The following is a 46,635-nucleotide window of genomic DNA, read 5'->3' as shown; positions in this document are numbered from 1 at the left end:
TGGGATGTTGTAAGTGGTGTAAATAAAGCTCTTGATGATTTTGAAAGAGGAATTGTAGAAAGCATTGCGGGAATGGTCATGGGACTGCTAACCGTTGTGAAGGACGCAGGTGTTGTCACCGTATCTGGTATTATTCCTGATCCTGTTGAACCGTCTTGGTTAAAGGATAGTGCAAGTCAAACAGTTAATGCCTACACACAAGCTGCGTTACAATTTATGCAAGATCCTATGCGCGCAGTGGAATCAACTGCCCAAGCTTTCACCGATACCGTGGAAAGTGAAGGTGTTATGTACGCCACCGGAGCAGCCGTTGCTGCCTTCATACCAGGTATTTGGGCTGTCAAAGGAGCTTCAGGCGTTGCAAAAATAGGTGCAGGCGCAGCAAGAAAAGCGCCGAAGTTATTAGACAAAAAGCCTTTTAGATGAGAATTTAGGGTATTTTTAATAATGTCTTAATTAATGCAACGCTAGTGAAATAATATATTACAAACGGAGGATTAAATTGGAAATAAAAGTAAAATAATTTAAGTGCATACTTACTTCTATCTCTGTGCTCATTTTGGTTTATCATTTGATAAATATGTTTATATTTTGGTCAGAGATTCCAGTACGCATAGCAATTTATTTCACTAAAGGGGGAGCAGATAATTGGGGTTCGAAGTACTTTCTACTAGCCATTCCCTTAATAGGATTATTTGTATGGTGGTTAATCGGTTTATTAACTAAGCGCCTTGAAAAATTAAATTATATTAATTTAACTGAGAAAAATCGAGAGAAACAATATACTATGTCGAAGAGAATAATGATTTTAATGCAGAATTTATTCTTTGTAATCTCTATATTCGCTAATGAGTCTCTTTTGAGATATGCAGAGGGTATGGAAAACGGTGTATTTAATTTCTTGTCTCTATTTTTATTAGCGGTAATTTTGGTATCTCTTTTTTAAAAGCTAATTTGGGCGGCTACATTAAAAGAATAGTATTTTTTCCTTAAGGTGTTATTTTTCATGATAACGTCTAAATTTTTTATTTAGTTTTTTACATAGAACTACAAATTACTATGTATTGAAAGTTACCGAGGTATAAAACAAAACTAGATAGAAGGTTAAACAGATAATAGGGGTTTGAAGTATTTTCTACTAGTCATTCCCTTAATAGGATTATTTTTAAGTAGAAAACCTATTTGATTTTTTGCTGTTTAAAACAGATAGAGAAAAAAACACGAATTATTATTATTTATGACTCAATATGTACAGGATACATTAAAGCAAATGGAATCATCCTATCAAATTATATTCAATGGTAACAGTGTTTATGCAATTAGTTATTATTTATTCCAAAGAAGTTCTGTACGTTGGCAACCTGAAGATATGGAAAGTGCAATCATTAATAAAAGAATTTAAACAGGCAGTAATCCAATCATATCCTAAGCTGTTTCAATATACAGAACGAATGTGATGAAACCACTTCAGTAACTTTATTTGTTGGAGAAGACGAGCAGCGCGAATTAGCGCAGAGGGTCGGTAATTTACTGCCTCGAATTTGTGGTAATTATACAATTATAGATTCAAAAGAATACAAATTAACAGAAATTAGCAATAAATATCGTTGCCGATTATCGTACTTTATTATGCATGCAATAACGCAAAGAATAGATGCACATGTGGAAAAGTTAAATTGCCATCCCCTAGAAATTCGTCGTTATTATCGTCAACTGGATTATTAGGTATAGGTATTTATAAAATCTAACGGTATATTAAACTGCTACTGTCAGTTAGATAAGAGGATAAAAATAGTGCCAGGATTTTATCCTGAGATATTTTTACCCTTATTTTCAAAATATTAATAACATAAATAAAAAAGTTGCATTGGGGACACGGTCTTAACGGGATAGATAGATTACAATATACTGAGAAATAACACAAAAATATGTCGCAAAAAAATCCATTATAATTTTCATTGACATATTAAATAAGTAGGAATATGATGAAGTTGAAATCGATTTCATGTTATTTAACTTGTCTACTCAAGTAATCAAGATATGTTTTCATTTGCATAGATACTTGTCAAAAATAAAATACAGTTGGAGGTTGATTATGTTGGCTATTGATAAGACAAGCTTTATTCCTATTTATTTACAAATTAGCGAAGACGTAAAGTCACAAATATTATCAGGGAAATATCAAAACGGAGATCGTCTTCCTTCTGAAAACGAATTAGTTGAACAATATAAAGTTACTCGTACTACGATCCAGCGATCTCTATCTGAATTAAGCAATGAAGGTATTATCGAAAGAATTCATGGTAAAGGGACATATGTCCGCTTAAGGAAGGTTCGAGAAAACATTTGGAATTTCAGTGGTTTTTCAGCTTATGCAAAGAAAACGAATCAACGGCCCATTACAAAAGTTATAAAGCATGAAATCATCACTAAAAAGCAAAAGAATTACTTAAAGTTAATTCGACTACGTGGTTTTCAAAAGCAAGATAAGCAAGAATGGATGACGTTAGATACGTCTATATTAAATTTAGAAATGTTTCCTGCGCTAGATAAATATGACTTCTCGGAATTATCATTATACGACACATTAGAAAAAAATTTTAATACAAAACCGAATTATGCAAGTCTTCATGTGAAAGCGATTGACGCAAATGAAAAATTAATGAATTATTTTAAAATGACTTCCTCCTTTCCCTTACTAAATGTTCAGGGAACTGTTTTCGACCAACTTGGAAGAGCAATTGAAAAAGTGAATGTTATCTATAGTGATCATGCTGATTTTAATGTAGTTATAAATATTTAAGAATGTTTAAAGAATAAGAGATATCAAGGAGGACAACTATGAAAAATCAAATTTTAGGAACACTTTATGGACTAGCTATTGGAGATGCTATGGGAATGCCGTCTGAACTTTGGAGCCGAAGAAAAGTAAAAGCCTATTTCGGAAAAATTGAAACCTTTTTAGACGGTCCAAAATCAAATGAGGTTGCCAAACACTTTTCAAAAGGTCAGTATACCGATGATACTACTCAAGCACTTATCATTTTAAACGCTTTAATGGAAACTGATTTTGAGCCAAAGGATCAAGTCATTGCTGAAAAGTTGATGGAATGGGCGGAAAAAATCCACGCATTTGATAATGAAATTCTCGGACCAAGCTCCAAAGCCGCTCTCTTAGCAGTTAAAAACGGTAAGAGTGGATCCGAAATCACAGCAAACGCTGTAACAAATGGTGCAGCAATGCGAATTGCGCCGATTGGATGCTTATTTAACTCTAATCAATCTGATGCATTAATTAATTATGTATGGCAAGTTAGCAAAGTAACCCATGCATCCGACGTTGCTATTACAGGAGCTGCAATGATTGCAGGAGCAGTCAGTTCAGCCATGGAGAAAAAAACATGGGCGGAAATTGTAACCGATACGATGAATATCCATGATAAAGCACTTACTTATGGTGCTGAAACCTTCAGTCCGTCGCTGAAGGCACGTTTAGAACTTGGGCTCGAATATGCTCATAAATTCTCAAATGATGAAGAAGCGTTTTCCAATCATATTTATCAGGTTATTGGTGCCGGCGTATCAACAAGTGAATCCGTACCTACTGCTTTAAGCATTGCTTATTATGCAAAAACGGTAGAGCGCTGTGCACTCTTAGCTGCTAATTTAGGAGGAGACACCGATACGATTGGGGCTATGGCAACTGCCATTTGTGGAGCTAAACAAGGAGCCGATGAAATAGACCCAAGCTATCTCCAAATGATTGGTGATAATAATAAGGTTGATTTTACTCCCTATGCACAGGCTTTACTGCACTACCGAAAAAAATGGACCAAGGAGGATATTAAAAATGGCTGAAAACAAGAATAAGATTACCGTTTCTGCAGAAGAAAGAGTTGGCAAACCGAAAGATTTGTTTTTCATTTGGTTTGCTGCAAACATCGGTATCTTAGGTGTTGTATATGGTGCAATGATTGTTGGTTTTCAACTAAGCTTTATTCAATCTACCTTAGCTGCCCTGATTGCCGCACTTTCCTTCATTCTTGTTGGCTATATTAGTGTGATTGGAAAGAAAAATGGTATTACTACGTTTATGTTATCAAGAGCAGCCTTTGGAACAAAAGGAAACTGGATTCCTAATTTTCTAGGATGGTTGAATTTAGTTGGGTGGTTATCCGTTAATGTCGTTACGGGCACCCTAATTTTGCTTTCCTTAGCTACTATTTTTCATATTGACCAAAATAGTACCATCACATTGATTTGCTTGCTTATTTTTGCAACATTCGTTTTACTTTCTGGCTTATTGAATCAACAACAATTAGCTAAATTACAAACATTTTTCACATATGTTTTTGGTGGACTGACCTTGATTATCTTAGTTATTCTTATTCCACAAACTGACTTTCAACAACTTTTTTCTATGCCAAATGGAAGTTGGCTAGAAGGATTCCTTCCAGCTGTGTCTATTATTATGGCGGGAACTGGAATTAGTTGGTCGATTGCTGGGGCAGATTACAGTGCTTATCAGGTCCCAACTAATAAGAATAATGCGATTATGTTTAGTGTGTTATTTGGGGCTTTTATCCCTTTATTTGTCATTATGTTTGTAGGTATATTATTAAGCACATCTTTACCAAATATTGCGACGTCAGCAAATCCAATTGATGTAATTGCTCATGCTCTTCCATCATGGATTTCAATCATTTATTTTATAACTGCAGTAGGTGGATTAATCCCACAGTGTATCATTAGCTTAAAATCAGCAAGAGTAAATTTAGAAACATTAAATATACAAATATCAAATCGAGGATCATTAATAGTTCATGGCACAATCATGATCCTAATTCCTGTTTATGTGCTCTTTATTTCACAAGACTTTCTATATAATTTTCAATTATTTCTTGGGTTACTCGGAATTGGAATCGCTTCCTGGGCAGCTGTTTTTGTAGCTGATTACTACTTCAATCGAAAATCCGGATATGATCTAAAGCTATTAGAACCCAAAGGAACGCATTATTTTAACAAAACCGGAATTATAAGCTGGTTCATTGGTGTAATTATCGGGTTTCTATTTACAAACACCGACTTTTTTAGCGGCCCATTTGCTGTAGGGGTTTTTCGGGACAATAGTTTAGGATTATTACTTGCTTTTATCTCTGGTTATATCGCTTATGTTCTTATCCATCCATTTATGAGTGATCGGAGGGGAAAATGAATGAAACGAGAACAAACAGCAACTAAACATGTCTTAATTATTGGAGCTGCAGTAATCGATATGATCGTTCATGTAAACCAATTACCTAAAACAGGTGAGGACGTTTACGGGGAGCATATAGAAACGATGGTTGGCGGCTGTGCTTATAATGTACAACAAGTAATAAACCACTTTGGTATAAATCATGATTTATTTGTTCCAGTTGGTATTGGTCCACATGCTCATATGATTCGTACCCATTTAGAAAAGCAACAAATACCAATTATTTTAGAGGACACATCCAAGGACAATGGGTGGAATATTTCATTTGTAGAACCCGATGGAGAACGTACTTTTCTTACCATCCCCGGCTTGGAAACAGAGTGGCGACACGAATGGTTTCAACGTATTCATCTGGCTGATTATGATTATATTTATTTGTCAGGATATGAACTAGAGGGTACTTCTGGGGAAGTCTTAGTTCAGGAAATCATGCAAAATAAAGCAAACCATGCCAAAATCATTTTTGATCCTGGTCCACGCATCGCTTATTTAGACAAAGCTGTATTGGAGACCATCTTAACTGCAAATACCATTGTGCACTGTAACTTCAGCGAATTAAAGGAGCTTATGTCTGTTAAGACGGTGGAGGAAGGGGCAACTTTCCTATCTCAAAAAACCAAAGAAGCTGTTGTCATAACGATGGGAGCAGATGGCTGTTTCTACTTAGACAAGGACCGCTCTGGAATCATTCCAGCTAAATCAGTGAAGGTAGTTGATACCATTGGTGCAGGTGATTCCCATACAGGTGCTTTTATTAGCGGTTTAGCTCAAGGGTTAACCCTTGAGGAAGCATGTCAATTAGGTAACCGTACCTCCGAAAAAATCGTTCAGCAATCCGGCTGTAACTTGGCAAATATACTTTAAAAACGAAAGGGGGAAGACACGAAAAATACAAAATCAGGCGGAGGAAAACGACTTGTTTTCCTTCGCCTGATTTATTTTAAGGGCTTTTTGGACAGCCTCTTTAAAATTAATAAAATAATTTGTAGATTGCTATCCATTCCTATAATTACTGGTATCTCTAATTTAAGCAACATCGGCTGATATTTTTCATTATAATATTAATCAAGATTGAAAAAAACGGATGTTTACTTGAATAACAACAAACTAATTTTCTTCTTATTGATTACGCTTTCGCATCAAAGGTAGAATGAGCTCCCATCCCGTTACTTTGGCTCGCATTCGCCTTCATTTCCGCTCTTGCGGATTTATAAGCATGATAATAAATTGCGGTTGTTTCATCGTAGAACTGAGTTTCCGCTCTAGTTTGCCTCTTTCCCCATCCCGTCTCTGAACTATAAGATAATACTTCATCCCCAGTTTTATCATAAAGAAGCATCGATAATCCAGTTGCACCACCATTCATTTGTCCAGTAAAAGGTAGTCCAATAATCTTAAAAAAGAATGGTAAACCATTAGTATATGTTGCATTCATTATCCTAGGAGTCATCAATGCTATGAGTTTAGAACGATCAGGGGATACATGTTTTTCTTTGTAAGAATTGATATAAGATATATAATCTTTTCCCATGTACTCTCCTTTTGCTGCACCATCTTTTGCCATTTCCTTAATCTTATTTACTACCTTCTCTGGTAAGGCTGTGTGCTTCTTTTCGGAACCGATTTTATCAGCTTTCGATAATGGTGTTTTGGCTTGATACGTAGTATGAGAGATTATATTTGAAAAATGTTCCATACCGATAGAGCGCATCAACATAATATCATTCCTTTTTAATCAATTAGTTATTTCTATTATCGGTTATTTTTAGAAAAAATAAATATTTTAAAGTAAACATTAGGAAGTTGATTATTATTTTCTCATTTTTACTATAAATAGGTATTTTGGCGCATTTTAACTTTATTTATAAGTAGCTCTAAAATTCTCGCTTTAGAGGGTTGGATCATTTATGCTGCGTCAAATTTAAGTGATAAATCGAAACAAAATACCCGGTAAAAGATCTTTAAGATTTATATTTAGGCTATAAGACTTTTCATATAGAAACAACATTTTTTTGTATAATCTGAGGTACAATAAAGTTTAGCCATGTTTGTTCTTTGAATGATTGTTACTTTAAGGCAACGGGACAGTGTTCTGGAGTGTCGTTCATGTGGCTCACTATTATAAAAGATGAGATAAAAACGAGGAGACTGCTCATGTTTATAACTGTAAAAGACGTATTAGAAATGGAAAAATTTAAACACGTGGAACTGATAGCAGGAAAAGAAGGGCTAGGACGAAGAGTAGAAAATGTCTATTTTATGGAAGTCCCAGATATTGATGCTTATATCGATGCCAATGGACTCTTATTAACTACACTATATCCAATTGCTGATAATGAAACGCAAATAAATTCGCTTATTCCTAGATTAGCAAAGCAAAAAATTGCTGGAATAGCGATTAAACCAGGAAGGTACATAGAGACTATTCCCGAAACCATGATTAAACAAGCGAGTGAACTTGATTTACCATTGATTAAATTGCCGGATAACGCCAATTTATCAAACTTAACAAACCAGATTTTATCGGAACTTCTTGGTTCTCGAACCTCTGTATTAGAATTCCGTGATCGCTTGCATCAAAAATTACTCCACCTGCTTTTAGAAGGAGCTGATTTAAGTAAGTTTGTTAACTCAATTGCCAATATAGTAGAAACTCCGGTAATTATTTTGGACAACAATCTGCATTGTATAGCTGCTTCCATTGATCAGTCTAATAATGCATTAAGCTTTAGCTTAAACGATAACTCCGCAGGTATGTCTCTCTTTAAAAGGAACTTTAATGTTCAAGTTAATAACGTGGTATATAAAAAAAATGATCTCTTTATTCAACCTATTTTTGCTGGAGAGGATAAGTTTGGCTACTTGGTGGTATTGCTGGATAAAGGAAGAGGAGCGACAGAAAACGTAATTGTTGCTGTTGAGCAGGCTTCTTTTCTTGTAGCGTTTTTATTCCAAACTGAAAAAGCTTTATTGCAAAAAGAACGAAATTATTTATATGGTTTTATTAGAGATATTTTTAATGACCATTATACATCACAAACTGAAGTAATTGAAAAGGCAAAGGTTTTTAAATGGGCGTTCTATTTCCCAACGGTTATTTTGAGTATAAAGACAAACATTACAGATAGTAGAAAAAAGCTATCGATATACTACCGTATGCTTGATTCTGGTTTGATCGAAAGGATATTAGCGGAAGCACTTGATACACCAATCCAAAACTGTAAGGTTGTTTACTACAATGATTCTTTAGTATGCTTTGTCAGTATTGTGTTTGAACAGAGGTTAAAGCAAAAGCTTAACCATGCAAGTGAATTGATTATTTCAAATTTTAAAGATCTTTCTAATATAGGGATTAGTATTTCTGAAACGATCTATAATATGAAACAATTGAAAAACATTTATGAAAATTCATTGCTAATTTTTGATATTTACAAAAAAAGTATTGATCAGCAATCATTTGTCTATTTTTATGAGGATATGGGGTTGTTTCGTCTTTTTCATTATGTCACAGATAAAGATGTGTTGAACGCCTTTGTAAAAGAAAAATTAGGAAAAGTAATTGCCTATGATAAACGAAAAAACGGCAATTTATTAGAAACGTTAAAGTATTACATTAAAAACAACTATAATATACAAAAAACAGCAGATGATATGTATATTCATTACAACACATTGCGGTATCGGATAAATAAATTAAAGGAGCTAGGAGTAGAGGAGGAAGATGGGCTAGAAATGGCGCAAGTTGCTGTTGCTTTCCAATTGTATTTATATTTATCTTCGCAAATGAATGAGTTATAAAACATTGCCATACTAAATATGGCAATGTTTTTAACGTTGGTAAATATTTGATATGTTATTTGTTAAACATTAACAATAAATAAAGTTTTATTCGTCAACATTTGCCAATGATTACTGCTTCTTTCGTTGGTATGATGAAAGTACAAGAAAGGGGGGCGCAGTAAAGGTAGATGTTAGAAGACCTCGGCTTTAACAAGAGAACCCTACTAAGGGAGTGAATCGCCATGGACGGGTCAATTAGACAAATTAAATTGTGGCACCGAGAAGATATTGACGGTTTTTTTGGTTTATTTACCAATAATTTAACAAATTTATTAGTAATGGCAGGCTTACTAAATATTTCAATCGGTATTCCTGCTGCAATCACCTATGGGAAAATCCTTCCTGCGGTAGGCTTATCTATTTTTTCCAGTAGTCTAATCTACAGCTGGATGGCTTATCGATTAGCAAGAAAGGAAGGAAGAGATACGGTCACTGCATTGCCTTCTGGTACAAGCGTTCCCCATATGTTTTTAATTGTGTTTCTTATTATGGGACCAGTGTATTGGAAAACAGGAGATCCTTATATTGCTTGGTTTGCCGGATTAGCTTGGGGATTTGTTGAAGGAATGATTGAATTATCAGGTTCCCTAATTGGAGCAAAAGTACGAAAAGTATTGCCTAGAGCGGCTATGTTAGGTTCACTCGCAGGCGTATCACTTACTTTTATTGTTATGACACCAGCTATGCAGACATTTGAACTTCCATATATTGGTTTTATTTCTTTAGCAATTATCTTTCTTGGATGGTTTGGTAAAGTGAAGTTACCGTTTCGTATTCCAGTTGGATTGTTTGCCATTATCATTGGCACTATTATTGGCTGGATAACTGGAAATATGGACTTTGCTGCTGTTACAGAATCTGCTAAACAAGTTCAACTCAGCGTGCCCACTTTTTCAATCGAACGAATAATCGAAGGTTTTTCTGCAGCAGGACCATTTTTAATCGCTGCAATCCCCTTAGGAATTTATAATTTTTTTGAAACGATTGATAATATTGAAAGTGCGGAAGTAGCAGGTGACAGGTATAATACCAAACAAGCTTTAATTGCAGATGGCTCTACGACCATATTAGCGAGTCTGTTTGGGAGTCCTTTTCCGACCGCCGTATTTATCGGTCATGTCGGATGGAAGGAAACTGGGGCCCGAATTGGCTATACGTGGGCAACTGGACTTTCGATATTAGTCTTAACTTGGCTTGGATTAATTTCATTACTGTTAACGATCATTCCACTGGAAGCAATTGTACCAATATTAATCTATATCGGACTTATTATCGGAGCTCAAGCGTTTCAGCATGTCGATATGAAATACGCACCAGCTGTTATCTTAGCGATGATCCCTTGGATTGCTAACTGGGGGCAAAATATTGTCGATACCGCTTTTACAAGTGCAGGTACCTCAGCACTGGAGGTCGGACTTTCTGCGATAGCAAATGCAGGGTTAGAGTATAGTGGTCTTCTTAGTTTAGGAACAGGTGCCATCATTATTGGCATGATTTGGTCAAGTATTCTCGTGTTTATTATTGACCAAAACTTTAAAAATGGTGCAGTGGTATGTTTAATCGGAATGATATTATCCTATTTTGGAATCATTCACTATAAAGAAATTGGTATAGGTGTCGGCTGGGAAACTGCAATTAGCTATGCGGTGGTAGGACTGATTTTACTAAGTATTTATGTGAAACAAAACACAACTAAACATGGAGGAATTGTAAAATGAGTAAATTATATTCGATGGAAGCAAAACCTTATAATTTTGAATTTAATCTAGATAATACAGCGTTAGTGATTATTGATATGCAACGTGATTTTTGTGCGCCAGGTGGTTTTGGAGAAAAATTGGGAAATGATATTACTTTAACTCGTTCCATTATACCAACCATTAAAAATGTATTGGAAGTAGCCCGAGAAAAAGGATTATTTGTTGTCCATACACGTGAAGGTCACCGTCCAGATTTAACCGATTGCCCGCCAAATAAGTTAGCTCGTGGTAAAAAGCAGGGAGCAGGTATTGGCGATGAAGGCCCGATGGGAAGAATCCTAGTTCGTGGGGAATATGGTCATGATATTGTCGATGAACTGACTCCTGTTGAAGGCGAAGTAATCATTGATAAGCCCGGAAAAGGGGCATTTTTTCAGACTGATTTAGAGATAATTTTACGCAATAAAGGAATTACAAATTTATTAGTTGGCGGAGTTACTACACATGTCTGTGTCCAAACAACGATCCGAGAAGCTAATGATCGCGGGTTTGACTGCTTATTACTTGAAGATTGTTCAGCTGCTTTTGATCCGCGAGATCATGAAGATTCCATTCGTATGATTCATCAACAAGGTGGCATATTCGGTTGGACTGCACCATCAAAAAATTTACTTGAAGCACTCAGAAAATAGCAGAAAGGAGAAGAAAATATGAGTAACTCTAAACAAATTCTTGGAACACCATGGTTTGTAAAAGGAGACATTAATGGATTTTTCGGATTGTTTAGTAATGTGTTAACAAACTTTCTTGCTGCCATTGGACTCCTTGTTGCCATTAACATGCCGAGAGATATTGTATATGGACATATCGTTCCGGCAGCTGCACTTACTATTGGAATTGGTGGAATCTTTTTCGCTATCCAGGCTAGACGTAAGTCATTAAGAGAAAACCGTGATGATGTTACTGCACTGCCATATGGGTTAAGTGTACCACATTATTTTGTAGTATCGTTTGCTGTTATGTTACCGGTATATGCTAATACCCAAGATTGGGTATTAGCTTGGTCAGTAGGTATTGCTTGGAATCTAGTTCAAGGAATTATCATGACATTAGGTGCTTTTGTCGGCCCTTATATTCAAAAATATATTCCACGTAGTGCTTTATTAGGTTCTTTAGCTGGTATCGCCTTAACGTATATTGCGATGAATCCAATGGGCGAAATCTTTACTACTCCTTATATTGGACTGATAACATTAGTCATCGTTCTTGCTGGATGGTTAGCCCATAAAAAATTACCTGGTAATATTCCAGCTGGACTATTAGCGATATTAATTGGGATGATTCTTGCCTGGGTAACTGGGTACATGGATGTAGCCGCTGTGAAAGAGGCTGCTAGTGGCTTCTCTCTTGCATATCCTAGCTTTGCACTCGGACATTTAGCTGAAGGCTTTGCTTATTTATCACCGTTTTTAGCTGCAGCTATACCTTTAGCAATTTATGACTTTCTTGAAAGTTTGGATAATATTGAGAGTGCTGAAGTTGGTGGAGATAAATACCCTACAACTTTATCACTGCTTGTTCCTGGGGTATTAACCCTTTTTGGGGCAGCACTTGGAAGTGTTTTTCCAACCATTATTTATATCGGTCATCCAGGTTGGAAAAAGGCCGGCGCCCGTGTAGGTTATTCAATGGCGACGGGTGTAGGAGTTATCATTATTTCCTTTATCGGGTTACTGCCATTAATGATGTCCATCATTCCGTTAGTTGCTCTACTTCCAATCCTCGTATATATTACGATGACGATTGGTACGCAAGCTTACAGTACAGCAAAAGTGGAACATATGCCCGCAATGTTCTTAGGATTAACCCCATTTGTAGCAAGTTATATTATTCAACAGGTTGACAATGCTTTAGCCGCAGCAGGTACGGATGCAGCGACAATCGGTTTTGATGTACTTGCCAACAACGGTATTAAATATGTCGGCTGGGATACTCTAGGGTCTTCTGATATTCTCGTATCGATGATGTTAATTACAATCGTCATATTTTTAATTGACAAAAAGTATAAGCTTGCTGCTATATATAGCTTTGTAGCTGCAGCTCTATCCTTTGTTGGTTTGATTCATGCTCCCGAAATCGGCTTTGGTGCAGGTCAAACTGGTGCATTAGGTTACCTTGCAATGGGAATCACTTTATTAGCCTTTTACTTCTACCGTGATAAAGATGAATTAAAGGAGCTTAAGTCATAATCAATTGGTGATTGTATGAAAAATAAACTTTGCCTAATTCATGTATTGGATAAGCATTTACTTGATTGGTTCAACCGATTCAAAACGGGTGAACAAATTGGAATAGTTCACAGTATTTTTGACAAGGTGATCAATTTTATTTCCCATGATGACAGCATGCTTTTTTCTCTAGCAAAAGACCGAATCGTTCAATCACCAAAAATGATGAAAACAACAGATGAATTCGGCTTTAATGCTATGTGTTCATCTATAAAACCTAGTAATCCAGTCGTTAAAGTTGGTGAAAAAGCGATACAAATAAAAGACTGGCAATGGAGCTATATGTTTTCAGAACGCTGGGAAAGGGAGCTTTCTCCCCTTTCCCAAGTGAAACCAGCTTTATCAGAGTCACATTTAGCCTATATAGATGCATTTATCGAGGCAAATGGTCGAGACGGTGGACTGTTATCTGCCTGGAAGTATGTGATTGGGCGAGATGAAGGGGTAAGTGAAAGCAGCATCGATACTATTTATTTTCAACCTTTTGTTAAGGGTTTTAAAACCATTACAGAAGAAATAAGAAAACGACAACTAAAAGAATTTATGTATCGTTTTGCGGGATTGGGGGTTGGATTAACGCCATCAGGCGACGATTTTCTTACTGGTTTACTGGCAACATGGCATTACTTCGGTTTTTCTTTATATCAGGATTTTATGAGCCAAGGAAATGTTGAATTTGCCAGTTTAAAAAGAAGAACAACAGATGTTAGTTATTTTATGTTAGAAAATTGCTGTTTCGGTTATGTTAATGATGCTTTACTCGACTTGCTTGAGTGTATCCCCCATCATCCAACCAACTCATTACAGCAAGTTTTATCGATTGGTTCTACTTCTGGTACTGATATGTTAATTGGTGTCAGCTTTGCATACCGACAATTATTAAAACAGCGAAATTTGCTTGCAGATTAGAGGTTAAGTTTGTACCATTTCTGGCTGTAAGGAAAACATGCTTTTCCTTGTAATTTGTAAATGGCAGATCACACTACCATGTAAAAAAACAATAGGAACGAAAATCGTTCATTCAAACCAAATATCGATTAACGGATTTTTCACTTTCATTTATAAAGGAGGAAGTTGGAATGGCTTCAATTGTAAAAGTAGTACCAAATGCGTACCATGATTCTGTTACGCTAATGTCTTTATCTGGAAAAATCAAACAACATGATGGTGTCAAGCAAGCGGTTGTTTCCATGGCTACACAAATGAATAAAGATTTATTAAGTAATATTGGTTTAATAACAGAAGAAGTACAGACTGCAACAGAAAATGACCTCATTATCGCTGTCGCTGTAAAAGCGGATTCCGGGGAACGAGTAAAAGAAGTTATTGGACTCATTGAAACAGAATTAACAGCAAAAAAATCTAAAAAAGAAAAAGGCGGTAACCAACCAGTTAAAACTATTCATGCAGCTTTAAATGCAATGCCAGAAGCGAATATGGCGATTATATCCGTCCCAGGTGAGTATGCTGCGCGAGAGGCTAGACAAGTATTAAAGCAAGGAATGCATGTCATGCTTTTTAGTGACAATGTTTCGATCGAGGATGAAAGATCACTAAAAGAATTAGGCAGAGAAAAAGGTTTATTTGTCATGGGGCCTGACTGTGGAACAGCAATTATTAATCATACTGGTTTATGTTTTGCAAATAAGGTGAGTGATGGAGAAATAGGCCTTGTAGCTGCTTCAGGTACAGGATTACAAGAAGTCACGGTGCAAATAGACAAGCTTGGCTATGGGATTACACAAGCAATTGGAACAGGAGGCCGTGATCTTCATGAGGAGATTGGCGGAATCATGATGCTTCAAGGACTTAAAGCGTTAGAAGCTGATGAAAAAACAAAAGTAATCACATTAATTTCTAAGCCACCAGCTCCAAAAGTTCAGGAAAAAATTCTAGCTGAAGTTAAAAAATGTAAAAAGCCGGTAGTTGTCTGTTTCTTAGATGGTGATGCACATGAAGTGGAAGAGGCTGGGGCTATATTTTCTCCAACTTTAATTGATGCTGCACGTCAAGCGGTTACATGTATTGATCCGGAAAACAAGATCGATTCAGAAGTTGATGAGACAGCTACTAATTGGGCGAAAACAGAACAGAAAAATATAGCAGATTCACAACAATATATTAGAGGGCTTTTCTGTGGTGGTACTTTAACTTCAGAAGCATTATCACTCATGCGTGATGCTGGATTAAAAGTAAAAAGTAATGTTGCCAAAAAACAAGCAGAAAAGTTAGATGATGTTCATACGAGTACAGGTCATACTTTACTTGATTTAGGTGATGATGATTTTACGAAAGGCAAACCACACCCAATGATTGATCCAAGCTTAAGAAATGAGCGAATTGTTGCAGAGGCTAAAGACCCTGAAACAGCCGTATTGTTACTAGACTTTGAATTGGGATTTGGTTCACATGAAGATCCGGTTGGGGTCAGTCTAGATGCACTTCAAGAAGCTAAACAAATTGCTACACAAGCTGGAAGGCATTTACCAGTTGTTGCATATATATGTGGAACTTCCAAGGATAAGCAAGACTATCAACAACAAGAAAAGAAACTCAAAGCTATGGGTGTTTATGTAGCTGACAGTAATGCGATGGCAACTAAAATTGCAACCATGCTTGTTAAGGAGGTAATTTAATATGAGTAATTTTCCAGATCTATTTAACGAAAAGTTGCATGTTATTAATATTGGTACGTCAACATTTAAAGATGATTTGGATTTACAAGGAACAGAAGCAATTCAATTTGATTGGCAACCGCCTGCCGGAGGAAATATAGAATTAATTAACGCATTAGACTGTTTCCAAGACAATGAAAGAATAGATAATGCGAATAAAGAAGCGATCTCTCGAATAAAAGCAGCACATCCATTTTTAGTAGATATTGATCTAGCTAAAAACGTGATTCCAGGAATGCATAGCAACATGATTCTTCATGCTGGCCCTCCAATTGCATGGGAAAATATGGCTGGTCCAGTTCAAGGAGCCATAATCGGAGCACTAATTTACGAAGGATTAGCGAATAATGAGGAAGAGGCAAAGGCTTTAGTTGCAAACGGTGAAATTGAATTTGCTCCATGTCATGAGCATTCAACTGTAGGACCTATGGCAGGTATTGTATCCCCTTCTATGCCAGTCCATGTTGTTGAAAACAGAACTCATGGAAATAAAGCATATTGTACAGTAAACGAAGGTTTAGGAAAAGTGCTACGATTTGGTGCTTTTTCTGAGGATGTTATTCAGCGCTTGAAATGGATTAGAGACGTTTATGCAAAAGCATTGAAAAAAGCATTGGCATTAAGCAATGGAATTGATCTTAAATCCATAACCGCCCAAGCATTGCATATGGGCGATGAATGTCATAATCGTAATAAAGCTTCTACCAGTCTTTTTTATCGTGAAATTGCTGATTACTTTTTACAAACGGATTTAGATACAGAACAATTGCGTGAAGTGATGCAATTTATTAAGGATAATGAACATTACTATTTAAACCTTTCTATGCCGGCTTGTAAAGCTTCTTTAGATGCAGGTCATGGGGTGCCTTATTCTACAGTTGTCACTACGATGGCGAGAAATGGTGTAGAGTTTGGCATTCGCATTAGCGGGCTTGGGGAAAAAGAATGGTTCACTGCACCAGCTAATTTTGTCAAGGGACTATTTTTCCCTGGTTTCTCAGAAGACGATGCTGCACGTGATCTTGGCGATAGTGCCATTACAGAAACGATGGGAATTGGTGGTTTTGCAATGGGTGGATCTCCAGCAATTGTCCAATTTGTTGGTGGTCAAGTAGCAGATGCCATTCATTACAGCGAACAAATGTACGATATTACAGTTAGCGAAAATAGTAATTTTTCCATTCCAACTCTAGATTTTCGTGGTACTGCATTTGGAATAGACGTATTAAAAGTCATCGAGTCAGGAATTTTACCTGTTATTAATACTGGAATGGCTAGTAAAATTGCCGGTGTTGGTCAAATTGGCGCAGGTATTGTTCACCCACCAAAAGCATGTTTTGAAAAAGGATTCATGCGTTTTTATGAAGTATACGGGGAGGGCGGCAACAATGGGTAAAGTGTTAATCGCTCTTGGAGGTAATGCACTTGGTAATAACCCAAAAGAGCAGCTTGAGCTCGTACGAGAATCTGCTAAGCCCATTGCGGATATGATTGAGCAAGGGCATCATGTAATTATTGCTCATGGGAATGGGCCGCAAGTAGGAGCAATTCATATAGCATTTGATTATGCTTCCAAAAAAAATACGAACATTCCAAAAATGCCGTTTGCAGAGTGCGGAGCGATGAGTCAAGGGTATATTGGCTATCATTTACAAAATGCGATACGAGAAGAATTATTTAATCGATCCATTCATAAATCTGTATCCACCATTATTAGCCAAGTGGTAGTCGATAAGGATGATCCGGCTTTTAAAAATCCTACTAAACCAATAGGATCATTTTTATCAAAGCATGAAGCAGAAAAATTAATGAAAGAAACAAATGATGTTTATGTGGAAGATGCTGGGAGAGGATATCGCAAAGTAATTCCTTCTCCTCTGCCAATTAAAGTAGTGGAAAAAGAAGTTATCGCTAATTTAGTAGATGCTGGACATATTGTGATTACCATAGGCGGTGGTGGTATCCCCGTGATGGAGAAGGAAGCAAGTGCTCTAGAAGGAGTAGATGCTGTAATTGACAAAGATTTGGCTAGTCAGTGTCTAGCAAATGAATTAGATGTTGATTTTCTTTTTATTCTTACCGCTGTCGAAAAAATAGCAATCCATTACGGAAAGCCCAATCAACAAGATCTTGAACAAATGACAATTACTGAAGCAAAGAAATATATTGCTGAAGGACAGTTCGCACCTGGCAGTATGCTTCCTAAAGTTCAGGCTGCTATTCAATTTGTGCAGGGGCGCTCAGGAAGAAAAGCAATCATCACCTCATTAAATAAAGCTAAGGAAGCGATTTTAGGTAAAACAGGTACTACGATATATAGCTAATCTGTTAAAAGAACTTAATGGTAAGGGTGTCTGTTTTATGAAGATCTTATTATCACATAGAAGCGAAAGCATTTGACATTGCTTCGTGTCACTAAACGCTGAATGAATCATTGCTTATTGGTAAGTGAATGATGCTTCAAACGTAAATGAAAACCTCGTTTAAATTGAATAACGTGGGCTGGGTAGTGAAATTTTTCCTGATAGCTCTAATCTAAAACCATTATTTCTTGATATACCCTCTAACGTAAGTAATTCTGAATTATAAAACTGGTCATAATGTTAAATCATTATGACCAGTTTTTCACTTGCTTATCTAAAGTAGGAAGATGTTTGGTATACGGTATAAAGAAATATGCTTAGCGATGGATGAAAGCAATAATATTTGCTAGTAACTTTTTCATGGGGATGAAAAATTCCTGTTGTGAATTCTGAATTAAAAGATTCTTATTTTAATTGTATAAAAATTATGTTAATATTATAAAAAACAAAGTAAAGGTGGAAAAATTCCATTTTATTGTAAAGAAAGGAGATAACGTATGGATAATTTTCATAAGAAAATAAAAAAATTACGATTAGAGAAAGAAATGACATTAAAAGACTTAAGTGAAGTAACAGGACTTTCCGTAAGCTTTTTGTCTCAAATTGAACGAGGTTCTTCATCCCTAGCTATTACTTCATTAAAGAAAATATCTGACGCTTTTCAAATAAACATAGCATCATTTTTTCAAGAGATTGAAAATCATAATTATGCGTTACATAAAGAGGAGCAAAAACCGTTCACAATGGAAGGCTCAGGTGTAAAGCATGTCCGCCTAGCGGGGAAATTTCCAGAAAGAAAATTGGAACCGATGCTGGTAACATTACCTCCTAAACAACCATTCATTGAAAAGTATAGTCATCCTGGAGAAGAATTTTATTTTGTTTTAAAAGGAATGGTTATTTTTAGGGTGGAAGGAATGGAATATGTTTTGAGTGAAGGGGATACGATTCACTTTCCTTCAGAAAAAGTACACGAATGGAAAAACCCTACTGAAGAGTCATCAACGTTAATAAGTGTTTTAACACCCGTAATATTCTGAATATAAAAAATACGAGAGAGGGGAAGAAGTATGAGAGTTGCAACTGATATTGGAGGTACCTTTACGGATTTAGTTTACATCGATCAGAATGGACAAATGAAGGTAGCTAAAAGTCATACGACACCTCCAAATTTTGAAAAAGGAGTCATAGATGTACTTGAAAAAAGTGGTATTGATAAAGAAGCAATCTCCACATTTATCCATGGTACAACTGTAATTATTAATGCGCTTACAGAACGAAAAGGAGCAAAAACAGGACTTATCACGACAAAAGGGTTTCGGGATATATTAGAAATTGCTCGAGGGAATCGTCCTGATTTATTTAATATTCGATATGAAAAGCCAGAACCATTTATTGAGCGTTATCTAAGAAAAGAGGTGGATGAGCGGGTTAACTATAAGGGTGAGATAATAACTCCCCTTCATACGGAACAGATAAGGGAAATTGTTGACTTCTTTAAAAGAGAAAAAGTAGAAGCGATTGCTGTCGTGTATTTACACTCTTATGCGAATCCACAGCACGAGAAGTTAACCGTTCAATTGATTAAAGACTTATGGTCTGATGTAGCGGTATCAGCTTCGCATGAAGTAAGTCAAGAATGGCGGGAATATGAGCGGACGAATACAACAGCATTAAATGCATATGTTCAGCCAATAGCAACCACGTATATTAATAAATTATATAATGAGCTAACGGCGCATCATACAAACAGCCAAAATTTCATTATGCAGTCGAATGGCGGGACCACGACATTTCAAGAAGCGAAAAAGGTTCCCATTAATATGGTTGAGTCTGGACCTGTTGCAGGAATTTATGGTGCGGCGGTACTTGGAAAATTAATTGGAGAAGAAAACATAATTGGGTTTGATATCGGTGGGACAACGGCAAAATGTTCCCTAGTTGAAGGGGGAGAAGTGAAGGTTTCCACAGATTACTATATTGAAAGAAATGATCGTAATGCAGGCTATCCTATTAAGACACCAGTAGTAGATATTGTGGAAATAGGTAATGGTGGAGGATCCATTGCTTGGTTAGACGAAGCCGGTGCTTTAAAAGTTGGACCTAAATCTGCGGGAGCTGTACCTGGTCCAGTATCTTACGGGCAAGGTGGAACACATCCGACCACGACAGATGCTAACGTATTAACTGGTAGATTATCGGCAAAAAATTTTGATTATGATGTAGATGTATCGATGGTAAGAGAAGTGATACAAGAAAAGATAGGAAATCCGCTTCAAATGTCTGCGGAAGAAGCAGCATTGGGCATTATTCGAATAGCTAATTCCAATATGCTAAATGCACTAAAATTAATCTCCGTACGAAAAGGCCACCATCCAGAAGAATTTACTTTAGTTGCTTTTGGTGGCGGTGGTTCTATGCATGCGCCTGCGCTTGCCAAGGAATTAGGAGTGAAAAAAGTTGTCATCCCGATTGCATCGCCTGTGTTTTCAGCGTGGGGAATGTTAATGAGTGATTTACGTCATGATTATATAAAAACCTATATTAAACGATTAGAAGATCTTGATTTATCCGCAATAATGACACAGTGGCATGAAATAGAAAAAGAAGCATATGAACAATTTAAGAATGAAGGGATTTCTAAAGCGGATGTTATTTTTAATCGCTTTGTAGATATGCGTTATTTAGGACAAGAACATACGGTAAAAGTTCCTGTTCCTAATGGAGATTGGACCAAGGAACATTTACAAGAAATTATTGAAAGCTTTCATCAGTTACATGAACATAACTATACGTTTAGATTAGATGGAACAGAAACGGAATTTGTCAATATACATGTCACTGCTTTTGGAAAGGTGAAAAAACCAAATATCCAAAAGATACAACGAAATACAACGTTAGAAGATGCAAAATTAGAAACGAGAGATGTTTATTTTGAAAATCCTAAAGGGTGGATTCAAACGGATGTATACCAGCGTGAACTGCTACCAATAAATCAAACTATTCAAGGACCTGCCATTGTAGAGGAAAAAGCAGCAGTTACCGTTATTTATGAAGACCAAACACTTAAAGTGGATGATTATGGGAATTTAATAATCGAAATGGGGGAGAGATAATGGCGATCCAGGAAACAAAAGTTGATCCGTTTACATTAGAAATAGTAAAAGACTCATTGTTAGCTATAGGTGATGAAATGTTCATCGCATTAGCGAAAACATCCATGAGTCCTATCATCTATGAAGTGCTGGATTATGCTAGTGGACTAACTGATTCAAAAGGGCAATTGCTTACACAAGGGAATGGTGTGACTGGATTTATTGGAATGCTTTCCTTTATGGTAAAGCAGTCATTAGAGAAATATGCGAATGAAAATAAATTAAAGCCCGGAGATATCATTATTGTAAATGACCCTTATGGAGGTGGTGGCTCCCATTTATCAGATGTCGGTCTCGTCATGCCGATTTTTTATGAAGAAGAGATCATTGCCTTCTCAGCGAATAAAGCCCACTGGACGGAGGTTGGAGGAAAAGATCCTGGATCGTTTACGAATGATTCTCGAGATATCTTTCAAGAAGGATTGCAATTTCCATCTGTTAAGTTATTTGACGGAGGCGTGTTGAATGAAGGGTTAGTGGAGATTATCCGTGCCAATGTTCGTTTTCCAGATTTGTCATTAGGTGACATGTGGGCACAAGTTGCAGCACTCAAAACAGGGGAAAGACGTGTAAAGGAAATATGTGAAAAGTATGGGAAGGAAGTTATCCTTGCTGCTATCGACAGTCACTTAAATCACGGGGAAATTATCTCAAGACAGGAGCTTGCAAAATTACCAAAAGGAACTTTTTCGGCAGAAGGTTTTGTGGAAACGGATGGCATTGGAAATGGACCTTTTCCAATAAAAGTGGAAGTTACGATAACAGAGAAGAATTTTATATGTGACTTTCGCGGGAGTAGCCCACAGGTTCCTGGTCCTGTTAATTGTTCCTTTACTGGACTTGCATCTGCTGTAAGAACGATTTTTTTGGCAATTACAAATCCCGATCAAGATGTAAACGATGGTGTGTTTCGCCCTTTAAAGATAGTTGTTGATGATGGGTCGATTATGTCAGCACAACGTCCTGCACCTACATCGAATTATTTTGAAACGATGCTAGGTTGTACAGATTTAATCTGGAAGGCGTTGGCTCCATATATTCCACATAGATTGGCGGCAGCACATTTACTATCTGTTTGCTCTGTTACGTTGTCAGGTAAGCATCAAGATACACATGAACCGTTTTTAATTGTAGAACCGTCTGTAGGCGGATGGGGCGGTGCTGATGGGCAAGATGGAGCCAGCGGTCAATTTTGTATCCTAGATGGGGAAACCTATAATGTACCTGTTGAAGTTGCCGAAACACGGTATGGTGTAATGCTGGATGAATATAGCTTGCGTAGGGATGGAACAGGTGCTGGTGAATACATTGGCGGAAAAGGGGTTATCCGATCTTATCGAGCTTTAACTGATGGGCAAGAAGCTACGATTACTTATGGTCGTAACAAATATCGACTATGGGGCATAAATGGGGGAACGGAAGGTTCCGTAAATGAATTTTACATTCATAAAGCAACTGGAGAAATAGATGGTCCTTATGGGGTTTATTCACGGTATGAGCTAAAGAAAAATGATGTTCTTAAATTAATGACAGCTACTGGTGGAGGATATGGAAATCCGTTAGATCGTCCCGCTAAGCAGGTAGCTAAAGACGTGAAAAATGAATATTATACGGTTGAAGAAGCAAAAACTTTATTTGGAGTGGAAGTAGATCCAATAACATTTCATTATAAAGAGCTAGACATACGAAGCTAGGATATAGAGGAGTAAATTATATGGATATCAAGCGACAAGCCTTTCTTTACAAAGGGTTGAATACGCTATTTGAAACTAGTTCAGAGGCAACTAATATGTCTTTTGGAACAGTCACAATTCCACCTGGAGAGCGAGTTCCTAATACAGGAGTATCTCGTCATTTAGAAAATGAATATTCTATTATTTTAAAAGGTGAATTGCAAGGCGAAAGTGGTGGAGCGCGGTTTGAAGTTAGAGCGAATGATGCGACATTTATTCCAGCAGGAGAAAAGCATTGGGCTATAAACACAAGTAAAGAAACGTGTGAAATTGTTTGGGTATTAGTAAAGGAAAAATGATTTTAGATAAATCTAGACTGCAACAAGTCTAAGCCGAAAACAGTAGCACTTGGTCTTTAAGTCACCGTCTTGAGTTGCTAACAATCAGTGGGGATGAATGAACCCCCGCTGATTGAAAATTCGCTTTATTAATAGGGGTTATGTGATTAAAAATAATTCTTAATACATGCTATATAAATAAAGATCCAAAGTTTTTTAGAAAGGATACTGTGGATAAATGAACCAATGCTTCAAAATGGATTAAATTAAAAGTACTTATTGTGCGGTTAGATATGAATTTTCCAATGAAAATAGGCAAGAGAGAAAAGATAAAGAGCTATCTCCTCTCTCATTTTCAAAGCCAATGCAAATAGAAGTCACTTTAGCTCAAAACCACATAATCTATAAGTTTACACATTTAAAACTACACTATTCGGCGAAAGCCAACTAACGATAAACACTGGCTACATTCCGTGCTACTCCTTCTAGGTATTTTTCCCCATTTATGATTGCTTTTTCCAGTTGGCACGGTCCAGGGGTAATGCTAAATGTTGCATCGATACCGTGTTCAAATACCGCTTCGTATCCTTTTCCTAGCGTGCCGCAAAGGGCAATTACCTTTGATACACCGTTTTGCTTAGCAGCTTTTGCTACGCCAATGGGTGTTTTGCCGTAGATCGTTTGGCTATCTATCCTACCTTCTCCAGTTATTACTAGATCAGCATTTTTGACACGATTAGAAAAATCTGTTTCTTTTAGTACAATATCAATACCTGGCGTTAATTTGGCACCAAGCACTGCTAATAACCCTGCGCCCAGACCGCCTGCAGCTCCAGAACCAGGAATATCCTTTACGTCCTTGTTTGTAGCTTTTGAAATGACCTCATGAAAATGTCGTAATGCGTCATCTAATGGAATAATCATTTCCTCTGTTGCTCCTTTTTGTGGTCCATAAACGGCGCTAGCTCCATTAGGACCTAAGAGTGGGTTATCGACATCACAGGCTACCTCTACTTCTACAGATTTTAAACGTGGATCTAAATGGGATAGTTCTATTTCCGCTAACTCGATTAATGCTCCACCACCCCGATTTAGAAGATTATTTTCAGTGTTATATAGGACACCGCCAAGTGCTTCGATCATTCCTGCGCCACCATCGTTTGTGGCACTACCACCGATCCCTAGGATTATTTTAGACACATTTTTATCTAAAGCTGCTTTAATTAACTCTCCGGTACCAAATGTAGTGGTTAAGAATGGATTTCGCTTCTCTTTTGGAACAAGGTGAAGACCAGATGCTTCTGCCATTTCTATGATGGCAGTTGATCCGTCACCAGAAATGGCATAAGTTGCAGTTACTTTTTCACCCAATGGTCCAGTGACCTTTTTTTCATACAGAGTCCCTTGCAATCCATCTGCTAATGATTGGGTGGTACCCTCGCCACCATCTGCCATTGGAATAATATCTATCTCCAAAGCTTCACCGTAAGCGGAGCGAATTCCACGTTCAATAGCATTAGCAGCCTGTTTTGCTGTCATGCTTTCTTTAAATGAATCCGGCGCTATGACAATTTTTGGTTTAGCCATCATTCTTCCTTCCTTTCCCTCTTTAAAGAATCATCTAGTTGCTGTTGATTTGAATGAAGATGCCGTAGAAAACCCTTGAGACAGCCTAATGCTCCAGAATTTATAGAATAATAAACGGCAGCCAAATTTCTGTTTCGGTCCAGAGGTTTTTTAGGTCATTCTTTTGCATTACTAACAATCAGGGGGATAAAAGAAAGCCCCACGGTTAAAAGCTCACTTTATAAAAACCATTGAAAGATACCATAAATCATTGTGGAAACTGCCGCCAATGTTATGCCAACTAATGATTCATATGGAATTAGTTTCAAACGCTCTTGAATTTGCATCCCAACACTACCTGCAGTTGCATGAAAGAAACTACCGTGCGGCATGTGGTCTAGTACGGTAGCACCAGCATGAATCATGGCTGCACCAGCTAAACCAGCGACCCCAGACTCTAGAATCGTGCTTTCAAAGACACTACTGGCAACCGCAGATCCAGCTGTTGTCGAAGCTGTAGCTGCTGACATAAACATTCCTGAGATCGGAGCTAAAGCAAATGCGGGTAAACCTAGGTTTTCCAACACGCCAACTAGAACCGTATCTAATTCTGAGTTAGTAATGATTCCAGCTACTGCACCCGTCCCAATTAGCAAAATTGCAACCGGTGCCATTTTTGCTAATCCGCTTTTTATATACGCATTTGTGCTACGCCATTTTCCCATTGCTATAACTCCAACTAAACCACCTACTGGTAATGCGATCATGGGATCTACGTTAATATTGAATAACGGACGTAATACCAGCAATAGAATGGCAACAATTGGAGCTAGGGCAGCGGTATATATGGAAGGCAAGGCTCCAAAATTGGATTGCTCAATTTCACTTGCTTGAATAGCAGTCCCTTTTTTAGAGACTCTTTTTGCTATGAGATAGGTTACTGTAAGTCCAAAAAATGCTGGGATAACCCCTGCTGCCATGACGGAGGTTAAGGATACATCAAATGCTTCAGAAACAGCAATTGTATTAGGATTAGGGGACATGATATTACCCGCTTTACCTCCACCAATCATTGCTATTAAAATTGCAAATCTGGAAAGCTTTGCTTCTGAAGCTATCACTAAGGCGATCGGTGCTACAGTAATAACCGCTACATCTACAAACACACCTACTGCTGTTAAAAGCATCGTAGCAATAGCTAGAGCAAGTAAGGCTTTGGTATGGCCAAATTTATAAACAATGGTTTGTGCTAACTTAGATGCTGCTCCTGATTCGATGAGCACGCCCGCTAATACACCAGCAGCTAAAATTCTTAATACGGCAGGCATAATATTTTGAGCCCCGCCTATCATTAAACTTACTGTATCTACTAAGCTCGCCCCTCCAATGAGACCTCCTACAATTGCACCGGCAATTAGACCATAGGCAGGCGGTACTTTCTTTAAAATTAAGAAAATAGCTAAGAGTAAACCGATAATTGCTCCTAATGCACTTACTTCAATATCCATCTGTTTTCCTCCTTAACATGATGCTGTTATACACCTATTGTACGTGCACGATACATGCTAGGTCATTGTGCAAATGAATATAAAGAAAGTGCTTCCAATTCTATGTTTTATGCAGATGCACTATGTTGATAGTTTGAAGAGGATCTCTCCAATTTTTAACTCGATCAGATCTTGTAGGTTCTTTGGGTTTTTTCCAGTGATTTCGTAAATTTTATTCAGCCTATATGCTAATGTATTCCGATGAATAAATAACTTATTTGCGGTTTTGGTCATTTCTCCATTTGCTTTAACATATGTCGTGAATGTTTCGTCTAACGTTCTACCATCATTAGCGGCGACTAACTTTTGATATGTGGCACTTATTTCACTCGTTTCTTCTTTTGCTGCATGTAAAAAACGATAACATAGAATAGATATTCCTAAAGTGTCTTGATTCCAAACACCACCTTCTGGATATAATGTTTTTGCGGTATCTCTAACAATTTCCGCTGTTTGAAAGGATTGTCTCCAACCAAGGAATCCACTTGAAAAGGGACCTAATGCGACGGTTATATTTGAAATGGGTGCTAGGGATAGTTTATGTTCTAGCAAATTCTTTACTTTATCATCCGTATCTAAATAAGGCTTTTGCCGCTTTTTTAAGATAACAAATTGATTTGTATACAACCGAACGATTTCATCTTCTGCTGTAACTAATGTATTCGCCCACGTTTCGATTTGTTTCACAGATTGCAAGTTGGATGTATGGTACGGTAAAGAAAGGAGGATAACAGCAAATGTTTCATCTGTGTTAATCTTTAGCGACCGCGCCCTGTCTAATATGTAAGCTTGTTCTTTATCTGAACCTAGTAGTAAATGGGATATAACATCATCTCGCATCCTGGCGTTTCGATCTATTTCTCTTGTCAAAAATGCTTGCTCCAATGTTAGTTCGGCACCCATTTGAACTAATTTGGAAAATCCCCTGATTTTTTCAGGTTCTCCAGTAATACCAATAACTCCAACAATATCATCATGAAACCGAATTGGTAAATTAATTCCTGGTTTTGCTTTTCCTCGCCAATTTTCTTCGTAAGAATGAATCTCTACGGTCATTTTGTGTGCAATTGCTTTACTAGCACCGTGGTGAAGTTGCCCAATCCGATTGGGATCTCCTGAAGCAAGAATGGTTCCTGTTCTATCCATTACATTAACATTTAAATCTAGTATCGACATCGTTCTCTTCACAATCTCTGAGGCAAGTTGCTCTGTTAACATTGGAATCTCCTTCTATGTAAGTGTTTCGTAAGTATGAAAATAAAGAAATACTATCTCATTCTTATATAACGCTCTTATTTAAGGATTGTCAATTTTATCATAGTTGGATAGAAAAAACATGATGATATATCATGTTTCTTAAGTTATTCTGGTTGTTTACCTCTAATGAAAATACAAATAACATTATGTACAGCTCAAACGTGGGCAGAAGGGAAGATTAATCAACATTTTATAGTGTGCTAAAAGTACGTATATATTTATTCTAAAATTGGCGAAAATGGATATATAGTGCTTATCCGTGAAAAAAGCACCCGGAAGATACGGTGCATCATCTTTTATCCCGCATGTAAGGTGCCGTAAGACTCCCACTTCGAAACTTTGAGTTGACACACAAGTGGGAGAAAACGACACCTAAATGCCCGCTTCGTTTAAGGGCCTTTAGGTCATACTCTTCTAGGTATGAACATTCAGTAGGAGATGGAAGAAAACTCCTACTGAATGAAGTTTTACTTTATAAAGAAGCTATTCCATTTTTTGCTTCTTGTTATTGTTTATTTATGAATTAATATAGGTTACAGAGGGGTTAAAATTCACAAGGAGGACGACATCAATGAACATGATACAAGAGACAGAAGCTACGGTAAAAAAAGCGGTACGTGAATCTATTTTACGAGCTGAATTAGTGGAAGAAGAATCTAATATCCCACCAATTATGTTAGAAAAACCGAATAATGATCAGCACGGAGATTATGCTACAAATATTGCTATGAAGCTGACAAAAGTAGCAAAACAGCCTCCAAGAGAAATAGCTCAGGTTATTATAGATCAATTAAATTTAAAAGGTACACATATAAGTAAACTGGAGATTGCCGGACCTGGATTTATCAATATCTTTATGGACAATAATTATTTAACTCCATTGCTTCCCCATGTTTTACAAGCGGGTGAAGACTATGGGAAACATTCCGAAAAAAATATGCGGATTCAGGTAGAGTTTGTTTCAGCTAATCCAACCGGGGATCTACATTTAGGACATGCCCGTGGTGCGAGTTATGGGGATGCGCTCTGTAATGTATTAAAAGCAGCTGGCTATGAAGTAGAGCGGGAGTATTATATTAATGATGCTGGTAATCAAATTCATAATTTAGCCCTCTCTGTGGAAGCGCGTTATATGCAGTCACTGGGATTAAATGCGGAGGTGCCTGAAGATGGATATCATGGGCAGGATATTATTCACATTGGAGAAAAATTGGCTGCAGAAGAAGGCGATACGTGGGTTCATAAATCAAAGGACGAACGTTTAGCCTATTTCCGCCAATATGGACTAGAATATGAATTGAAAAAGATTGAAGAAGATTTAAAACGATTTCGGGTTGCATTTGATCATTGGTTTTCGGAATTGTCATTATATAAAGAGGGGAAAGTTGACCAAGCTTTGGATAAAATGCGTCAGACTGGTAATGTATATCAAAAAGATGGCGCAACATGGTTTCGGACAACAAAATATGGGGATGATAAAGACCGGGTTGTCATTAAGTCAGATGGAAGTTATACGTATTTAGCCTCTGACATCGCGTATCATAATGATAAATTAGAACGGGGCTTCGATAAGCTGATTAATGTTTGGGGAGCTGATCATCACGGGTATGTTCCAAGGATGGAAGCAGCTATTCAAGCATTAGGTTATTCAAAAAACAAGTTAGAAACAGCCATTATCCAAATGGTTAACTTATTTGAAGACGGTGAAAGAGTGAAAATGAGTAAGCGGAGAGGCAAAGCACTAACGCTTCGACAGTTAATGGAAGAAGTTGGTGTTGATGCGATGCGTTATATGATGAATACACGTTCCTGTGATTCTCATTTGGATTTTGACATCAATCTTGCCCGTTCGCAATCGAACGAAAATCCTGTTTATTATGTACAGTATGCACATGCAAGAATTTGTACACTGTTAAAGAAAGCGCAAGCTGAAGGCTATTCCTATGAAGATTATGATGCGTTCTTGTTACAACACAGTAGTGAGGTTGAATTATTAAAGATAATAGGAGAGTTTCCACAACTGGTGTTAGACGCTGCAGAGAAACGAATACCGCATAAAATAACCCAGTATGCCTTTGACTTAGCTTCTGCATTACACAGCTTCTATAATGCTGAAAAAGTGTTGGATGAAACACAATTAGCTTTAACGAAAGCTCGTTTGGCACTATTGGAAGCTGTTAAAATAACGATTAGCAATGCACTACGTCTCATCGGCGTGCATGCTCCGGAACAGATGTAACATGGAAAAGCTTAAGAAGTCGCCTTATGTGCTAAAGAAGCACCAATAAGGCGGTTTTTTTGTGTCTAAATTTGTAAATAGAAGTAATAATTTATGAATAAAAGCGAAAAAGCAGCTGAAAATAATCGTGTAATATTTAGCAAACAGAATATGAAGTTATGAATAGCTGTTTGTTATCTGTTTATACTAACACCAATAAGAACAATGAAGTTTAGAAATTCGTAATGGAAAATAGTTTTTTTATAACAGGAGGAGGTATTTAAGTGAAGCAACCATTATATATTAAGTCGGAAATTGGCGAGCTACAATCCGTGCTGTTGCACCGTCCAGGTAAAGAAGTAGAGAATTTAACCCCTGATTATTTAGGACATTTGTTATTCGACGATATTCCACATTTACCAATGATTCAAAGAGAGCATGATTATTTTGCCTCGACGTTACGAAATAGAGGAATTGAAGTATTATATTTATCGAATTTAATGACCGAAGCGCTTCATACAGAAAAGTTAAAAAATCAATTTGTGATGGATATATTAAAGGAATCCAATATCCAAGGTGCAAGTTCTCAAAAGATAGCTGACTTTTTGCTGTCCTTTGATACAGAAGAGATGGTAAAGAAAGTGATGGCAGGTGTAAGAAAATCAGAAATACCGTTGGAGAAAAAGAAGCATCTTTATGAAATGTTAGATAATCATTATCCATTTTATTTAGATCCAATGCCTAACCTTTATTTCACTCGTGATCCAGCAGCAACCATAGGGACTGGGTTAACCATTAATCCAATGAGGGAAGTTGCCAGGAAGCGAGAATCTCTATTTATGAGTTATATCATCCGACATCATCCAAGATATGCGGAGTCTGATATACCGGTTTGGTTAGATCGAGATTATCCGTGTCCGATAGAAGGTGGCGATGAGTTGGTTTTAAGTAAAGATACAATTGCAGTAGGAATAAGTGCAAGGACAGCAGCAAAGGCAATAGAGCAACTCGCGATTAGTATTTTTAAACGACAGGCAGAAATAAAACGTGTTGTTGCTGTGGAAATTCCAAAATCAAGAGCGTTTATGCATTTAGATACTGTATTTACAATGGTTGATTTCGATAAGTTCACCATCCATCCAGAAATACAGAATAAAGACGGACAAATGGACATCTATATTCTGGAAAAAGGAAAAGAAGAAGATACCGTAAAAATTACGCATAAAACGAATTTGTTGGAAACACTAAAAGAAGTATTAGGGTTAAAGGATGTAGCTTTAATCCCATGTGGAGGTGGAGATGTTATTGCTGCACCTAGAGAACAATGGAATGATGGGTCTAACACATTAGCAATCGCTCCTGGCGTTGTTGTCACATATGACCGCAACTATGTGTCCAATAAAATACTTCGTGAACATGGTATTGAAGTAATTGAAGTCATTAGCTCCGAATTATCCAGAGGTCGTGGCGGTCCTCGCTGTATGAGTATGCCATTGTCAAGAAAAGATATATAAGGATATTCCAAAGGCTGACAATAATGTGCGTCAAGTGACTTTATAGTCTCAGTACACATGGCATACACTGACCTATTTAAAAAATCACGCAACTGCCACAAGGAAGCCACCTAGATCGTTTTTTAAATATAAAACTATGAGCAAATCAATATTCCCTTATTCTAATGAAAAATAAATTTTAGGAGGAAGGAAATGGGAAAAAAACTAACGAATCAATTAACAGGCAGACATTTTTTGACGTTAAAAGATTTTACAGAAGACGAAATAAATTATTTGCTTGATTTAGCTGCCGACTTAAAAGAAAAGAAAAAGGCAGGCATTCCCCATCACTATATGAAAGGGCAGAATATTGCCTTGTTATTTGAAAAACCGTCAACTAGAACGCGATGTGCTTTCACTGTTGCTTGTATTGATTTAGGAGCGCATCCAGAGTATCTCGGAAAAAATGACATTCAGTTCGGTAAGAAAGAGTCCGTTCGTGATACGGCAATTGTATTGGGGAGAATGTTTGATGGTATTGAATTCCGTGGATTTGATCAGGAAACTGTAGATGGTTTAGCTAAACATTCAGGTGTACCAGTTTGGAACGGGTTAACGAATGAATTTCATCCGACCCAAATTCTTGCTGACTTTTTAACTGTTAAAGAACATATTGGACATTTAAAAGGGGTTAAGTTCGTTTATGTTGGGGATGGACGAAATAATATGGGCAACAGCTTACTAATCGGTGGGGCAAAAGTAGGAATGGATATTCGTATTTGTTCTCCAGAAGTATTATTCCCTGATCAAGATGTAGTCAATTATGCGGAGGAAGTGGCTAAAGATTCTGGCGCAAAAATTACGATTACTGCTGATATTGATGAAGCCGTTTCCGGAGCAGAAGTGATCTATACAGATGTTTGGGTTTCTATGGGAGAAGAGGATAAATTTAAAGAACGAATTGATTTACTTTATCCATACCAAGTTAATAAAGAAATGCTTGAGAAAACAGGTAATAAAGATGTCATGTTTCTCCATTGTCTGCCAAGCTTTCATGATTTAGAGACAGAAGTAGGACGAGATGTTTATGAAAAGTTTGGTCTTAAAGAAATGGAAGTTACGGATGAAGTTTTTCAAAGTGACAACTCATTTGTCTTTGATGAGGCAGAAAATCGGTTGCATACAATTAAAGCGGTGATGGCAGCAACCAATGGCAGTGTAAACAGCTAATTATGGAAGGGCTTACCCCCTGCTTTATCAAAAGGAGGTGTATGAAAATTGGGTGAAGAAGAAAAAAAACTGGGTTTAGTCGCACTGATCGCTCTTGTTGTCGGTTCCATGGTTGGTGGAGGAGCGTTTAACTTAGCGGGTGATATTGCACTTGGGTCAAATGCCGGAGCTGCCATTATCGGTTGGATAATTACAGGAATTGGGATTATTGCGCTTGCCTTTGTGTTTCAAAATTTAACGAGCAGAAAACCTGAGTTGGATAGCGGTATATATAGCTATGCTAAGGCCGGATTTGGAACATTTTTAGGATTTAATAGTGCGTGGGGCTATTGGTTATCTGCATTTTTAGGAAATGTTGCTTATGCTACATTAGTATTTTCATCCATTGGCTACTTCATCCCCGTTTTTGAAGGGGGGCAAAATGTCGCTAGTATTATTGGGGCATCTGTCGTCTTATGGTTGGTTCATTACCTTGTGTTACGTGGAGTCAATTCTGCTGCACTTATTAACACAGTAGCAACGATTGCAAAAGTCATTCCGATTTTCCTGTTTATTATTGTAGCGATCATTGCGTTCAAATGGGATACCTTTACATTTGATTTTTGGGGAGGAGAAGGTTTTACTTGGGCATCTGTTGGTGAACAAGTTAGAAGTATGATGCTAGTCACTTTATGGGTATTCATTGGTATTGAAGGCGCGGTAGTTATGTCGGGAAGAGCTAAAAATCGTTCTGATGTCGGGAAAGCTACAATTATAGGCTTAGTTAGTGTGCTTCTAATTTATATTTTAATCTCTTTATTATCTCTAGGAATCATGTCAAGAGAGGAATTGGCTGATCTGCCGAATCCTGCGATGGCCTATGTATTGGAAGCAATTGTCGGGAAATGGGGAGCGATCGTTATTAACTTTGGTCTGATCATCTCGGTTTTAGGAGCATGGCTTGGCTGGACGATGTTTGCTGCAGAGTTACCTTATGTCACAGCAAAAGATAAGGTGTTTCCAAAATGGTTAGCGAAAGAGAATAAGAATAAGGCTCCAGTTAACTCATTATATTTAACCAATGGGTTGATCCAGTTATTTCTAATTACGTTATTATTTTCAGAGGCCGCATATAACTTTATGTTTTCTTTAGCATCCTCAGCTATTTTAATTCCGTATCTGCTCTCTGCGCTATATCAAGTGAAACTAACCATGACAGGAGAAGCGTATCAATCAGGAGAGAAGCGTACGAAGGAAAAAGTAATCGGTCTTATTGCCAGCATTTATGCAATATGGCTTGTATATGCAGCCGGTATTGATTATCTGCTCTTAACCATGCTGTTATATGCGCCCGGGATTATCCTTTATAAATGGGCATTAAAAGAAAACGATATTCAAAGAAAGGATACCGCTATAGAAAAAGCGCTAATGGTTTTGTTTGTTGTCTTAGCAGTAACTGCTATAGGTGGGCTAATTACTGGAAGGATAACCATTTAACAAGAAAGGAAGCGAAAGAATGGGAAATGAACGAATAGTTATTGCTCTAGGGGGAAATGCGATCCAATCTGGTAGTGCTACAGACGAAGCACAACAGCAAGCATTAAACCATACGGCAAAACAATTGATTGAAATTATTAAACAAGGATATCAAGTAGCTATTACGCACGGGAACGGTCCTCAAGTTGGTAATATTTTATTACAGCAAATTCAATCGCATAGTGAACAAACCCCTGCTATGCCTTTAGATACATGTGGAGCGATGAGTCAAGGAATGATTGGTTATTGGTTGGAAAATGCGATCAATGATCAACTGCATAAGGAAAGCTTAGATAAGCAAGTTGCTTCAATTATAACTAGGGTAGAAGTTAACCCAGATGATAAAGCTTTTAATAATCCATCAAAGCCAATCGGTCCTTTCTATTCGGAAAAGGAAGCAAAAGAACAAATGGAGAAAAACGGTGTTACATTCAAGGAAGATGCTGGAAGAGGTTGGAGAAGAGTTGTCCCATCACCGAAGCCGGTAAAAATTCTGGAACATGAAGTTATTAAATCATTAGTAGATAAGGGAATGGTAGTAGTCAGTACTGGTGGCGGTGGAATTCCAGTTTATCGACAGGATAACAAAATTTTGGGCGTAGAAGCTGTGATTGATAAAGATTTTGCCTCTGAAAAACTAGCTGAGCTTATCCAAGCAGACAAGCTTGTTATTTTAACTGAGGTAGAACACGTATATGTTAATTATCAAGCGGCTAACCAAAAAGCACTAGAACAGGTGACTACAGAAGAATTAAGAAATTACGCAGAAGAAGGTCAATTTTCTGCTGGAAGTATGTTGCCAAAAGTAGAGGCTGCAATTGCATTTGTAGAATCGAAACCTGGTAGAAAATGTATTATTACTTCCTTGGATAAAGCTGTGGAGGCTGTTAACGAAAATGCAGGAACAGTGATTAAAAATCATTAAATATAAGGAGTCTTGCATTTAATAAGGAGGGTTCATGTTTTCAAAAATGGATTCTTCTTTTATTTGGACCGGGAGGAATTCTTTATGAGTAAACAGGACCGCCAAGAAAAAATTCGTGAACTTCTACGGATAAATGAAGTCCGTACCCAAAAAGATTTATGGAAATTATTAAAGGATTGCGGGTATAACGTTACCCCAACAACTATTTCTAGAGATATCCAAGAGATGCAAATAAGAAAAGAATATTCACCAGATGGAGTAGAAAGGTACAGTTTATCCAATCATGTAAAGGTGGAAAATCCCGACCTCCCGATTAAACAGCTACAACAGTTTTACTCTGAGGCTATTCAATCCATTGAAGTAACGGGAGTCTTTGTCATTATTAAGACAGAACCTGGGAATGCAAAACCAATCGGTTATTTGATGGAATCTTTGAATTGGAAATCGGTAGTAGGCGTCATTAGTGGCGATGACAACTGTTTATTACTGTGTCGAACTAAATCGGAAGCAGATGAAGTAAAAAAGAAGTGTATGACTATCTGGAATAAAAATACAACTTAAACGCATACTCGAAAGAACCGATCAATGCTAAGGTTTTGTAGAGTTCGTAATTTTTTAATAGCACTGTCTCATTTCTTAATAACTTTTATATGCACTCATTTTTTGTTGTATATACGTTAAAATTTAATTGTGAATGTATATACAAATCTTCATATTTGTACATGTTATAATTAACATTAAAGATCTATATTATATATGATTGAGGTGGGCTTATGAATTCTCGACAGTATGCCATAATAAAGTTGCTTGATAGTGCAGAAGATGAATTCTTAACAAGTGCTCAACTTGCTGCTGAAATCAATGTAAGTTCGAAGACGATAAGAACGAACATAAAGGGATTGAATTCACTGTTACAGGATTACAATATTTATATTGAGCCCGTTCGTGGTAGGGGATATGTTTTAAAGGTGAAAAACAGAGAAGATATTAATCAATTGTTCCATGATTATGCAAATAAAGCTTATTCTATGATTCCAGTTGAATCAGGGGAAAGGATCAACTACATAATAGAAAAGTTATTACTGTGTACGGAATATATAAAAATAGAAGATTTACTTGCAGAATTATTCATCAGTAGATCTACTTTACAAAGTGATTTGAAAATTGTTCGTGAAATTTTACAGCATTATGGTTTATCAATTGAACACAAACCCAATTATGGAATGAAAGTGTCTGGAGAAGAAATATTGATTCGCTTTTGTATTTCGGAATATATTTTTAATCAACAGCCATTGCTCATAAGGGAACAATGGGTGAATATTTTGATGCCGCAAGAGCTGAATTTAATTAGGAATTCTATTCTTAAAAACATAAGAAAAAATAACATCGCGATTTCTGACGTAAGTTTAGAAAATTTAATCATTCATCTTGCTATCGCTTATAGGCGGATACTAGAAAATAAAACAGTAGAATTTGTGCAAAAAGACTTTCACATAATAAAAGGTAAAAAAGAATATGACGTTGCAGCAACCATAATAACGGAAATTGAACACAGTTTGGAAGTCGTTTTTCCAAAAACAGAAATAGCTTATCTAACTATTCACTTAAAAGGGACGAAGTTGACTTCTACTTTAGATAACTCCTTAGATCTTCGGACTGTTGTGGATAAGGAGATTTACCACCTTGCAAAGGAAGTTATACAGCTAGTTGATAAAGAGTATGGTTTAAATTTAACGGAAGACAAAGAGTTTTTGAGAAACCTATGTCTGCACTTAAAACCTGCTATTAGCCGATGGCACTACCAGATGAACATCCGTAATCCAATGTTAGAAGAAATTAAAATGAACTACCCTCTTTCATTTGAAGTAGCACTGTTTGGAGCAAATATAATAAATGATCGATTTGCTATTCAATTCAACGAATGTGAAGTCGGCTACATTGCTCTTCATATCGAAGCAGCTTTAGAGAAAGCAAAGGGCTCTGTCAGTGAAAAGAAACGATGTTTAATCGTTTGTGCTACAGGTTTAGGAAGTTCACAGCTACTTTTACATAAGCTAACGAATATTTTTGGTAAGAAGCTTGATATTGTTGGAACAACGGAGTATTACAACTTAACTCAACATAAGCTGGAGAATTTGGACTTTGTAATTAGTACAATTCCAATTAAAAATAAGCTTCCAGTACCAGTTATACACATAAGTGCTATTCTTGGTAGTATAGATGTTTCAAAAATTGAACAAATGCTAGATTATAAAAATACAGACATAAACGAATATATTTCCCCAGAATATACCTTTTTACAATATAACTTTCAGACACCAGAATCAGCGATTTGTTTTTTAACAAGTCATTTAATAGAAAAAGGGCAAGCGGATACAAGTTATACACAATCTGTATTAGAAAGAGAGCAGCATGCACCTACAAGCTTTGGTAATTTAGTAGCTGTACCTCATCCGCTACAACCGGGAACAAATGCTACATTCTTATCGCTACTTACGTTAGAAAAACCCATTCATTGGGGAGACCAGATAGTTCAGTTAGTAATATTACTAAATGTTAACAAGGACAAGAAAGAAGACCTACAGCCTATGTTTCAATCTCTTGTTCAATTAATGGATGATAAACAAAAAGTTTTTCACATACTAGAATGTAAGACATATGCGCAAATAAAAGAGACGTTAAAAAGATGAGGTCCAAAAATGGGAGCAAAAGATTTGGTAGCTATTCTTTTGCTCCTTTCGCGTTTAATAAGTTTTAATATAGTCTCTGTTTTGTTATTTCTTCCACATCGAATTAAAAGGCGGAACAAATACGTTAAAGTAAGAAATAACAGCTGCTTAACTGCCCGATTATCCCTTCAAACGTTTAGTTAAGAAGGTTAGAAAAAAAATTCTCCTAACTGAAGTTTCGCTTAAACTAGTTGCGAGCGTTAGAAAAATAGAAACTATCGCTTTTTATTCACTAGACAATGAATAATATGTTATGAAGCTTGTGTTTTACTTTTTACCGTTGGTAACGGAAAAAAACAATCTCGTAATGTATGCGGTTACAAAATAAAATAAAAGTTGAAAGTAGATTTGAAGTTAATGTGAGAAAGGATGATGATCAATGGATGGTATAAAAATAACAGTGATTGGAGGGGGATCTTCCTATACACCAGAGTTAATTGAAGGTATTATTCTCAATCAAGAACGCTTGCGCGTAGCAGAAGTTTGGTTAGTAGATATAGAAGAAGGGCAATGGAAGCTATCTATTATAGAAGGGTTAGCCAAACGAATGGTTCAAAAAGCTGAATGTTCGATTAGAATTGTTGCCACTTTAGATAGACAAGAAGCAATAAGAAATTCTGATTTTATTATTACGCAAATAAGAGTTGGACAACTTGCTATGCGACGTCATGATGAATACATTTCTCTTAAACATGGAGTTATAGGTCAAGAGACAACGGGAGCTGGCGGTTTTATGAAAGCTTTACGAACGATACCAGTCATTCTCGATATTTGCAACGATATTGAACAACTGGCTCCAAATGCTTGGTTGTTAAATTTTACGAATCCTGCTGGTGTTATAACAGAGGCGGTATTGAAGCATAGCAATGTAAAAGTGATTGGCTTATGTAATAATCCGATCAATTATTATAAAAAATTTGCTGCCACCTATCATGTCTCGATGAACGATGTAAGTATCAATTTTATAGGTGTAAATCACTTGATTTGGATAACTGATTTATACATTAAGGGAGAGTCTAAAATAGAAGACGTTTTTAATGGTTGGTCCGATAGTTATGAGGCAAAGAATATTCCTGCATTTGGCTGGGACTTGGAGTTTTTGAAACCTTTAGGCGCTATACCTTGTGGTTATCATAAATATTATTATCAGTCCGATCAAATTTTACAAGACCAGTTGGAACAGTTTGAACGAAATGAAACCCGGGCAGACCAAGTCCACAAAATAGAGCAGGACTTATTTGAAATTTATCAAAACCCAGATTTAAAAGAGAAGCCAAAAGCCCTAGAACAAAGAGGAGGTGCATGTTACTCAGAGGCGGATGTCAATTTAATTAAGTCTATTCAATTGAATAAAAAAACATCCATACATTGAATGTTCGTAATAATGGAACGATTAGCTGCTTGCCTCAGGATGCCTGTATAGAAGTAAATTGTGTAGTGGAACGACATCAAGTTACTCCTTTACAAGTTGGAGATGTATCGCCACAAATTAGGGGGCTTTTACAACATGTTAAAGCATACGAAGAACTTACGGTGAAGGCAGCTGTAGATGGAGAAAAAGATATTGCTCATCAAGCATTAACTTTGCATCCACTTGTTCCATCTGCAGAACGGGCAAAAGCTATCTTAGAAGAAATGTTTATCGTGAATAAGAGGTTTTTACCACAATTTGATATTTAAGGGGGAAAACATACATGAAAATAACACTACTCTGCGCATTGGGAATGAGTACAAGCCTTTTAGTGGAAAGAATGAAGAAGGCAGCTGATCGTAGAGGGATTGATGTGAAAATTGAAGCTCATTCGGCAGATGATATCGATAAACAGCTAAAAAGTTCTGATGTTATACTTTTAGGTCCGCAAATTCGCTATAAGAAGCAAGAACTGTTTAAAAAAGCGGCGGAAGAAAAGGTTCCAATTGCCATTATTGATATGCGCGCATATGGATCAACGGATGGTGAAGAAGTGCTGGAGCAAGCACTTCATTTAAAAAAATGACGGTGAGGAGGGTGTATGGTGAATCGTTTTAATGTGTTCATGGAACGTTACTTTATGCCAGTTGCTGGAAAAATGGCTGAACAACGACATTTGAAGGCGGTTCGAGATGGGATTATTGCAACCATGCCATTATTAATTATTGGAAGTATCTTTCTGATTATTTCATCTCCGCCTGTAGAATCTTGGGCCGAATTTATGAAACCTTATACAGCTACATGGAGTATTCCTGTCAATGCCACCTTTGGATTGTTGGGGTTAGTTGCAGTTTTTTCAATCGCGTATAGTCTGGCGAAGAGCTATGGTATGGATGAGCTATCGGCTGGGGTACTTAGTGTAGCTACTTTTTTTGTAGCTACTCCACTTACAGAAGATGGAAATATTCCTTTGAATTTAATGGGAAGTGAAGGTTTATTTATTGCGATTGTATTGGCAATTTTTACAGTAGAAGTATTTCGTTTTTTTGAAAATAGAAATTTGATTATCCGTATGCCTGAGGGAGTTCCTCCATCTGTATGGCGTGCATTTACAGCGCTTATTCCTGGAGCAGTCATTATTTTCATTGTCTGGGGAGTAGACTTATTACTGCGTAACGCTTTTGACTTGTCCCTGCATGGGGTTGTTGCAGCAATATTAAGGCAACCTTTAGAGGCTATGGGAGCAAGCTTGTGGGGTGCAATTATTGCCATTATTCTCATCCATTTATTGTGGTCTTTTGGAATTCACGGGATTTCAGTTGTAGCGAGCGTAATGGCTCCAATCTGGTATAGCTTGACGGAACAAAACGTAGCCGCACAGCAAGCGGGTGAAAAACTACCATATATTATCGGTCAGCCGTTTATGGCAATTTGGGTAACAGTTGGTGGTTCGGGGATGGCACTTGCATTAACCATATTATTTGTTTGGAGGGCGCGTTCGAGGCATTTGAAGGGTTTGGGGCGAGGATCTATTTGGGCCAGCTTTTTTAATATAAGTGAACCAATTGTATTTGGGGCACCCATTGTAATGAACCCATTATTATTTATCCCTTTTATACTCGCTCCATTAGCAGTAGGGCTGATCACTTATTTTTCTATGTCACTAGGTTTAGTAGGAAAACCGTATGTTATTGTACCATGGACTACTCCGCCACCATTTTCGGGAATATTAACCACAGGTGATTGGCGCGGTGGTGTATTAATGACAATAAATATAATCGTAGCCATGTTTATTTATTATCCATTTTTTCGTTTGTACGATAAAAAACTCTTGGAAGAAGAACAGGCAAATGAGTCAGTAGCCGCTACGAAGGAAGATTAAAAGGTACTTTTATGGCTGATAATACAAGACAAGTCATAACCCATGCAGATGATTTTGGTTTACACCTGGATAACACATGGAATTACATTTATGTTCATCCATATGGTGTAGTATCAAGTACGCCTGCAATGGTTAATCTACGGAATAATTTAGAAGAAGTAAAAATACCCTAATTTGGGAATAGGCTTGCATCTATTATTTGATGCAGGCCGACCTGTTTTTTCATCTCAAAGCAGTTTAACGGATTGTTCTGGATATTCTTTGAAAGGAGACACATGCATGAAATCTGCAGCGGACTTTCGGTCATACTATGGGACAATTAATACTCAGCGGGTGATAAATAAAAACCCCCACTGGCTGAAGATTCACTTTATCGATTCTTGTTTATATAAAACTAGTAACTATATCAGTAGAAGAATGAAGGAAATAATGTATTAGCTAATAAAAAGATTAGGCTAGAGAATTAATTCATTATGGAGGAATAGCAGATGGACATTGAACATGTATCCATGAATATCATTTTACGTGCAAGTAATGCAAAAAAACATTTATATGAGGCGTTAAACCTTGCTCGGGAGACAGAATTTGGTCAAATTGAAGCTACAATGAAACATGTTTCTGATGAGTTATTAGAGGCGCACAAATTACAGACTAAACTTATTCAAGAAGACACTCAAAGGGGATTAGAAAATTTACCTGTCTTACTCATTCATGCACAGGATCATCTGATGTCCGTTATATCAGAAAAAAGCCTAGTAGAAGAGATGATAGAAATATATTGTAAACAGAGTGAGATAAGTAAAAAAGTAGACTATTTAATGGCCTGGATGATGAATCGGTAGTTGAAGCTAGAAAAATAGTGTAAAGATGTTTATGTAAGAACATTAAAAAGTCTTAATAATGATGGTATTTTTTGTTCTGCATTTACACCATTAGTTACTATATCTAATGGAAAATATGGAAGATAAGGGGGAATAAAAAAGTGATGCCAGGTATAGAGGTTCTCTTAGATGATCCTTTAAAGTGGGTTCAGGATAAACGAGTTGGATTGATTACGAATCATACAGGTATTTCAAGTGATTTGGAGAGCAGCATTGATCTATTGTATAACCATCCTGAAGTGAAGTTAACAGCATTGTATGGTCCGGAACATGGCATACGCGGGGATCGTAAAGCAGGAGAATATGTGGAATCGTATTTGGATGAAAAAACGGGTTTGCCTGTATATAGCTTATATGGACCTACTTGGAAACCTACGGAAGAAATGCTCGAGGATGTAGATGTTTTATTATTTGATATTCAGGATATAGGATCCAATGTTTATACCTATATTTACACGCTTGGTTTTGCCATGGAGGCAGGAGCTGAACATGATAAGCAGCTGATCGTTCTAGATAGACCAAATCCTATTGGCGGTACAAAGGTCGAGGGTCCGGTACGTTCGAAAGATGCGGTTAGTTTTATGGGCAGATTTTTGCTTCCTGTCAGACATGGCATGACAATTGGTGAATTGGCTGTAATGTGGAACCATGAATATAGTATGGGAGTAGACCTGAAAATAGCTAAATTAAAGGGTTGGAAGAGAAATATGTATTTTTCGGATACTGGACTTCCATGGGTGATGACATCTCCAAATATACCGACTGAAAAGACAGCTTATTTATATACGGGAACAGAATTATTGGATGACACGTCATTATCTACAGGACTTGGTACCACTAGACCGTTTGAATTGGTTGGTGCTCCATGGATTGATAGTGAAGCTTTAGTAGAAGAAATGGGAAATCGCGGTATTCTTGGCGTGAAATTTAGGCCGGCTTATTTTACACCCATGTTTGGAAAATATGAAGGTGAGCTGGTAACTGGTGTACAAGTCCATCTGAATGATCCCGAAAAAGTTGATCTTGTTGCTTTAGGATTAAATTTAGTTGATTCGATGAGAGACCAGAGTCCTGATAAGTTTGAGATGACAGGAAGTTACACCAATTTAATAGGGAATACAGACGTCCCTGAGATGATCAAGAAGAACATGCCGATTGACAGAATTATTGCCTCATGGAAAGAAGGATTGGATGAGTGGATAAAGAACGTTCGAAATAAGTATTTAATGTATCCGCCCTTTCCAGCTGAAACTAAACCATACAGACCAAAAGGAATATTGGGAATTTCACCATTAGATTTGGCAGTTTCCCCAGGTCAAACTATTGCATTAGCTGTAAAAGGATATGATAAACATGGGAAAGGATTAGAAATTGATCCTCATTTAATTGATTGGACTGTTTCTAACGATATTGGTTATGTGGAAAATAGTACATTTCATGCTGTGAAAAAAGGAAATGCTCAAATAACCGCAACCTATGGCAAATACAAAGCCAACAGAAAAGCAATAGTTTCCTAGATATATATAAATGATATTAGATTCGGCGTCTATTCCAACTATACAAGAATTGTATTTGATTTGAACATAGGGATTGATGACTACAAAATAGTTGAAGAAACAAACGTATTAAAAATACAAATCCCTTATGGCAATATTTGTGGGGAGTTAAGACAAGAAGGCGGCACAATTGAAGTTAACAATAGCCCTGTATTATCATTTATTGAGTACTTGAAACAAGATGATGAAACCTTGGTTGCAGACTTTCATTTAAAAAAGGTAAGCATTAATTATGAAATACAAGAGTATTCGACTCGGTTAGTTATGGATATACAACATTAAAGTATTCTTAGCAACAGAACGAGGTATACGTTTTTACAGCAGATTGTTGATAACGTAATAACCTAGTTTAGAAGAAGAGTTTTTTAATAAAAAGATAGTAAAGGTGTAGGGCTACTAGAGAGATTCGGACCGTATTCTTATTGGGGTGTGGTCTGTTTCGTCTTTCATTCGAATGCTTTTACTTTTTAAATGTTGAAAGTGAAAGGGTTTTAATCTCATGTTACTGTAATTTATTTGAAAGTTATTGTGTTTATTCTATACATTTTTATACAAATTGTACAATTTACGTTGTTTTATTGAATATTTTTCAATAGCTTGTTTGAGGATATACGAGGATGTTTGAAAATTGTAGAAAAGGAGGTATAAAGTATAGCTTATTGAATTTTTTAAGGAACTAGGTATTACAAGCGGTTATTCAGATTTATATTCTTTGTTGCATATTAAGTTGAGTAGAGTTAGAGATGTATAGTTGCTTGATAAATCATTATATAATGCGAAGATATTAGATTTTTCATTAGTATTTTCTGTAGCAATGAAAATACGTTATTATCCATAAATATACATATTTTCTTTATCTTTTAGTATCATACGTTCATTCCATCATATAGATGGAATGTAAACAAAATATTCTTATAAAAATGGCAAATTGTGTTCGGTCATTCTGTTGGAGGGCTATTCGCTTTATATACTTTTTAGCAATAACGAAATAACCGAATAGCCACGTCCGGCGCAAGCGTCCAGCAACTAGGCGACTTCACGAATCGCCCTACGATAAGTCATCATCGGTTCGTTATCTTACCGTGCTTCCTTTATCTCAGTTGCTTCGTTCCATTCGCTACGTTGCTAAACGGGCGCTCTGCGCCTTTGTTCTTTATTTTACCCACAATTATTAAACAACTATTATTTCACAAGTTCAAACGTGCAAAAAAACCGAACATATGTTAGTATTTATGTATAATAAATTTTAAGAAAATTTAAAAATAGTGAGGTGAAATGGAAAGTTTTATTGTTCTAAACCATTATTAGGATGACTGGTAGAGATAGAACTAAAAAGGAGAATGAACATATCTAAATGGTAATTAGTAGGGGCAAACTTAAATGGAAACAATAATCATTATGGAGGGAAGTAAAATGGGATTAAGTTGTTTATCGAGGTGTTCAGTTTCTTTTGAGGCGCCGATAGTAAACGAAGGGAAGGGGTTCTATGAAAATTTTTATATAAATCAAGCAGAAGAAATTCTTTACGATGAAAAAGAAGAATATGCGTTTATGAACGAAGCTGAAACGGATAAGCCTGAAACCAATATTTTACGGAAAGCATTTAACAACATTATTTTTATCGAGCGAATACATCAAGTTGCTTATAATAAAGCTTTAAAAAAATCAAACTTAAAATCAGAAGAAGACCATGTCGAAAAGGTTTTTAAGCAGTTGCAAGCTGAATTAAACACACCGGAACAAAAGCGCTTGCTTACCGAGCTAGAAGCAGCATGGAATAGTATGTATGCAGTTTTTCTCGAGTATAGCTATTGTCAGGGAATAGCGGATAGCCGTGTGATCCATAGAGAGCTTGAGGAGTATGGAATATGTATTTTAAAAGAATGTGCATAAAAAGAGCGAGTTCAAACTTTATTTGACCTCAGAGTAAGGGAAAAATATATATAAGATCAAAGTAAACTCATATACTTTGACCTGCGCCCTGTCAAGTAGACAGTGAAAAAATAAAAAATTATGCCACAGCCTGGTGCCGGTATTCTAATGGTGCTAGGCTGTTTAATCTCTTTTATTATCGTTCCTCATTATAAAATGTAATGTACTTATCAATATCTTTTTCTAGCTCCTCAAAGTTCTTGTAATTCTTTAAGTCATAGCTTTCACATTTAAAATGACCAAAGAAGCTTTCAATCGGTTCGTTATCAATACAATTGCCTACACGTGACATACTGCATTTCATCCCAGCTTCCGTCGTAAGATAAAGATATTCCTTTGATGTGTATTGTGAACCACGATCGCTGTGAATTAAAGGGGTTGCGTCAGGATTTGCCTCTATCGCTTCTTTTAGCGTGTTCATAACCAAAGGATTGTCGTTATAGCGCCCAACCTGATAGGCGACAATCGAACTATCATAAAGCCCCTTAATGGCACTGAAATAAGCCTTGTTACCAAAGCCATACACCATTTGCGTGATATCCGTTATCCACTTCTCATTCGGCTTCTCCGCAGTAAATTCACGATTCAAAATTTTTTCTTCCATATGGATATAGCTTGTCTTCGTGGAATAGCCATTAGAGCGAAAAATATGCGATCTTAAGCTCATTTGAATCATTAAGCGTCGAATTTTTTCTCGTCATATAGCTTCTTATATTTGCGATTGATCGCTATGGTTATCCGACGATAGCCGAAGTTACCGTTGTCATGGTTTCTCTTCCTTTACTAGTAGATTTTATCTCTTTCCACTAGTATACCGGTTTATCCATTGACGTAAAACTGAATTAGATGAAATATTAAACTTCTCACAAGTCATTCTCAGACTGCCTTCTCCATTTAGATAGAATTCAACAGCTTCCCTTTTGAGTTGGCTGGAGTACTTCTTCCATGTCCTCGCTGCCTTTAAACCATCTACATCATCTGCTTTATATTTACGCACCCATAAGTTAATCGTAGTACGGTCAACAGAGTATGATTTAGCAATCGTACTACCCTCAATTACACGTAATACTGCCTCGATTCTTTCATCTAACATATATTTACTTTGGATAGGTTACACTTGACTAGACAAAAAAATTAAGGTGAAGTAGACTAAACAGAACATAAAATGGTTCCTATTATAAAAATAAGTTTGTTCAACAAAGTG

At 36.8% G+C, this 46,635-nt stretch carries 35 protein-coding genes and 2 pseudogenes; 32 read left to right on the top strand and 5 right to left on the bottom strand.

Annotation, left to right across the window (positions count from 1 at the left end; all coding sequences use genetic code 11):
* The 5 genes from D1839_RS16515 to D1839_RS16485 form a co-directional block, all read left to right on the top strand.
* Positions 1–426, top strand: a 426-nt coding sequence (locus D1839_RS16515; RefSeq protein ID WP_158589688.1) for a hypothetical protein, incomplete at its 5' end; no start/stop codon positions are given.
* A gap of 1,669 nt (positions 427–2,095) precedes the next feature.
* Positions 2,096–2,803 carry a GntR family transcriptional regulator gene (locus D1839_RS16500; protein ID WP_158589686.1) on the top strand — a complete coding sequence of 236 codons (708 nt, stop codon included), beginning with the start codon at positions 2,096–2,098 and terminating at the stop codon, positions 2,801–2,803.
* 38 nt (positions 2,804–2,841) lie between these two features.
* A complete protein-coding gene (locus D1839_RS16495) occupies positions 2,842–3,858 on the top strand; it encodes an ADP-ribosylglycohydrolase family protein (protein WP_120380938.1) in 1,017 nt (338 codons plus the stop codon).
* Positions 3,851–5,215: a purine-cytosine permease family protein gene (locus D1839_RS16490; RefSeq protein WP_120380937.1), complete on the top strand. Its 1,365-nt coding sequence runs from the start codon at positions 3,851–3,853 to the stop codon at positions 5,213–5,215. The genes D1839_RS16495 and D1839_RS16490 overlap by 8 nt, the downstream gene beginning before the upstream one ends.
* Positions 5,216–6,121: a PfkB family carbohydrate kinase gene (locus D1839_RS16485; RefSeq protein WP_120380936.1), complete on the top strand. Its 906-nt coding sequence runs from the start codon at positions 5,216–5,218 to the stop codon at positions 6,119–6,121.
* A gap of 262 nt (positions 6,122–6,383) precedes the next feature.
* Here D1839_RS16485 and D1839_RS16480 read toward each other — a convergent pair whose 3' ends face one another.
* Positions 6,384–6,974, bottom strand: coding sequence for a hypothetical protein (locus D1839_RS16480; protein ID WP_120380935.1), 591 nt, complete (start codon positions 6,972–6,974; stop codon positions 6,384–6,386).
* Between the two features lie 437 nt (positions 6,975–7,411).
* Here D1839_RS16480 and D1839_RS16475 point away from each other — a divergent pair, with 437 nt between their 5' ends.
* The 12 genes from D1839_RS16475 to D1839_RS16420 all read left to right on the top strand — a co-directional run bounded on the left by D1839_RS16475 (position 7,412) and on the right by D1839_RS16420 (position 23,310).
* Complete coding sequence (locus tag D1839_RS16475) at positions 7,412–9,055, top strand: PucR family transcriptional regulator (protein ID WP_120380934.1); 1,644 nt, start codon at positions 7,412–7,414, stop codon at positions 9,053–9,055.
* A 224-nt stretch (positions 9,056–9,279) separates the two neighbouring features.
* Positions 9,280–10,815: a xanthine permease gene (locus D1839_RS16470; RefSeq protein WP_183030259.1), complete on the top strand. Its 1,536-nt coding sequence runs from the start codon at positions 9,280–9,282 to the stop codon at positions 10,813–10,815.
* Positions 10,812–11,489, top strand: coding sequence for a cysteine hydrolase family protein (locus D1839_RS16465; RefSeq protein ID WP_120380933.1), 678 nt, complete (start codon positions 10,812–10,814; stop codon positions 11,487–11,489). The genes D1839_RS16470 and D1839_RS16465 overlap by 4 nt, the downstream gene beginning before the upstream one ends.
* 18 nt (positions 11,490–11,507) lie before the next feature.
* The gene (locus D1839_RS16460; RefSeq protein ID WP_120380932.1) at positions 11,508–13,046 is read left to right on the top strand and encodes a xanthine permease; all 1,539 of its coding nucleotides are present in this window, start codon (positions 11,508–11,510) and stop codon (positions 13,044–13,046) included.
* Between the two features lie 15 nt (positions 13,047–13,061).
* Positions 13,062–13,994, top strand: coding sequence for a DUF2877 domain-containing protein (locus tag D1839_RS16455; RefSeq protein WP_120380931.1), 933 nt, complete (start codon positions 13,062–13,064; stop codon positions 13,992–13,994).
* Positions 13,995–14,164: 170 nt separating this feature from the next.
* Complete coding sequence (gene fdrA / locus D1839_RS16450; RefSeq protein WP_120380930.1) at positions 14,165–15,721, top strand: acyl-CoA synthetase FdrA; 1,557 nt, start codon at positions 14,165–14,167, stop codon at positions 15,719–15,721.
* Position 15,722: 1 nt separating this feature from the next.
* Positions 15,723–17,156: a DUF1116 domain-containing protein gene (locus tag D1839_RS16445; RefSeq protein ID WP_120380929.1), complete on the top strand. Its 1,434-nt coding sequence runs from the start codon at positions 15,723–15,725 to the stop codon at positions 17,154–17,156.
* Complete coding sequence (arcC, locus tag D1839_RS16440) at positions 17,149–18,084, top strand: carbamate kinase (RefSeq protein WP_120380928.1); 936 nt, start codon at positions 17,149–17,151, stop codon at positions 18,082–18,084. The genes D1839_RS16445 and arcC (D1839_RS16440) overlap by 8 nt, the downstream gene beginning before the upstream one ends.
* A gap of 536 nt (positions 18,085–18,620) precedes the next feature.
* Complete coding sequence (locus D1839_RS16435) at positions 18,621–19,163, top strand: helix-turn-helix domain-containing protein (RefSeq protein WP_120380927.1); 543 nt, start codon at positions 18,621–18,623, stop codon at positions 19,161–19,163.
* A gap of 30 nt (positions 19,164–19,193) precedes the next feature.
* Positions 19,194–21,239, top strand: a complete 2,046-nt coding sequence (locus D1839_RS16430) for a hydantoinase/oxoprolinase family protein (RefSeq protein WP_120380926.1) — start codon at positions 19,194–19,196, stop codon at positions 21,237–21,239.
* Positions 21,239–22,972 (top strand): hydantoinase B/oxoprolinase family protein, encoded by a 1,734-nt coding sequence (locus tag D1839_RS16425; RefSeq protein WP_120380925.1) that lies wholly within the window; start codon positions 21,239–21,241, stop codon positions 22,970–22,972. Before D1839_RS16430 ends, D1839_RS16425 begins: the two co-directional genes overlap by 1 nt.
* 20 nt (positions 22,973–22,992) lie before the next feature.
* Positions 22,993–23,310, top strand: coding sequence for a cupin domain-containing protein (locus D1839_RS16420; protein ID WP_120380924.1), 318 nt, complete (start codon positions 22,993–22,995; stop codon positions 23,308–23,310).
* A 426-nt stretch (positions 23,311–23,736) separates the two neighbouring features.
* Here the strand turns inward: D1839_RS16420 and D1839_RS16415 are convergent, their stop codons facing one another.
* The 3 genes from D1839_RS16415 to D1839_RS16405 all read right to left on the bottom strand — a co-directional run bounded on the left by D1839_RS16415 (position 23,737) and on the right by D1839_RS16405 (position 27,620).
* On the bottom strand, positions 23,737–24,876 hold the full coding sequence (locus tag D1839_RS16415; RefSeq protein ID WP_120380923.1) for a glycerate kinase: 1,140 nt from the start codon (positions 24,874–24,876) through the stop codon (positions 23,737–23,739).
* 218 nt (positions 24,877–25,094) lie between these two features.
* A complete protein-coding gene (locus D1839_RS16410) occupies positions 25,095–26,363 on the bottom strand; it encodes a GntP family permease (protein WP_120380922.1) in 1,269 nt (422 codons plus the stop codon).
* A 120-nt stretch (positions 26,364–26,483) separates the two neighbouring features.
* Complete coding sequence (locus D1839_RS16405; protein ID WP_120380921.1) at positions 26,484–27,620, bottom strand: CdaR family transcriptional regulator; 1,137 nt, start codon at positions 27,618–27,620, stop codon at positions 26,484–26,486.
* A 610-nt stretch (positions 27,621–28,230) separates the two neighbouring features.
* Between D1839_RS16405 and argS the strand changes: the two genes are divergently transcribed.
* The 15 genes and pseudogenes from argS (at position 28,231) to D1839_RS16330 (ending at position 45,392) form a co-directional block, all read left to right on the top strand.
* Positions 28,231–29,898, top strand: coding sequence for an arginine--tRNA ligase (argS, locus tag D1839_RS16400; RefSeq protein WP_120380920.1), 1,668 nt, complete (start codon positions 28,231–28,233; stop codon positions 29,896–29,898).
* A gap of 263 nt (positions 29,899–30,161) precedes the next feature.
* Positions 30,162–31,391 carry an arginine deiminase gene (gene arcA / locus D1839_RS16395; RefSeq protein ID WP_120380919.1) on the top strand — a complete coding sequence of 410 codons (1,230 nt, stop codon included), beginning with the start codon at positions 30,162–30,164 and terminating at the stop codon, positions 31,389–31,391.
* A gap of 192 nt (positions 31,392–31,583) precedes the next feature.
* Complete coding sequence (gene argF, locus D1839_RS16390; RefSeq protein WP_120380918.1) at positions 31,584–32,600, top strand: ornithine carbamoyltransferase; 1,017 nt, start codon at positions 31,584–31,586, stop codon at positions 32,598–32,600.
* A gap of 48 nt (positions 32,601–32,648) precedes the next feature.
* Complete coding sequence (arcD, locus tag D1839_RS16385) at positions 32,649–34,076, top strand: arginine-ornithine antiporter (RefSeq protein WP_120380917.1); 1,428 nt, start codon at positions 32,649–32,651, stop codon at positions 34,074–34,076.
* 19 nt (positions 34,077–34,095) lie between these two features.
* Positions 34,096–35,040, top strand: a complete 945-nt coding sequence (gene arcC / locus D1839_RS16380; protein WP_120380916.1) for a carbamate kinase — start codon at positions 34,096–34,098, stop codon at positions 35,038–35,040.
* A gap of 84 nt (positions 35,041–35,124) precedes the next feature.
* On the top strand, positions 35,125–35,601 hold the full coding sequence (locus tag D1839_RS16375) for an arginine repressor (RefSeq protein ID WP_120380915.1): 477 nt from the start codon (positions 35,125–35,127) through the stop codon (positions 35,599–35,601).
* A gap of 212 nt (positions 35,602–35,813) precedes the next feature.
* Positions 35,814–37,730, top strand: a complete 1,917-nt coding sequence (locus tag D1839_RS16370; RefSeq protein ID WP_120380914.1) for a BglG family transcription antiterminator — start codon at positions 35,814–35,816, stop codon at positions 37,728–37,730.
* A 418-nt stretch (positions 37,731–38,148) separates the two neighbouring features.
* A pseudogene (locus tag D1839_RS16365) lies at positions 38,149–39,449 on the top strand (6-phospho-beta-glucosidase).
* A 14-nt stretch (positions 39,450–39,463) separates the two neighbouring features.
* Complete coding sequence (locus D1839_RS16360; RefSeq protein ID WP_120380913.1) at positions 39,464–39,766, top strand: PTS sugar transporter subunit IIB; 303 nt, start codon at positions 39,464–39,466, stop codon at positions 39,764–39,766.
* Between the two features lie 18 nt (positions 39,767–39,784).
* Entirely contained in the window at positions 39,785–41,062 is a 1,278-nt protein-coding gene (celB, locus tag D1839_RS16355; RefSeq protein ID WP_199690307.1) for a PTS cellobiose transporter subunit IIC, read from the top strand.
* A gap of 11 nt (positions 41,063–41,073) precedes the next feature.
* Positions 41,074–41,235, top strand: a complete 162-nt coding sequence (locus tag D1839_RS16350; protein ID WP_158589685.1) for a hypothetical protein — start codon at positions 41,074–41,076, stop codon at positions 41,233–41,235.
* A gap of 315 nt (positions 41,236–41,550) precedes the next feature.
* A complete protein-coding gene (locus tag D1839_RS16345; protein ID WP_120380911.1) occupies positions 41,551–41,904 on the top strand; it encodes a PTS lactose/cellobiose transporter subunit IIA in 354 nt (117 codons plus the stop codon).
* Between the two features lie 143 nt (positions 41,905–42,047).
* A complete protein-coding gene (locus D1839_RS16340; protein ID WP_147358290.1) occupies positions 42,048–43,460 on the top strand; it encodes an exo-beta-N-acetylmuramidase NamZ family protein in 1,413 nt (470 codons plus the stop codon).
* Positions 43,461–43,520: 60 nt separating this feature from the next.
* Positions 43,521–43,781 (top strand): hypothetical protein, encoded by a 261-nt coding sequence (locus tag D1839_RS16335; RefSeq protein ID WP_120380909.1) that lies wholly within the window; start codon positions 43,521–43,523, stop codon positions 43,779–43,781.
* 1,098 nt (positions 43,782–44,879) lie between these two features.
* The gene (locus D1839_RS16330) at positions 44,880–45,392 is read left to right on the top strand and encodes a hypothetical protein (protein ID WP_120380908.1); all 513 of its coding nucleotides are present in this window, start codon (positions 44,880–44,882) and stop codon (positions 45,390–45,392) included.
* 118 nt (positions 45,393–45,510) lie between these two features.
* Here the strand turns inward: D1839_RS16330 and D1839_RS21415 are convergent.
* Positions 45,511–46,524: pseudogene (locus D1839_RS21415) on the bottom strand (IS3 family transposase).
* Between the last annotated feature and the right edge of the window lie 111 nt (positions 46,525–46,635).

The organism is Roseburia sp. 1XD42-34 (assembly GCF_009917385.1).
In the GTDB taxonomy this organism is placed as follows: domain Bacteria; phylum Bacillota; class Bacilli; order Bacillales; family Amphibacillaceae; genus Virgibacillus.
Note: the sequence above shows the minus strand (reverse complement) of the source record. Positions and strands in the feature narration are given on the sequence as shown.

What these genes read in the sequence shown, in the direction of transcription:
- D1839_RS16500 (WP_158589686.1), top strand. Translation starts at nt 2,096, where the DNA reads ATGTTGGCTATTGATAAGACAAGCTTTATTCCTATTTATTTACAAATT.
- D1839_RS16495 (WP_120380938.1), top strand. Translation starts at nt 2,842, where the DNA reads ATGAAAAATCAAATTTTAGGAACACTTTATGGACTAGCTATTGGAGAT.
- D1839_RS16490 (WP_120380937.1), top strand. Translation starts at nt 3,851, where the DNA reads ATGGCTGAAAACAAGAATAAGATTACCGTTTCTGCAGAAGAAAGAGTT.
- D1839_RS16485 (WP_120380936.1), top strand. Translation starts at nt 5,216, where the DNA reads ATGAAACGAGAACAAACAGCAACTAAACATGTCTTAATTATTGGAGCT.
- D1839_RS16480 (WP_120380935.1), bottom strand. Translation starts at nt 6,974, where the DNA reads ATGTTGATGCGCTCTATCGGTATGGAACATTTTTCAAATATAATCTCT.
- D1839_RS16475 (WP_120380934.1), top strand. Translation starts at nt 7,412, where the DNA reads ATGTTTATAACTGTAAAAGACGTATTAGAAATGGAAAAATTTAAACAC.
- D1839_RS16470 (WP_183030259.1), top strand. Translation starts at nt 9,280, where the DNA reads ATGGACGGGTCAATTAGACAAATTAAATTGTGGCACCGAGAAGATATT.
- D1839_RS16465 (WP_120380933.1), top strand. Translation starts at nt 10,812, where the DNA reads ATGAGTAAATTATATTCGATGGAAGCAAAACCTTATAATTTTGAATTT.
- D1839_RS16460 (WP_120380932.1), top strand. Translation starts at nt 11,508, where the DNA reads ATGAGTAACTCTAAACAAATTCTTGGAACACCATGGTTTGTAAAAGGA.
- D1839_RS16455 (WP_120380931.1), top strand. Translation starts at nt 13,062, where the DNA reads ATGAAAAATAAACTTTGCCTAATTCATGTATTGGATAAGCATTTACTT.
- fdrA (WP_120380930.1), top strand. Translation starts at nt 14,165, where the DNA reads ATGGCTTCAATTGTAAAAGTAGTACCAAATGCGTACCATGATTCTGTT.
- D1839_RS16445 (WP_120380929.1), top strand. Translation starts at nt 15,723, where the DNA reads ATGAGTAATTTTCCAGATCTATTTAACGAAAAGTTGCATGTTATTAAT.
- arcC (WP_120380928.1), top strand. Translation starts at nt 17,149, where the DNA reads ATGGGTAAAGTGTTAATCGCTCTTGGAGGTAATGCACTTGGTAATAAC.
- D1839_RS16435 (WP_120380927.1), top strand. Translation starts at nt 18,621, where the DNA reads ATGGATAATTTTCATAAGAAAATAAAAAAATTACGATTAGAGAAAGAA.
- D1839_RS16430 (WP_120380926.1), top strand. Translation starts at nt 19,194, where the DNA reads ATGAGAGTTGCAACTGATATTGGAGGTACCTTTACGGATTTAGTTTAC.
- D1839_RS16425 (WP_120380925.1), top strand. Translation starts at nt 21,239, where the DNA reads ATGGCGATCCAGGAAACAAAAGTTGATCCGTTTACATTAGAAATAGTA.
- D1839_RS16420 (WP_120380924.1), top strand. Translation starts at nt 22,993, where the DNA reads ATGGATATCAAGCGACAAGCCTTTCTTTACAAAGGGTTGAATACGCTA.
- D1839_RS16415 (WP_120380923.1), bottom strand. Translation starts at nt 24,876, where the DNA reads ATGGCTAAACCAAAAATTGTCATAGCGCCGGATTCATTTAAAGAAAGC.
- D1839_RS16410 (WP_120380922.1), bottom strand. Translation starts at nt 26,363, where the DNA reads ATGGATATTGAAGTAAGTGCATTAGGAGCAATTATCGGTTTACTCTTA.
- D1839_RS16405 (WP_120380921.1), bottom strand. Translation starts at nt 27,620, where the DNA reads ATGTTAACAGAGCAACTTGCCTCAGAGATTGTGAAGAGAACGATGTCG.
- argS (WP_120380920.1), top strand. Translation starts at nt 28,231, where the DNA reads ATGAACATGATACAAGAGACAGAAGCTACGGTAAAAAAAGCGGTACGT.
- argF (WP_120380918.1), top strand. Translation starts at nt 31,584, where the DNA reads ATGGGAAAAAAACTAACGAATCAATTAACAGGCAGACATTTTTTGACG.
- arcC (WP_120380916.1), top strand. Translation starts at nt 34,096, where the DNA reads ATGGGAAATGAACGAATAGTTATTGCTCTAGGGGGAAATGCGATCCAA.
- D1839_RS16375 (WP_120380915.1), top strand. Translation starts at nt 35,125, where the DNA reads ATGAGTAAACAGGACCGCCAAGAAAAAATTCGTGAACTTCTACGGATA.
- D1839_RS16370 (WP_120380914.1), top strand. Translation starts at nt 35,814, where the DNA reads ATGAATTCTCGACAGTATGCCATAATAAAGTTGCTTGATAGTGCAGAA.
- D1839_RS16360 (WP_120380913.1), top strand. Translation starts at nt 39,464, where the DNA reads ATGAAAATAACACTACTCTGCGCATTGGGAATGAGTACAAGCCTTTTA.
- D1839_RS16350 (WP_158589685.1), top strand. Translation starts at nt 41,074, where the DNA reads ATGGCTGATAATACAAGACAAGTCATAACCCATGCAGATGATTTTGGT.
- D1839_RS16345 (WP_120380911.1), top strand. Translation starts at nt 41,551, where the DNA reads ATGGACATTGAACATGTATCCATGAATATCATTTTACGTGCAAGTAAT.
- D1839_RS16340 (WP_147358290.1), top strand. Translation starts at nt 42,048, where the DNA reads ATGCCAGGTATAGAGGTTCTCTTAGATGATCCTTTAAAGTGGGTTCAG.
- D1839_RS16330 (WP_120380908.1), top strand. Translation starts at nt 44,880, where the DNA reads ATGGAAACAATAATCATTATGGAGGGAAGTAAAATGGGATTAAGTTGT.